This is a genomic window from Microbacterium helvum (assembly GCF_014779795.1).
GTDB classification, from domain to species: Bacteria; Actinomycetota; Actinomycetes; order Actinomycetales; family Microbacteriaceae; genus Microbacterium; species Microbacterium helvum.
On sequence record NZ_JACXZS010000009.1, the window covers coordinates 111268 to 168938 of the forward strand.

The 57671-nt window shown below is 69.8% G+C and carries 55 protein-coding genes and 3 tRNA genes (2 of these 58 only partly in view); 23 read left to right on the top strand and 35 right to left on the bottom strand.

All coding sequences use genetic code 11. From position 1 onward, the window contains the following. From ygfZ to IF188_RS14120, 3 genes are all read right to left on the bottom strand, one after another. Window positions 1–175 carry the 5' end (the start) of a CAF17-like 4Fe-4S cluster assembly/insertion protein YgfZ gene (gene ygfZ, locus IF188_RS14110; RefSeq protein ID WP_191172440.1) on the bottom strand. It extends 932 nt beyond the left edge of the window, so 175 of the gene's 1107 nt are visible here — the first part of the coding sequence; the start codon lies at window positions 173–175; its stop codon lies beyond the left edge, outside the window. Further along, complete coding sequence (locus tag IF188_RS14115) at window positions 175–777, bottom strand: nitrobindin family protein (RefSeq protein WP_191172441.1); 603 nt, start codon at window positions 775–777, stop codon at window positions 175–177. Before IF188_RS14115 ends, ygfZ begins: the two co-directional genes overlap by 1 nt. Before the next feature lie 152 nt (window positions 778–929). Next, entirely contained in the window at window positions 930–1229 is a 300-nt protein-coding gene (locus tag IF188_RS14120; RefSeq protein ID WP_396652807.1) for a hypothetical protein, read from the bottom strand. A gap of 120 nt (window positions 1230–1349) precedes the next feature. On the opposite strand from IF188_RS14120, the gene IF188_RS14125 reads away from it, so the two are divergent. The 7 genes from IF188_RS14125 to pstB all read left to right on the top strand — a co-directional run bounded on the left by IF188_RS14125 (window position 1350) and on the right by pstB (window position 9599). Next, complete coding sequence (locus IF188_RS14125) at window positions 1350–2048, top strand: response regulator transcription factor (protein WP_191172443.1); 699 nt, start codon at window positions 1350–1352, stop codon at window positions 2046–2048. A gap of 86 nt (window positions 2049–2134) precedes the next feature. Continuing rightward, complete coding sequence (locus IF188_RS14130) at window positions 2135–4300, top strand: RNA degradosome polyphosphate kinase (RefSeq protein WP_191172444.1); 2166 nt, start codon at window positions 2135–2137, stop codon at window positions 4298–4300. Beyond that, a complete protein-coding gene (locus IF188_RS14135; protein WP_191172445.1) occupies window positions 4297–5235 on the top strand; it encodes an NUDIX hydrolase in 939 nt (312 codons plus the stop codon). Before IF188_RS14130 ends, IF188_RS14135 begins: the two co-directional genes overlap by 4 nt. 162 nt (window positions 5236–5397) lie before the next feature. Next, window positions 5398–6528 (top strand): phosphate ABC transporter substrate-binding protein PstS, encoded by a 1131-nt coding sequence (locus tag IF188_RS14140; protein ID WP_191172446.1) that lies wholly within the window; start codon window positions 5398–5400, stop codon window positions 6526–6528. A 152-nt stretch (window positions 6529–6680) separates the two neighbouring features. After that, entirely contained in the window at window positions 6681–7700 is a 1020-nt protein-coding gene (gene pstC / locus IF188_RS14145) for a phosphate ABC transporter permease subunit PstC (protein WP_191172447.1), read from the top strand. Next, window positions 7697–8800 carry a phosphate ABC transporter permease PstA gene (gene pstA / locus IF188_RS14150; protein WP_191172448.1) on the top strand — a complete coding sequence of 368 codons (1104 nt, stop codon included), beginning with the start codon at window positions 7697–7699 and terminating at the stop codon, window positions 8798–8800. The genes pstC and pstA overlap by 4 nt, the downstream gene beginning before the upstream one ends. 19 nt (window positions 8801–8819) lie before the next feature. After that, window positions 8820–9599 carry a phosphate ABC transporter ATP-binding protein PstB gene (gene pstB, locus IF188_RS14155; RefSeq protein WP_191172449.1) on the top strand — a complete coding sequence of 260 codons (780 nt, stop codon included), beginning with the start codon at window positions 8820–8822 and terminating at the stop codon, window positions 9597–9599. Between the two features lie 15 nt (window positions 9600–9614). On the opposite strand, the gene IF188_RS14160 is transcribed toward pstB, so the two are convergent. The 6 genes from IF188_RS14160 to IF188_RS14185 form a co-directional block, all read right to left on the bottom strand. Further along, entirely contained in the window at window positions 9615–10502 is an 888-nt protein-coding gene (locus IF188_RS14160) for an aminodeoxychorismate lyase (RefSeq protein ID WP_191172450.1), read from the bottom strand. A gap of 573 nt (window positions 10503–11075) precedes the next feature. Next, complete coding sequence (locus tag IF188_RS14165) at window positions 11076–11903, bottom strand: endonuclease domain-containing protein (RefSeq protein WP_318152883.1); 828 nt, start codon at window positions 11901–11903, stop codon at window positions 11076–11078. Window positions 11904–12401: 498 nt separating this feature from the next. Next, entirely contained in the window at window positions 12402–13040 is a 639-nt protein-coding gene (locus IF188_RS14170; protein WP_191172451.1) for a DNA-directed RNA polymerase subunit beta, read from the bottom strand. An 87-nt stretch (window positions 13041–13127) separates the two neighbouring features. After that, window positions 13128–13535, bottom strand: a complete 408-nt coding sequence (locus IF188_RS14175; RefSeq protein WP_191172452.1) for a VOC family protein — start codon at window positions 13533–13535, stop codon at window positions 13128–13130. Between the two features lie 53 nt (window positions 13536–13588). Further along, window positions 13589–13936, bottom strand: a complete 348-nt coding sequence (locus IF188_RS14180) for a helix-turn-helix transcriptional regulator (RefSeq protein ID WP_191172533.1) — start codon at window positions 13934–13936, stop codon at window positions 13589–13591. Between the two features lie 98 nt (window positions 13937–14034). Next, entirely contained in the window at window positions 14035–14655 is a 621-nt protein-coding gene (locus IF188_RS14185) for an anti-sigma factor domain-containing protein (protein WP_224751900.1), read from the bottom strand. 158 nt (window positions 14656–14813) lie between these two features. On the opposite strand from IF188_RS14185, the gene IF188_RS14190 reads away from it, so the two are divergent. Continuing rightward, window positions 14814–16259 (top strand): serine/threonine-protein kinase, encoded by a 1446-nt coding sequence (locus tag IF188_RS14190; RefSeq protein WP_191172454.1) that lies wholly within the window; start codon window positions 14814–14816, stop codon window positions 16257–16259. A gap of 78 nt (window positions 16260–16337) precedes the next feature. Beyond that, window positions 16338–16410: transfer RNA gene (locus IF188_RS14195), tRNA-Lys, on the top strand. Window positions 16411–16456: 46 nt separating this feature from the next. Here IF188_RS14195 and IF188_RS14200 read toward each other — a convergent pair. Continuing rightward, a complete protein-coding gene (locus IF188_RS14200) occupies window positions 16457–17269 on the bottom strand; it encodes a CPBP family intramembrane glutamic endopeptidase (RefSeq protein ID WP_318152884.1) in 813 nt (270 codons plus the stop codon). A 208-nt stretch (window positions 17270–17477) separates the two neighbouring features. Between IF188_RS14200 and IF188_RS14205 the strand changes: the two genes are divergently transcribed. Genes IF188_RS14205 through narI form a run of 4 tightly spaced genes read left to right on the top strand, consistent with a single transcriptional unit; the run spans window position 17478 to window position 24287 of the window. Then, a complete protein-coding gene (locus IF188_RS14205) occupies window positions 17478–21182 on the top strand; it encodes a nitrate reductase subunit alpha (RefSeq protein ID WP_191172455.1) in 3705 nt (1234 codons plus the stop codon). Then, window positions 21182–22873, top strand: coding sequence for a nitrate reductase subunit beta (narH, locus tag IF188_RS14210; protein ID WP_191172456.1), 1692 nt, complete (start codon window positions 21182–21184; stop codon window positions 22871–22873). Before IF188_RS14205 ends, narH begins: the two co-directional genes overlap by 1 nt. Beyond that, the gene (gene narJ, locus IF188_RS14215) at window positions 22870–23493 is read left to right on the top strand and encodes a nitrate reductase molybdenum cofactor assembly chaperone (protein WP_191172457.1); all 624 of its coding nucleotides are present in this window, start codon (window positions 22870–22872) and stop codon (window positions 23491–23493) included. The genes narH and narJ overlap by 4 nt, the downstream gene beginning before the upstream one ends. Then, complete coding sequence (narI, locus tag IF188_RS14220; RefSeq protein ID WP_191172458.1) at window positions 23493–24287, top strand: respiratory nitrate reductase subunit gamma; 795 nt, start codon at window positions 23493–23495, stop codon at window positions 24285–24287. Before narJ ends, narI begins: the two co-directional genes overlap by 1 nt. Window positions 24288–24290: 3 nt before the next feature. Here narI and IF188_RS14225 read toward each other — a convergent pair whose 3' ends face one another. The 8 genes from IF188_RS14225 to IF188_RS14260 all read right to left on the bottom strand — a co-directional run bounded on the left by IF188_RS14225 (window position 24291) and on the right by IF188_RS14260 (window position 30680). Continuing rightward, the gene (locus tag IF188_RS14225) at window positions 24291–24665 is read right to left on the bottom strand and encodes a PRC-barrel domain-containing protein (protein WP_191172459.1); all 375 of its coding nucleotides are present in this window, start codon (window positions 24663–24665) and stop codon (window positions 24291–24293) included. Next, a complete protein-coding gene (locus IF188_RS14230) occupies window positions 24652–25068 on the bottom strand; it encodes a hypothetical protein (protein WP_191172460.1) in 417 nt (138 codons plus the stop codon). Before IF188_RS14230 ends, IF188_RS14225 begins: the two co-directional genes overlap by 14 nt. Continuing rightward, complete coding sequence (locus tag IF188_RS14235) at window positions 25065–26294, bottom strand: NRAMP family divalent metal transporter (RefSeq protein WP_191172461.1); 1230 nt, start codon at window positions 26292–26294, stop codon at window positions 25065–25067. The genes IF188_RS14230 and IF188_RS14235 overlap by 4 nt, the downstream gene beginning before the upstream one ends. Continuing rightward, window positions 26291–26695, bottom strand: a complete 405-nt coding sequence (locus tag IF188_RS14240) for a hypothetical protein (RefSeq protein ID WP_191172462.1) — start codon at window positions 26693–26695, stop codon at window positions 26291–26293. The genes IF188_RS14235 and IF188_RS14240 overlap by 4 nt, the downstream gene beginning before the upstream one ends. Window positions 26696–26797: 102 nt before the next feature. Further along, window positions 26798–27103 (bottom strand): hypothetical protein, encoded by a 306-nt coding sequence (locus tag IF188_RS14245; protein ID WP_191172463.1) that lies wholly within the window; start codon window positions 27101–27103, stop codon window positions 26798–26800. Continuing rightward, the gene (locus IF188_RS14250) at window positions 27100–27549 is read right to left on the bottom strand and encodes a GNAT family N-acetyltransferase (RefSeq protein WP_191172464.1); all 450 of its coding nucleotides are present in this window, start codon (window positions 27547–27549) and stop codon (window positions 27100–27102) included. The genes IF188_RS14245 and IF188_RS14250 overlap by 4 nt, the downstream gene beginning before the upstream one ends. A 114-nt stretch (window positions 27550–27663) precedes the next feature. Further along, complete coding sequence (locus tag IF188_RS14255; protein ID WP_191172465.1) at window positions 27664–28251, bottom strand: isochorismatase family protein; 588 nt, start codon at window positions 28249–28251, stop codon at window positions 27664–27666. Then, entirely contained in the window at window positions 28248–30680 is a 2433-nt protein-coding gene (locus IF188_RS14260) for an MMPL family transporter (protein WP_191172466.1), read from the bottom strand. Before IF188_RS14260 ends, IF188_RS14255 begins: the two co-directional genes overlap by 4 nt. Before the next feature lie 91 nt (window positions 30681–30771). On the opposite strand from IF188_RS14260, the gene IF188_RS14265 reads away from it, so the two are divergent. Further along, complete coding sequence (locus tag IF188_RS14265; protein ID WP_191172467.1) at window positions 30772–31728, top strand: EamA family transporter; 957 nt, start codon at window positions 30772–30774, stop codon at window positions 31726–31728. Window positions 31729–31735: 7 nt separating this feature from the next. On the opposite strand, the gene IF188_RS14270 is transcribed toward IF188_RS14265, so the two are convergent. Then, window positions 31736–32134 (bottom strand): hypothetical protein, encoded by a 399-nt coding sequence (locus IF188_RS14270; protein WP_191172468.1) that lies wholly within the window; start codon window positions 32132–32134, stop codon window positions 31736–31738. A gap of 60 nt (window positions 32135–32194) precedes the next feature. Continuing rightward, window positions 32195–32266 (bottom strand) — tRNA-Thr (locus IF188_RS14275). A gap of 258 nt (window positions 32267–32524) precedes the next feature. Between IF188_RS14275 and IF188_RS14280 the strand changes: the two genes are divergently transcribed. The 3 genes from IF188_RS14280 to IF188_RS14290 all read left to right on the top strand — a co-directional run bounded on the left by IF188_RS14280 (window position 32525) and on the right by IF188_RS14290 (window position 35263). Beyond that, window positions 32525–33436, top strand: a complete 912-nt coding sequence (locus IF188_RS14280) for a MetQ/NlpA family ABC transporter substrate-binding protein (protein WP_191172469.1) — start codon at window positions 32525–32527, stop codon at window positions 33434–33436. 77 nt (window positions 33437–33513) lie between these two features. Beyond that, entirely contained in the window at window positions 33514–34611 is a 1098-nt protein-coding gene (locus IF188_RS14285; RefSeq protein WP_191172470.1) for a methionine ABC transporter ATP-binding protein, read from the top strand. Beyond that, on the top strand, window positions 34604–35263 hold the full coding sequence (locus tag IF188_RS14290; RefSeq protein WP_191172471.1) for a methionine ABC transporter permease: 660 nt from the start codon (window positions 34604–34606) through the stop codon (window positions 35261–35263). The genes IF188_RS14285 and IF188_RS14290 overlap by 8 nt, the downstream gene beginning before the upstream one ends. A 66-nt stretch (window positions 35264–35329) precedes the next feature. On the opposite strand, the gene IF188_RS14295 is transcribed toward IF188_RS14290, so the two are convergent. The 9 genes from IF188_RS14295 to IF188_RS14335 form a co-directional block, all read right to left on the bottom strand. Further along, entirely contained in the window at window positions 35330–36904 is a 1575-nt protein-coding gene (locus IF188_RS14295) for an alpha/beta hydrolase (RefSeq protein ID WP_191172472.1), read from the bottom strand. Continuing rightward, the gene (locus IF188_RS14300; protein ID WP_191172473.1) at window positions 36901–38085 is read right to left on the bottom strand and encodes a DNA polymerase III subunit delta'; all 1185 of its coding nucleotides are present in this window, start codon (window positions 38083–38085) and stop codon (window positions 36901–36903) included. Before IF188_RS14300 ends, IF188_RS14295 begins: the two co-directional genes overlap by 4 nt. Before the next feature lie 298 nt (window positions 38086–38383). Further along, window positions 38384–39028, bottom strand: a complete 645-nt coding sequence (gene tmk, locus IF188_RS14305; protein WP_191172474.1) for a dTMP kinase — start codon at window positions 39026–39028, stop codon at window positions 38384–38386. Further along, window positions 39025–41742: a type I DNA topoisomerase gene (topA, locus tag IF188_RS14310; RefSeq protein ID WP_191172475.1), complete on the bottom strand. Its 2718-nt coding sequence runs from the start codon at window positions 41740–41742 to the stop codon at window positions 39025–39027. Before topA ends, tmk begins: the two co-directional genes overlap by 4 nt. Before the next feature lie 68 nt (window positions 41743–41810). Further along, a complete protein-coding gene (locus IF188_RS14315) occupies window positions 41811–42128 on the bottom strand; it encodes an Rv3654c family TadE-like protein (RefSeq protein ID WP_191172476.1) in 318 nt (105 codons plus the stop codon). Window positions 42129–42174: 46 nt separating this feature from the next. Further along, on the bottom strand, window positions 42175–42531 hold the full coding sequence (locus IF188_RS14320) for a TadE family type IV pilus minor pilin (protein WP_224751877.1): 357 nt from the start codon (window positions 42529–42531) through the stop codon (window positions 42175–42177). Then, window positions 42531–42770, bottom strand: coding sequence for a DUF4244 domain-containing protein (locus tag IF188_RS14325; protein WP_191172478.1), 240 nt, complete (start codon window positions 42768–42770; stop codon window positions 42531–42533). The genes IF188_RS14320 and IF188_RS14325 overlap by 1 nt, the downstream gene beginning before the upstream one ends. 42 nt (window positions 42771–42812) lie before the next feature. Further along, entirely contained in the window at window positions 42813–43784 is a 972-nt protein-coding gene (locus IF188_RS14330) for a type II secretion system F family protein (protein WP_191172479.1), read from the bottom strand. After that, window positions 43781–44977: a TadA family conjugal transfer-associated ATPase gene (locus IF188_RS14335; protein ID WP_224751878.1), complete on the bottom strand. Its 1197-nt coding sequence runs from the start codon at window positions 44975–44977 to the stop codon at window positions 43781–43783. The genes IF188_RS14330 and IF188_RS14335 overlap by 4 nt, the downstream gene beginning before the upstream one ends. A gap of 440 nt (window positions 44978–45417) precedes the next feature. On the opposite strand from IF188_RS14335, the gene acs reads away from it, so the two are divergent. After that, window positions 45418–47412 carry an acetate--CoA ligase gene (gene acs / locus IF188_RS14340; RefSeq protein WP_191172480.1) on the top strand — a complete coding sequence of 665 codons (1995 nt, stop codon included), beginning with the start codon at window positions 45418–45420 and terminating at the stop codon, window positions 47410–47412. A 56-nt stretch (window positions 47413–47468) separates the two neighbouring features. Here acs and IF188_RS14345 read toward each other — a convergent pair whose 3' ends face one another. Together IF188_RS14345 and IF188_RS14350 are read right to left on the bottom strand one after the other, a co-directional pair. Then, complete coding sequence (locus tag IF188_RS14345) at window positions 47469–47936, bottom strand: RidA family protein (protein ID WP_191172481.1); 468 nt, start codon at window positions 47934–47936, stop codon at window positions 47469–47471. A 2-nt stretch (window positions 47937–47938) separates the two neighbouring features. Beyond that, window positions 47939–48154 carry a DUF4177 domain-containing protein gene (locus IF188_RS14350; protein ID WP_141893777.1) on the bottom strand — a complete coding sequence of 72 codons (216 nt, stop codon included), beginning with the start codon at window positions 48152–48154 and terminating at the stop codon, window positions 47939–47941. Window positions 48155–48264: 110 nt separating this feature from the next. Between IF188_RS14350 and IF188_RS14355 the strand changes: the two genes are divergently transcribed. The 4 genes from IF188_RS14355 (at window position 48265) to IF188_RS14370 (ending at window position 53009) form a co-directional block, all read left to right on the top strand. Further along, window positions 48265–51117: a transglycosylase domain-containing protein gene (locus IF188_RS14355; protein WP_191172482.1), complete on the top strand. Its 2853-nt coding sequence runs from the start codon at window positions 48265–48267 to the stop codon at window positions 51115–51117. Beyond that, window positions 51117–52061: a metallophosphoesterase gene (locus IF188_RS14360; protein ID WP_191172483.1), complete on the top strand. Its 945-nt coding sequence runs from the start codon at window positions 51117–51119 to the stop codon at window positions 52059–52061. Before IF188_RS14355 ends, IF188_RS14360 begins: the two co-directional genes overlap by 1 nt. Before the next feature lie 29 nt (window positions 52062–52090). Continuing rightward, a tRNA-Pro gene (locus tag IF188_RS14365) sits at window positions 52091–52167 on the top strand. 65 nt (window positions 52168–52232) lie between these two features. Further along, a complete protein-coding gene (locus tag IF188_RS14370) occupies window positions 52233–53009 on the top strand; it encodes an HAD-IIB family hydrolase (RefSeq protein WP_191172484.1) in 777 nt (258 codons plus the stop codon). Between the two features lie 111 nt (window positions 53010–53120). Here the strand turns inward: IF188_RS14370 and IF188_RS14375 are convergent, their stop codons facing one another. Beyond that, complete coding sequence (locus IF188_RS14375; protein ID WP_191172485.1) at window positions 53121–54476, bottom strand: alpha-hydroxy acid oxidase; 1356 nt, start codon at window positions 54474–54476, stop codon at window positions 53121–53123. A gap of 17 nt (window positions 54477–54493) precedes the next feature. Then, window positions 54494–55240: a FadR/GntR family transcriptional regulator gene (locus IF188_RS14380; RefSeq protein ID WP_318152885.1), complete on the bottom strand. Its 747-nt coding sequence runs from the start codon at window positions 55238–55240 to the stop codon at window positions 54494–54496. 125 nt (window positions 55241–55365) lie between these two features. On the opposite strand from IF188_RS14380, the gene IF188_RS14385 reads away from it, so the two are divergent. Continuing rightward, on the top strand, window positions 55366–56196 hold the full coding sequence (locus IF188_RS14385; RefSeq protein ID WP_191172487.1) for a DUF1295 domain-containing protein: 831 nt from the start codon (window positions 55366–55368) through the stop codon (window positions 56194–56196). 19 nt (window positions 56197–56215) lie between these two features. On the opposite strand, the gene IF188_RS14390 is transcribed toward IF188_RS14385, so the two are convergent. Both IF188_RS14390 and IF188_RS14395 read right to left on the bottom strand, forming a co-directional pair. Next, complete coding sequence (locus IF188_RS14390) at window positions 56216–56863, bottom strand: thymidine kinase (protein ID WP_191172488.1); 648 nt, start codon at window positions 56861–56863, stop codon at window positions 56216–56218. An 18-nt stretch (window positions 56864–56881) separates the two neighbouring features. Then, window positions 56882–57671: the 3' end of a DUF2207 domain-containing protein gene (locus tag IF188_RS14395; protein ID WP_191172489.1), read on the bottom strand. It continues 1265 nt past the right edge of the window; the window shows 790 of its 2055 coding nt (coding positions 1266–2055); its start codon lies off the right edge, out of view — the gene reads right to left on this strand; its stop codon occupies window positions 56882–56884.

Consider the following 57671-nt stretch of genomic DNA (forward strand, 5'->3'; position numbering starts at 1 on the left):
AATCGAGCCACGAAAGACGGTCCTCACCCGGCACGGCGATGACGACACGGTCGGCACGCGGTGCGACGGCCTCCCCCGCGGCGAGGCGGCGCTGCTCGACAAGCGGGCTGCCGAGGTGCTGCAGTCCGGCCTCGTCGACGACGGCGCCCGGGACGGCGGCGAACACGTCGGTCATCAGTCGGCCTTGGCCAGACGCGCGGATGCGTGGGCGCCGAGTTCGAAGCCCAGCGCGGCGATGTCCCACGCCCACAGCAGGTGGTTGTCGACGAGACCGTACATCCGGGTCGCGGCCGCGTACGCCTTGGCGCCGGCCGGCCGCACGACGGCGTCGGTCGCGATGTCGATGCGGGGGCCCTTGATCTGCCCCAGATACAGCTCGCTCACGCCGTCCGCGTGCACGAGGGCGACCTCGAGGTCGAAGCCGCCGTCCGCGTTGCGCAGTCGTTCGATGTCGTCGGCGGTGCGCGCGACGGCCGGTGCGAGCGGCGGCAGCAGCCCGGGGCCGGCATCGGCGTCCGTCGCCGTGCGGGACAGGCGCCAGTAGCCGAGCTCGGCCACCAGCCGCGTGCGGCGGTCGGGGTCGTCGGGATGGTCGATCCAGGCCTCGGCGGAATAGTTCAGATAATCGCCGCCGTCATGGCTGAAGCTCACGCGGTGCGTGAACTCGCCGGTGTAGGCGTGGTCTCCGTAGTCGATGACTCCGGTGCCCTCCCAGACACCGAGGAGCCACGAGAGCGGAACGATCTCGGCGGGAAGGTCGGTCGGGATCTCGAGCACGACGCGCCCCGTCAGCGCTGGCCGCGGTACAGGTTCTTGACGACCACCACGGAGACGAACACGATCGCCAGCGATGCGAGTCCGAGCAGGCCCACGAAGAAGAGTTCGAGCGCGACGGTATCCATGTCGTGAAGTCTAGTCGGGACCGGGGCTCAGCCGGGTACGAGCGCCGCCAGACCGAACCCGAGGCTGATGACGCCCATGACCAGGGCCGCCCCCAGGACGCTGGCCGCGACGCGCTCGGTGAACCCCGATGCGCGCCCAGACCACAGCTGGACGGCGAAGGCGGCGATGAGGCATCCCCCCAGTCCCACACCCAGCCACGCGGCACGCCAGTCCGGCGTCGAGAAGATGCCGATGACGATCGCGATCACGGCGGCGAGCGCCCACACGGCGATGAGCCCGCCGAGCGTGCGGCGGGGGGCGAGTTCTGGCACGGCCACAACACCCATCATCCCGCATCGCACCCGGCCGTGCATCTGCGCCCCGATGACCCCGCGGCGAAACCACAGACCGCACGCGCTCTACACTGGGGTTCGCGGCGTGCCCCCGCACGCCGGGAAGGCGATCCTTTGGCTCAGCTCCTGGTTCTCAGTTCCACACACGGCGGCAGTCCTGTGCTGCCCGCGCTCGAACTGCTGAGCCACCGCGTGCGCCAGATCCCCGCCGAGCCCGCACAGCTCGTCAACGCGCCGAGCGCCGACATCATCCTCGTCGACGCGCGCGTCGACCTCGTCGGCGCCAAGTCGCTGTGCAAGATCCTCAACACGACAGGCCTCGACGCACCGCTGCTGCTGGTCGTCACCGAGGGCGGACTCACCGCGGTGTCGCCCGACTGGGGCGTCGACGATGTCATCCTGATGACGGCCGGGCCCGCCGAGGTCGACGCGCGCATCCGCCTCGCGGTCGGCCGGCAGTCGGCCGAGCAGGTGTCGACGCGCGTGCAGACCTCGGGCATCACGATCGACGAGTCCTCATACTCGGCGAAGGTGCACGGCAAGCCGCTCGACCTCACCTACAAGGAGTTCCAGCTCCTGCACTTCTTCGCCACCCATCCGTCGCGCGTGTTCACGCGCGAGCAGCTGCTGAGCGAGGTATGGGGCTACGACTACTTCGGCGGCACGCGCACGGTCGACGTCCACGTGCGGCGACTGCGGGCCAAGCTCGGCGACCTCGAGCAGCTCATCGGCACGGTGCGCAACGTCGGCTACCGGTTCAACGTCTACGAGGACGAGCCCGAACCCGCGCCGCGAGAGAAGACCGACGCCTAGCTGCGCATCGCTTCGTGGTCCGGATGCCGGGCGCCCGGCATCCCTCGGTTCACACTCCGGTCACATGACCCTGCAATGATGAGGGAATGATCGAACCCGAGGTGCTCGACACCGGCCTGGGAGATGCGGACGACGACGACTTCGACATGTCGGAGGAGTTCGACTCCCAGCTGCCGGACCACCGCTACCTGGACCGCGAGCTGAGCTGGCTCGCGTTCAACCAGCGCGTACTCGAACTCGCCGAAGACCCGAATCTGCCTGTGCTGGAGCGCGCGAACTTCCTGGCGATCTTCGCGAGCAACCTCGACGAGTTCTTCATGGTGCGCGTCGCAGGGCTCAAACGCCGCATCATGACCGGGCTCGCCGTGCCGACCAACGTGGGCACGTCTCCGATGGACGTGCTGGCCGAGATCTCGGCCGAGGCTCACCGGCTGCAGCTGCGCCACGCCAACGCGTGGATGACGCTCGTGCAGCCGGCGCTCGCGGACGCCGGCATCCAGGTCGTCTCCTACGACTCCCTCGACGCCGACGAGCGCGCCCAGCTGTACGAGTACTTCCAGGCGCAGGTGTTCCCGGTGCTGATGCCGCTCGCGGTCGACCCGGCCCATCCGTTCCCGTACATCTCGGGCCTGTCGCTCAACCTCGCGATCCGCATCCGCAACGCCCGCACCGGGCGTCAGGAGTTCGCGCGCCTCAAGGTGCCGCCGATGCTCCCCCGCGTGGTCGCGCTTCCGCCGTCCGAGGGCGCGGTGCGCTACCTGCCCCTCGAAGACCTCATCTCGAACCACCTCGACGACCTCTTCCCCGGCATGGAGGTCCTCGATCACCACGCCTTCCGCCTCACCCGCAACGAGGACATGGTGATCGAAGAGGACGAGACCGAGAACCTCATCCAGGCGCTCGAAGCCGAACTGCTGCGCCGCCGGTTCGGGCCGCCGATCCGGCTCGAGATCACGGACGACATGGACGACGTCACGCTCGACCTGCTCATCAAAGAGCTCGACATCACCGAGCAGGAGGTCTACCGCCTGCCCGGGCCGCTCGACCTCCGCGGGCTGTTCGACCTGTCGCGGATCGATCGCCCCGATCTGCACTACAAGCCCCACGTGCCGACCACGGCCCTGGCCTTCCAGCCGGGCGACAACAACGAGCGCGCCGACATCTTCGCCGCCATCCGCAAGGGCGACGTGCTGGTGCACCACCCGTACGAGTCGTTCGCGACGAGCGTGCAGGCGTTCCTCGAGCAGGCCGCCAAGGACCCGCACGTGCTCGCCATCAAGCAGACGCTGTACCGTACGTCGGGCGACAGCCCCATCGTCGAGGCCCTGATCAACGCGGCCGAGGCGGGCAAGCAGGTGCTCGCCCTCGTCGAGATCAAGGCGCGCTTCGACGAGGCGAACAACATCGTGTGGGCCCGCAAGCTCGAGAAGGCCGGCGTCCACGTCGTGTACGGCCTCGTGGGACTCAAGACGCACTGCAAGCTGGCGCTGGTCATCCGCGAGGAAGGCGGCGTGCTGCGCAGCTACAGCCACGTGGGCACCGGCAACTACAACCCCAAGACGAGCCGCATCTACGAGGACTTCGGCCTGTTCACCGCCGACGACCAGGTCGGCCGCGACCTCACGCGCCTGTTCAACGAACTCAGCGGCTACGCCATCGAGAAGAAGTTCAAGCGCCTGCTGGTCGCCCCGCTGCACCTGCGCAAGGGGCTGCTGAGGCTCATCGACAAGGAGCGGCGCAACGCCCTCGCCGGCAAGCCCGCGAGCGTGCGCATCAAGGTCAACTCGATGGTCGACGAGCAGATCATCGACGCGCTGTACCGCGCCAGCCAGGCGGGCGTGAAGGTCGAGGTGTGGGTGCGCGGCATCTGCTCGCTCAAGCCGGGTGTCGAGGGCATGAGCGAGAACATCACCGTCCGTTCGATCCTCGGCCGCTACCTCGAGCACTCCCGCATCTTCGCGTTCGGCGGCGACGGCGAGCCGGTGGTCTACATCGGCAGCGCCGACATGATGCACCGCAACCTCGACCGTCGTGTCGAGGCGCTGGTGCGCGTCTCTTCGCCGGCGCATGTCAAGGAGCTCGAACACCTCTTCACGCTCGCGATGAGCGACACCACCAGCTCGTGGCACCTCGGTGCCGAGGGCGAATGGGTCCGGCACAACGTCGCCGAGGACGGCAGGCCGCTGCTGGACATCCAGGACCGGACCATGACCAACGTGCAGCGCCGTCGGCGGGCACGTGCGGTGCGATGACCGAGACCGCGGTGTACGCGGCGGGGGGCGTGGTGTGGCGCGTCGTCGACGACAAGCTGCGCGTGCTCCTGATCCATCGCACCAAGTACCGCGACGTCACCCTGCCCAAGGGCAAGGTGGATCCCGGTGAGATGCTCGCCGAGACCGCCGTGCGCGAGATCCACGAAGAGACCGGCATCCGTGTCGCGCTCGGCGTGCCGGTCGGCGTCTCGCGCTACCGGCTGCCGAGCAAGCGCACCAAGATCGTGCACTACTGGGCCGCCGAGGCGACGGACGACGCGATCCGCGCGAGCGAGTTCGTGCCGAACAGAGAGATCGCGGCGATCGAATGGGTCACACCCAAGAAGGCGATCGCGCGCCTGAGCTACCCGGTCGACGTCGAGATCATCGAGAACTTCCTGCGGCTCGTCGACGAGGGAGTGCTGCGCACGTTCCCGATCGTCGCGCTGCGGCACGCGAAGGCGCTCCCCCGCGAGGAATGGGAGGGGAAGGATGCCGCCCGCCCGCTGACACCGCGCGGTCGCAAGCAGGCGCGCGCCATCGTGGGCCCCCTGCGGGCGTTCGGGGTGCGGCGGATCGTGTCCAGCCCCGCGACCAGGTGCGTCAAGACGGTCGCCCCGCTCGCCGAAGCGCTCGGGCGGAAGGTCGACACGACGAAGCTCATCAGCCAGGACGCATGGGAGCGCGGCGCGTCCGATGCGCGCACGATCATCGGCGAGCGTGTGCGCGCGCGCAAACCCGCGGTGCTGTGCAGCCACGGCCCCGTGCTGCCCGACATCCTGAGCGAGCTGGCTCTGGCCACCGGCACGCTGCGCGGGTCCTACCTCGGCAGCGCCTCGGCGCTGGAGACGGGTGCGTTCTCGGTGGTGCACCTGTCGGTCGCCAACCCCGGATCGGGGATCGTCACGATCGAGACGCACGAGCCGAAGGTCTGAGCGCAGAGACCCCAGCGCACCCCTTCCCGTTCACCTTCCGTTCACCCGCGCAGCGCAGTCTCTTAAGAGTCCGAGCCTACGTTTCAGAACGAACCCCGCACCGGGTTCGTACCCGCAGGCCTGCACAGGCCTCAATTCCCTGACACGTGAAGGATTCACACAGTGAAGATCTCTCGCATCGCCCAGGCGGGCGCTGTCGCCGCTATCGCGGCCCTCGCCCTCGCCGGCTGCGCCTCGAACACCGACACCCCGAGCGACACCCCGGCCGCCAGCGAGTCCGCCGCCGACTCGGGCGTCGCGGTCGAGCTCGACTCGAGCCTCACGGGCACGATCACCGCGGGTGGCTCCAGCGCCCAGGGCAACGCGCAGGCCGCGTGGACGACGGCCTACAACGCGACTGTCGGCGGCGTGACCATCAACTACGACAAGTCGCAGGGCTCCGGCGGCGGCGTCACCAACTTCCTGAGCGGCGCCTACGACTTCGCCGGCTCGGACGCGCCGCTGTCGGCCGACGAGACCACGCAGTCGGAGGCCCTGTGCACCGAGGGCGGCGTGAACATCCCCGTCTACCTCGACGGCGTCTCGATCATCTACAACATCGACGGTGTCGACAGCCTCAAGCTGAGCGGCGAGACGATCGCGAAGATCTTCAACCTGCAGATCACCGACTGGTCGGACCCGGCCATCACGGCAGACAACGGCACCGCGCTCGCGGCCGGCCCGATCACCACGGTCGCCCGTTCGGACGGCTCGGGCACGACGGCCAACTTCACGAACTACCTCGCCGCGACCCAGGCGGAGGCCTGGCCGTACGAGGCCGGCAAGAACTGGCCGGTCGCGGGCAACGTCTCGCTGCAGAAGGGCGGCTCGGGCGTCGTCGACACCGTCAAGGCGGGCACCGGAACGATCGGCTACGCCGACCACTCCGCGATCGGCGAGCTGAACTCGGCCGACATCGTGGTCGACGGCACCGCGATCCCGTTCAGCCCCGAGGCCGTCGCGAAGACGTTCGAGGTGGCGGCGGTCGACGCCTCCAACGGCGTCGAGGGCGACCTGTCGAAGAAGTTCGACTACTCGAAGCTGACCACCGAGACCTACCCGATCCCGCTCGTCTCGTACGCCATCACCTGCACGACGTTCCAGGACGAGGCGCAGGCCGAGCTGACCAAGTCGTACCTCGGCTTCGTCGCCAGCACGCTGGGCCAGCAGGTCGCGGCGAAGAACGCCGGTTCGGCTCCGCTGCCGGACTCGATCCTCGAAGAGGCGCAGAGCACCATCGACGCCATCAAGTGACCCACGTCGGTCCGCCCGCCCAGGCGATCCCTGGGCGGGCGGGCTGAATTCCGTCTCCGGATCGTCCGGCGCCGGAATTGAGCCGCCCCGACACCTCGAAGCACTCCGGAAACCCGACAGGAGCTCCTCCATGCGACACCGACGGACCCGCCATGGCTGACGTGATCAGCCCGCCCGCGCCCGCCGCGTCACGCCGCAGATCGACCCGCCGCGCCGGCGACACGGTGTTCCTCGGCCTCTCGGCCGCCTCCGCAGTGTCGATCATGGTGATCCTCGCCGGGGTCGCGATCTTCCTGATCATCCAGGGGCTCCCGGCGATCACCGCCAACTGGGCGGACAACAAGGACCTCAGCTCCATCCAGAACCCCGCCCAGGTGCCGTGGACGAGCTTCTGGGACTACGTCGGCCCGCTCCTGTGGGGCAGCATCTTCGCAGCGCTCATCGCGATGGTGCTGGGTGCGCCGGTCGCCATCGGCATCGCGCTGTTCATCTCGCATTACGCCCCCCGCCGCATCGCGGGGGCGCTCGGCTACATCGTCGACCTGCTCGCGGCGGTCCCCTCGATCGTGTTCGGCCTCTGGGGCATCGCGGTCATGCGGCCCTTCCTGCTGCCGCTCTCGGACTTCCTCAACCAGTACTTCGGCTGGATCCCGCTCTTCGCCGGCCCGGTGTCCTCCACCGGTTCCACGATGCTCGCCGGTGGCGTCGTGCTGGCCGTCATGATCCTGCCGATCGTCACCTCGATCACACGCGAGATCTTCCTGCAGACGCCGCGCCTGCACGAAGAGGCGGCGCTGGCCCTCGGCGCGACGAGGTGGGAGATGATCCGTCTGTCGGTCCTGCCCTACGCGCGCAGCGGCATGATCTCGGCGACCCTGCTGGGGATGGGGCGGGCACTGGGCGAGACCATGGCCATCGCGATGATCATGTCGCCGTCCGTGCTGTACTCGCTCCTCATCCTCACCGACGGCTACAACTCGCAGACGATCGCCGCGAACGTCGCACTCAACTTCCCGGTCGCCACCGAGATCCAGCGCTCTGCGCTCATCGGCACCGGCCTGATGCTGTTCGTCGTCTCCTTCGCGGTGAACATGCTCGCCCGATACATCATCGCCGCACAGGGTCCGAAGCCGGCGCGCAAGCGCCGCCGCAAGGAAGGAAAGGTCGCATGACGTCGACCATGACCCCCTCCGCGCCGCAGGTCCGGCAGCAGATGCGACTCACGAGCGGCCACCTTCCTCGGTTCATCGAGCCGATCCTCCTCGTCGGGGTGGCGATCCTCGTCGGGCTCGTGATGTTCGTCCTCACCCAGAGCCTGAACATCGCCATCTGGCTGGTCCTGACCGCCGTGCTCTACCTGATCGCGATCGGAGTGGGCGCGTCGATCGTCGAAGGTCGACGCAAGGCCACCGACCGCGTCGTGCGCGGCGTCGTCACGGCGTTCTTCGTGCTCGCGGTCGCGCCGCTCATCTCGACGCTGTGGACCGTCATCGCCAAGGGCGCCGAGATCGTGAACTGGCAGTTCATCACGTCGGTCACCGAGTCGACGTTCAACCCTGAGACCCTCGAGGTCACGAGCACGCCGGGCGCGCTGCAGGCGATCGTCGGAACGCTCATCATCACGGGCATCGCCGCGCTCATCTCGGTGCCCATCGGCATCCTCACCGCGGTCTACCTGACCGAGTACGCACTGCCGACCAACCCGCTGCGTCGCACCATCACCTTCCTGGTCGACGTGATGACCGGCATCCCTTCGATCGTCGCCGGTCTGTTCGCGTTCTCGCTCTTCAGCCTCATCGTCGGACCCAAGGCGTTCAGCGGCTTCTCCGCATCGATCGCGCTGTGCGTGCTCATGATCCCGATCGTGGTCCGCTCTACCGAAGAGATGATCCGCCTCGTCCCCGCAGACCTGCGTGAGGCGTCCCTGGCCCTCGGCGTGCCGAAGTCCACCACGATCCTCAAGGTCGTGCTGCGGACGGCGGCAAGCGGAATCGTCACGGGTGTCGTCCTGGCGGTAGCGCGTGTCGTCGGCGAGACCGCGCCGATCTTCATCGCCGCGAGCTTCACCGACAACTTCAACGCCGACCCGTTCAAGGGTCCCATGCAGACCCTTCCGGTCATGGCGTACACGGCCTACAGCTTCCCTTCGAAGGACATCGACGCGTCACAGGCGCAGGCGTGGGGCGCCGCGCTGCTGCTGGTGATCCTCGTCGTCATCTTCAACCTCATCGCCCGGCTCATCGCGAAGCTCTTCGCGCCGAAGACCCGTTAGTACGAAAGGCCGCCCACAGGTGTCCAAAAGCATCGAAGTCAACGACCTCAACGTCTACTACAGCGACTTCCTCGCCGTCGAAGGCGTCTCGCTGTACATCGAGCCGCGCAGCGTGACGGCGTTCATCGGCCCGTCCGGCTGCGGCAAGTCGACGTTCCTGCGCACGCTCAATCGCATGCACGAAGTGATCCCCGGGGGCCGGGTCGAGGGCGAGGTGATGATCGACGGCGACAACCTCTACGGGGCGAACGTCGATCCCGTGCTCGTGCGCCGCCAGGTGGGCATGGTGTTCCAGCGCCCCAACCCCTTCCCGACGATGTCGATCAAAGAGAACGTGCTCGCGGGCGTGAAGCTCAACAACAAGCGCATCTCGAAGTCCGATGCGGACGCCCTCGTCGAGCAGTCGCTGCAGGGCGCGAACCTCTGGAACGAGGTCAAGGATCGCCTGGACAAGCCCGGCGGCGGCCTCTCGGGCGGCCAGCAGCAGCGCCTGTGCATCGCCCGGGCCATCGCCGTCTCGCCCGAGGTGATCCTGATGGACGAGCCGTGCTCGGCGCTCGACCCGATCTCGACCTATGCGATCGAGGAGCTCATCGGCGAGCTGAAGAACACCTACACGGTCGTCATCGTGACGCACAACATGCAGCAGGCCTCGCGTGTGAGCGACAAGACCGCGTTCTTCAACATCGCCGGCACCGGCAAGCCGGGAAAGCTCATCGAGTACGACGACACCGCCACGATCTTCACGACGCCGTCAGTGCAGGCCACCGAGGACTACGTCTCGGGCCGCTTCGGGTGATCCTCGCCGCGCGGCTCAGTCGCGCGGGCTCAGCAGGTATCGGTTGATGGATGCCGTCAGCCCGGCGTCCACCGGAACGTCCATGCCGTCGATCGCGGTGATGGGCGCGGCCAGGCGCACGCTCGACACCAGCCACGCGGCATCCGCGTCCTTCAGCGATCGCGTCGGAAGCGTCGCGTAGCCGGTCTCGAACCCCTCGGACGCGAGGTGCGCGAACAGGCTCAGCTGCGTCGTGCCGTGCAGGATGCCGCCGTTCGGGGCCGGGGTGACGAATCGACCGTCGATGCGGACGATGAGCGACGCGGTGGGCGCCTCGAGCACGAACCCGTCGGACGTCACGAAGACGGCGTCGTCAGCCCCGCGCCGATGCGCCTCGCGGATGGCGGCCATGTTCACCGCGTACGACAGCGTCTTGGCGCCCAGCAGCAGCCAGGGCGCCTTCGCCGGGGTGTCGATCCCGTAGCCGCGGTCAAGCGTGACCACCCGGATGCCCTGCTCGCGTGCGACCGTGTTGTCCGCGGCCGCTGCCGCGGTCGCCCACGCGGTGGGCGCCGGGCCGTGCTCGACGCCGCGGCTGAGGATCAGCTTGACGACGCCTTCGCCTCGCTGCGGGGCGTGCGTCGCGGCGATCTCGACCGCACGACGCCACTGTTCGAGGTGGGGTGCCGGAAGGTCGCAGATCGCCGCAGAGTGGGCGAGGCGTTCCAGATGCGCCTGCGTCTCCTGCGGATGCCCGTCGACGACGCCGATCGACTCGAAGATGCCGTCGCCGCGCTGCGTGCTCAGTTCGCCGACGCTCAGCGCCGGGGCGGACGGGTCGATCGCGCGGAACGTGTCGTCGAAGTCGGTTCGGGGGTCATCCGATGCCGCGGGCTCGATCACGAGCGCGAAACGCAGTGCCATGCCCCGAGCCTAAGCCGTCGGGAATGCGAGGCCGCTCGTCTCGGTTACACTGGATCGGCCGGGCCGCAGTAACCCCGGGCTCCATCTTCTGCCGCCGCGAGCGGCCTTGCGCCGAGAGGCGTTCTGCGGCCCGGCACTTTCATGCCTCCGGGGATCCGCGCCGCGGGTGCTCGAACCCCGGCACCGGTGCCCGTATGCCGCGGCGCTCCGCCACTGTCGACTTCTACTTCCGCCGACACAACATCGGATCCGCGCCCGCGGAGGCCATGCCCGACACGCCGGGCCGCGGCATCCACAACCCGGCGCGTCGCGTCGCCGGCCCGCACCCGCGGATCCGATTCGGTGCGATCGAGCCAGGGGGGAACCGGCCGGCAGACGAGGCGTGGGCACAGGTCAGCCGGGTGCTGCACAACATCGGATCCGCGCCCGCGGAGGCCATGCCCGACACGCCGGGCCGCGGCATCCACAACCCGGCGCGTCGCGTCGCCGGCCCGCACCCGCGGATCCGATTCTCTGTGCAGCAGACGTGGGGAGGATGCGACCGAACCGGCGCCACGACGGCGCCCAGCGGCCTCAGGCGAGGTGGAGGCCTCGGTCGATGTAGGCGAGGATCGCCATCTCGACCGTCGGCCAATCGTGCACAACCAGCGCATAGTCGAATCGGAGCGTGACGTGCCCCCACGACGCGGCGTTCGCGTCCCGGACGAGGTCCTTGTGCCGATGGGACTCGTCGTCGTGATTCGGCGCTCCATCCACCTCCACGATGAGCCGGTCGCCGATCAGAAAGTCCACGCGTCCGACCGACGGGATCCTCATCTGAGTACGCACCGGCAGATTGTGGCTGCGAAGCCGCCACCGCAGAAGTGATTCGAGTCCACTGTCGGCGTCCGCGCGTGAGAATGCGATGGCATCTCGTGCGTCCGGCCCGACTCGCGCACGAAGCCATGCGAGCCCCGTCTCAGACAGCTGTTTCAGGCGCCGGGCCGATTCCAGGGTGACGAAGAACTCCTCGAGCCCACGACACAACAGAATCTGCCGCAACACGCGGGGAACGGACGGGATGCCGAACGAGTCCTTGGTCGTCCCGTCGTCCCAGTGCGTGACGCAGCGGCACTCGTCATGCGGATACGAGCGTCCGTGTGCGCGCAGCCAGACATGGGGAGCTGCATCCGTCTCCAGCACCCACAGCCCCAGGTGGCGTGCCGCCGTCACACAGGCCAGCGACCCACCGTGCGTTGCGGCTGCAGTCACGTCGGCGCAAGCTCCGTCCGAGGCGTACACTCCGCGACGCAAGGACGAGAGGCTGCCGTCCGCGACGCGTTGGGCGATCTTCGCTCGGGTGTGGCCGGAACTCGTCAGCTCACGGAACGACGACACGGCAGGTTGCTCGACGGTGCACACCGTCTCAGTGTTCGGAACCCGGCGACAGCTCGCCGCGCGGATCGAAGCATCTGTGGACAGCTCGGCGGAACGCCCCCTTTGGGGAGGAGACGCCGGTGTGCACCTACGACACAACATCGGATCCGCACGTGCGGGGCGCCGGCCGACACGCCGGGCCGCGGCATCCCGTACCCGGCATGTCGCGCCGTCGGCCCGCACCCGCGGATCCGATTCTGTGCGATCACGCCGGGCACCGGGCCGCAGACGCTGGGTCGCAGCAGTCGGCTGCGAGCGGCATCCCGACACAACATCGGATCCGCACGTGCGGGGCGCCGGCCGACACGCCGGGCCGCGGCATCCCGTACCCGGCACGTCGCGCCGTCGGCCCGCACCCGCGGATCCGATTCTGTGCAGGACGCGATCGGGCGCGCACTGCGCACCCGCCCCGCAGCGACCGGCGGACCGGCGGACGCTGCGGCCCCGACGTCACGGTCGCGGTGGGCGTGGCGAGTGGATGCCTCAGGTCAGCGCGTCGCGACGCCACAGGCCGGCGCACGCAGAGAGGTCGGCGGCGTAGTCCGACAGCCGCAGGGCGCGGGTGGTGAAGGCGGACGCGCGCTCGGGCTCGGTGTGCTCGTAGTCGTCGGCCACGTGCGTGGCGCCGGAGGCCTGTACCCGGCAGAACGCAGCCGCGCGATCCAGTGCCACGGCGAAGTCTCCCTCGAACAGACCGCGCAGGATGGTGTCTACGAGTGCCACGAGCTCTTCCGGTCCCGCGGGCGACGGTGCGCCCGCGACGACGTCGTCGGCCGAGGCGAGCTCGGCACGGCCGCGCTCGTAGAGGAGCGCGGCCGTGCGCGGATCGTCGTGGATCATGAGCTGCACCAGGTAGAGCCGCCACAGCGCGCCCGGAAGGCTGCGTGACGGCGACCGCGACCACAGCTCGGCGATGTCGTCGATGCCGTGCTCGTCGGTGAACGCGACGAGCCGGTCGACCGTCGCACCGTCGGGGTCGGCCCGTACCCGCGCGAGCAGGGCGTGCGCCGTCGTGTGCGCGATGCGCGACACCTCGGCCGGGTCCTCTGCCGAGAACGTCCGGTCGAAGAGTTCGGCCGGCCGGCGGACGGGTTTGTGGAACTCACGGGACGAATCGCTCATCGTCTCCAGGCTACCGGCGGCGACGAGCACCCGTTTCTGTTCGAGCTGCATCGCCGCGATCCACGGCAGGCACATGTCGCGTCCCGCTCAGACCTGGTTGATGCGGATGTGGTTGCCCGCCGGGTCGCGGAAGGCGGCGTCCCGGGGCCCCCAGCCCTGCTCCTTCGGCTCCTGCAGCACTTCGGCTCCGAACGCACGCAGCTTCTCGAACGTGGCGTCGAGGTCGGTGGTGGTGAAGACGTACGGGCCGGGGCCCGACCCCTTGACCACGAGCCGTTGCAGCGCGTCGCCGTCGTCGGGCGAGCGACCGGCGGACGGGTCCGACACGACGAGCGACAGGCCGGGCTGGCCCGGGAAGCCGAAGCTCACCCAGCGGTGGCCGTCGTACGCGACGTCGTTCACGATCTCGAGGCCGAGCCCGTCGCGGTAGAAGGGGATGGCGGCGTCGACGTCGTCCACGGTGATGGGGCTGTATGCCAGTGCGATGTTCGTCATGGCCACCACGCTACGGACGCATCGGCCCCGGCGCTTCTCCGATCCTGCTCGGTTCAGGCGTACCGCGTGGGACGCGTCAGGATCTTCGCGACGCACAGCGGCATCGCCTCGGCGGCGTCGTGCGGCCGCGACCGGTACGAACTCGGCGACTCCCCCACGATCTCGCTGAAGGTCGAGCTGAACGACCCCAGCGACGTGGCCCCGACGGCGGTGCAGGCATCCGTGACCGACACCCCGTCGCGCAGCAGTGACATCGCGCGTTCGATACGACGCGTCATGAGGTAGGCGTACGGAGTCTCGCCGTACGCGGCCTTGAACTCCCGCGAGAAATGAGCAGGCGACATGAGCGCTTTCGCGGCCATCGTGGGCACGTCGAGCGGAAGCGCGTAGTCGCGGTCCATCAGGTCACGCGCACGACGCAGGTGCGCGAGCGTCTGAGTCGTCTGCGACGGCGAGGTCTTCTGGGAGGCGGATGCCACAGCCACAGGCTACCGAAGCGTCAGTCGGTCGGGATCTGTGCGACCGTATCGCCGAGCGGCCGGTCGGCCATGTCGTCGGCGCGCTCGAGCGTGATGATGACGGTCTCGGCCGGCCGCCAGTCGTCGAGCACCAGGGTCGCGGCGCCTGCGGGGTCGATGTCGAGCGTGCCCGCCTCGACGGGGTCGCCATCGCGCAGCACCCAGACCGCGAGTGTCTCTCGCGGCTCGGTCGCGGACACGCGCTGGGCCACCAGGACGAGGTCGGCGCCCTCGTCTGACCAGTGCGCGGTGGCGATGCCGCCGCCGGCGACGGCGACGGCGACGGTCGCCGAGGCCGCATCCGCCGCGCCCTGGACCGCCGCGAGGGCCGCCGCCTGCGGCGTGAGGGCGACGCGTTCGTTGATCGTCGCGACCGCGAATCCCACGCCGGTGAGTACGACGAGGGATGCCGCGAACCCGCCGATCACACGGTTCCAGTTGCGGCGGCTCTGAGCCTGGACGGTGACGGTGTCCGTCGTCGGGCCATGGCCTGCGACCGGAGCGGCGGCAGCGGCCTCGGACGCCGAGAGGTCAGGAAGCGGAGGAATGAGCGAATCGACGCCCTGATCTGCGGCATCCCTGTCCCGAGCCTCGTCCCCCATCACCCCTCCAGCATGCCGCACACGGCTCGCCGGAGGCTGGGAGGTCGCTCCGCATGCCTCATGTCGGCGGCTTCGTCAAGGGCCCTGACCTCGTCCGCGACGGAATCTACCGTGGACCTGTCCAGGCGATCCCCGCTCTCGCCCGGACAGGGAGGATCATGACAAACCTACTCGAGTCGGCGGAGCTGTCGACCGGTGAACTGCTCGACGACCGGTATCTGCTGCGGGAGCGGATCGGCGAGGGCGGCATGGCGAGGGTGTACCGCGCGGACGACACCCACCTGCGGCGGTCCGTCGCGGTCAAGGTGTTCCGCGAGCCGACGGATGGCATCGACTCGGTCGAGCGTGCCCTGTCGGAGACGACGCTTCTCGCATCCCTCAGCCATCACTCCCTCGTCACCGTCTTCGACGCGCGCATCGGCAGGGATGCCGTGAGCTACCTGGTGATGGAGCACGTCGACGGCATCACACTGCGCGATCTGATCGCCCGCGGTCCGGTGGACCCACGGTCCGTGGCGTCGATCGCGATCGACATCGCCGAAGGGCTGCACGTCGCGCACGACCATGGCGTCATCCACCGTGACATCAAGCCCTCGAACGTGCTGCTGTCGGCATCGCCGCGGCCCGGATGGGAATGGCGCGCGAAGCTGGGCGACTTCGGCATCGCCTACCTCATGGACTCCGCCCGGGTGACGACGCCGGGGACCATCGTCGGCACCATGGCGTATGTCGCCCCGGAGCAGGCGCGCGGCGACGTACCGGCCCCGGCCGCCGATATCTACGCCTTCGGTCTGCTGCTGATCGAGGCGCTGACCGGAGCGCGTCCGTTCGGCGACGTCGAGGGCATCGCAACCGTCATGGCGCGGCTGTCGGCCGCGCCCGAGATCCCCGCCTCGCTGCACCCGTCCTGGCAGGGGCTGCTGCGCGGGATGACGGCGATCCGGCCGGATGACCGCCCCACCGCGCTCGAGGTGGTCCAGGCGGCGGCGCGCCTGGCGGCGATGGAGAACGCGCTCGCCCGTGAGAACGCCGACCCCTCCACCGCGCCCATCGCCAGGCCTGTCACCGCTCCCACGCAGATCTTCCCCGCGCCGGCGTCCGCATCGCCTGCCGACGGCCCCGAGCCGGGCAGCGGCGACGCCCTCATGCCCGCCGTCATTCCCGCCGTCGGGCCCGGCGCATCCCCAGCCTCCGGGCCGGAGTCTGCACCCGAGCCCGAATCGACCGCTTCGGGCCCATCGCCGGTCGCGGACAGGGGGCGCCGGCCTACCCGTCGCACACTGCTGCTCGGCGTGGTGATCGCAGCGTTCCTCGCCGTCGTCCTGGCCGCCGGAACCCTGTGGCTCGCGAACAGCTGGGGGGCGATCCCCGAACCGGCGCCGACGACGCCCGCCGAGGAGCTCGCTCCGATGCCGACGGAGGATCCTCCCGTCGAACAGGCGCCGGTGAACGCGCCGGCCGACGACGCCCCCGCGGTCCAGGTGCCACCCGCCGACACCGGCGCCGGCGGAGGCGGCAGCAGCGGCCCCGGCGACACCAACGGCAAGGGGAACGGGAACGGCCCCGGAAGCAACAACGGCAAGGGCAAGGGCGGCAAAGGCTGAGCGCGACCGCCGCAGGGAGTTGCCGTACCGCCAATTGAAACAAGCCCATGCGCCGAGACAAGTAGGCTGGAGTCGCGAGGGCCTCTAGCTCAGTCGGTAGAGCATCGGACTTTTAATCCGCGGGTCGTGGGTTCGAGCCCCACGGGGCCCACTCGACGTCAGATGGCCGAACCCGCGCTCGGGTTCGGCCATCTGCATCAGAAGAGTGGAGCCGCGGTGCGTTCGCGGCGTGGTCGGGCGACGATGCGGCCGTCGCGGTGCGCCCGGACCAGCAGCACAATCGTCACGATCGAGCAGGCGACGATCGCGACGAGGCTCGCCTCTGGGCCGAACGCGCCGCCGGTGAGCCAGACCGGTCCCTCGGTCACGGCGCTGACGAGCGAGCCCTGCGCGTCGGAGCCTGAGGTGACGGTGCCGAAGACGGCGACGAGGGCGACGTTCCAGCCGAGGTGCAGTCCGATCGGCAGCCACAGCGAGCCGGTGGCGACGAAGGCGGCGCCGAGCATGAGACCGGCCTCGACCGCGATCGACACCGCGCCCCACGGGGACGCCCCCGGGTTCAGCAGGTGCAGGAGTCCGAACAGCGCGGCCGAGCCGGCGAGGGCGATCCAGGTGCCGAACGCACGCTGCAGCAGCCGCAGGACGACACCGCGGAACAGCACCTCTTCGGCGACCGCGACGGCGCACATCATTCCGACGACCGTGAGAGCGCCCGACAGCGTGCCCCAGTCCGTGATCCGGTAGCCGCCGAGCAGGGCGATCACGCCGATCGTCACGGCTGCGAGGCCGAGACCGCCGAGGGCGCCGGCGACGATGCGGCGCGCGCGAGGCCGGGCGACCTCGGCGACGGGCCGCTTCTCGAGCCGCCCGACGAACCACTCGTAGAACCACAGCAGCAGCACTCCGAGAGCGGGCCCGACGAGGAGCGCGATCACCGGGCCGGCGAGCGAGGCGGCGATGGCGTTGACGGCGAGCATCGCCACCACGAAGGTGGCGACGAGGATCGCCACGCGACCGATCCGGTGCGAGCGCGGTCGGGATGTCGGAAGCGAGGTGTGGGGGTTCGTTTTCACGACCGTCACGCTAGGGACGCCGTCGGCGCGCCGGCATCACTCCTCGGCACCCATTCCGGGTAGCTCCGTGGGGGTACTCGCTGTGGCATGCCTCGCACGGCCTGCCTCTGGCGCACCCGCTCGGGCGTTCGCTAGGGTCCGAAGCATGACGCCCCAGATCGGTGTGGACGGTCCGGCTTCCGACGCGCTGCTCGCGGCAGGAAGGTTCTTCACGAAGTGGGACGAGTCCGACGACCATCGGGCCGCGTTCCTCAAGGGCGGGCGCGACGGCGACGTCTTCTACCGCGACCGGTGGAGCCACGACAAGGTTGTCCGTTCGACCCATGGCGTCAACTGCACGGGATCCTGTTCGTGGAAGGTGTACGTCAAGGACGGCATCATCACGTGGGAGGCGCAGGAGACCGACTATCCGAGCGTCGGTCCCGATCGACCCGAGTACGAGCCCCGCGGTTGCCCCCGCGGTGCTGCGTTCTCGTGGTACACCTACTCCCCCACGCGCGTGCGCTACCCCTACGTGCGCGGCGTGCTGCTGGACGCCTACCGCTCGGCGAAGGCCCGCGGCAAGGACCCTGTCGAGGCCTTCCACGAGGTCACCACCGACCCCGGCGTGCGCAGCCGCTACCAGCTCGCGCGCGGCAAGGGCGGCCTCGTGCGCGCCAGCTGGCAGGAGGCGGTGGAGCTCGTCGCCGCCGGCTACGTCCACACGATCAAGGAGTACGGGCCCGACCGCGTGTCGGGCTTCTCGCCCATCCCGGCCATGTCCATGGTCTCCCACTGCGTCGGCACCCGCTTCACACAGCTCATCGGCGGCGTGATGACGTCGTTCTACGACTGGTACGCCGACCTACCCGTCGCCAGCCCGCAGGTGTTCGGCGATCAGACCGACGTCCCGGAGTCCGGCGACTGGTGGGATGCGACCTACCTCATGATGTGGGGGTCCAACGTCCCGGTCACCCGCACGCCCGACGCCCACTGGATGGCCGAAGTGCGCTACCGGGGGACGAAGGTCGTGACCGTCAGCCCCGACTACGCCGACAACACGAAGTTCGCCGACGAGTGGCTCCCCTGTCAGGCGGGCACCGACGCGGCGCTCGCGATGGCGATGGGCCACGTGGTGCTGAAGGAGAACTACGTCGACCGCCGTGTGCCCTTCTTCGCGGATTTCTCGCGCCAGTACACCGATCTGCCCCACCTCGTACGGCTCGTCGAGCGCGACGGCGCCTTCGTGCCCGGCGCGTTCCTGACGTCGAAGGACCTCGGCGGCGTCACTGCTGAGGACGAATGGAAGACGGTGGTGCTGGATGCCGCCAGCGCGACTCCGCGGGTCCCCAACGGCTCGATGGGGTTCCGGTACGCGCCATCGGGCGAGGGCCGCTGGAACCTCGATCTGGAGGGGGTCGAGCCGGCGCTCTCGGTACGCGACCTGCCGCCGGGCACCGTGACCGAGGACGCCGAGGTGCTGCTCCCCCGCTTCGACTCCGCAGACGGCGAGGGCGGTGTGCTGCGCCGCGGCGTGCCTGCGACCCGGGTGAGCGGCATCCTCGTCACGACCGTCCTCGACCTGATGCTCGCGCAGTACGGCGTGAGCCGCGAGGGGCTCCCCGGCGACTGGCCCGCCGACTACGAGGACGCCGAGTCGCCCTACACGCCCGCGTGGCAGGAGGAGATCACGGGCGTGCCCGCGCAGGCGGCCATCCGCATCGCGCGCGAGTTCGCCGCGAACGCGGCCGAATCGCAGGGCCGATCGATGATCATCATGGGCGCGGGGATCTGCCAGTGGTTCCATGGGGATGCCACCTACCGGGCGATCCTGGCGCTCCTGATCCTCACGGGGTCCATGGGCCGCAACGGCGGCGGGTGGGCGCACTACGTCGGTCAGGAGAAGTGCCGCCCGATCACCGGATGGCTGTCGCTGGCGAACGCCCTCGACTGGAGCCGTCCGCCTCGGACGATGATCGGCACGGCGTACTGGTATATGCACACCGATCAGTGGCGCTTCGACGGGTACTCCGCCGACGCGCTCGCGTCGCCGCTGGCCGAGGGCAATCTGACCGGCATGCACACGGCCGACACCATCGCGCAGTCGGCACGCCTGGGCTGGATGCCGTTCTACCCGCAGTTCGACGTGAACCCGCTCGACCTGGCGGACCGGGCCGACGAGGCGGTGGCCGCCGGCGACGCGGCGGATGCGGCATCCTTCGTCGTCTCTCAACTCGAATCCGGAGAACTGCAGCCGGCCATCGCCGACGTCGACGCCCCCGAGAACTGGCCGCGCCTGCTGACGCTGTGGCGCTCGAACCTGATGGGCTCCAGCGCGAAGGGCAACGAGTACTTCCTCAAGTACCTGCTCGGCACGCACAGCAACGTCATGGCCAGCGACGAGGCGAGCGTGCGGCCCAACGACGTCAAGTGGCGCGACCGGATCCCCGAGGGCAAGCTCGACCTGCTGGTGTCGGCCGACTTCCGCATGACGTCGACCACCCTGCTGTCGGACGTCGTGTTCCCCGCCGCCACCTGGTACGAGAAGCACGACCTGTCGTCGACCGACATGCACCCGTTCGTGCACGCCTTCACCCCCGCGATCGATCCGCCGTGGGAGGCCAAGAGCGACTTCGAGCTCTTCCACGCGATCGCGACGGAGTTCTCGGCGCAGGCCCGCACCCACCTGGGCACGCGCCGCGATCTGGTGTCCGTGCCGATGCAGCACGACACGCCGGGCGAGACCGCGCAGCCCGGCGGCGAAGTCCGTGACTGGTCGCGCGGCGGGGGCAGCGGCATCCCGGGAAAGTCGATGCCGCAGTTCACGGTCGTCGAACGCGACTACACCGCGATCGCAGACAAGCTCGCCGCGGTGGGGCCGCTCGCCGACACGCTCGGCTTCACCACGAAGGCGGTGACCTACGACCTGAAGCACGAGGTCGAGGTGCTCGCGCAGAAGACCGGCGTCATGCTCGGCGGCGCGGCCGACGGGCGCCCGGCGATCGACACCGACGTCAAGCTCGCCGAGGCGATCCTGGCGTTCTCGGGCACGACCAACGGCGAGCTGGCGGCGCAGGGCTTCCGCACGCTCGAGAAGCGCGTCGGCAAGCCGCTCGCCGACCTCGCCGAAGGGTCCGAAGAGAAGCGCATCACGTTCGCGATGACGCAGGCGGCGCCCGTGCCGGTGATCACGTCACCGGAGTGGTCGGGCTCCGAGACCGGCGGTCGCCGCTACGCGCCGTTCACGGTCAACATCGAGCGGCTGAAGCCGTTCCACACGCTCACCGGTCGCATGCACTTCTACCTCGACCACGCGTGGATGCGCGACCTCGGCGAGGCGCTGCCGATCTACCGGCCGCCGCTGGACATGCACCGCCTGTTCGGCGAGCCCCGGCTGGGTCCGAACGGCGAGCAGCAGGTCGTGGTGCGCTATCTCACGCCGCACTCGAAGTGGTCCATCCACTCGGAGTACCAGGACAACCTGTTCATGCTGTCGCTCTCGCGGGGCGGTCCGACGGTCTGGATGAGCCCGGCCGATGCCGCCGCCATCGGCGCCGCCGACAACGACTGGGTCGAGTGCGTCAACTCGAACGGCGTCCTGGTGGCCCGCGCGATCGTGTCGCACCGCATGCCGGCCGGCGTCGTCTATGTGCACCACGCGCAGGAGCGCACGATCGACGTGCCCAAGTCCGAGGCGACCGGCCGGCGTGGCGGCATCCACAACTCCGTCACCCGGCTGCTCGTCAAACCCACGCATCTCATCGGCGGGTACGCACAGCTGTCGTACGCGTTCAACTACCTGGGGCCGACGGGCAACCAGCGCGACATGGTGGCCACGGTGCGCCGCCGCAGCCAGGAGGTGGTGTTCTGATGCGCGTCATGGCCCAGATGGGCATGGTGATGAACCTCGACAAGTGCATCGGATGCCACACCTGCTCGGTCACGTGCAAGCAGGCGTGGACCAACCGGGCGGGCACCGAGTACGTGTGGTTCAACAACGTCGAGACCCGCCCCGGCCAGGGCTACCCGCGCCGCTACGAGGACCAGGAGCAGTGGCGCGGCGGCTGGACGCTCAACCGCCGAGGCCGGCTGTCGCTGCGCACCGGCAGCCGGGCGAAGCGCCTGTTCTCGATCTTCTCCTCGCCCGTGCAGCCGAAGCTCGAGGACTACTACGAGCCGTGGACGTACGACTACGAGACGCTGATCGACGCACCGCTCGGCGACGACTTCCCCGTCGCCCGGCCGAAGTCGCTCATCACCGGCGAGGACACGCAGATCACGTGGTCGGCGAACTGGGACGACGACCTCGGCGGCGCGTCCGAGATGGGCCACCTCGATCCGATCGTTCAGAAGGTGCGGCGGGAGTCCGAGGAGGCCATCAAGCTGCAGTTCGAGAAGACCTTCATGTTCTACCTGCCGCGGATCTGCGAGCACTGCCTGAATCCGTCGTGCATGGCGTCGTGCCCCTCGGGTGCGATCTACAAGCGCGCCGAAGACGGGATCGTGCTCGTCGACCAGGACCGCTGCCGCGGCTGGCGCCAGTGCATCACGGGCTGCCCGTACAAGAAGATCTACTTCAACCACAAGACCGGCAAGGCCGAGAAGTGCACCCTGTGCTATCCGCGTCTGGAGGTCGGCATCCCGACGGTGTGCTCCGAGACGTGCGTCGGGCGCCTGCGCTACCTCGGCCTGTTCCTCTACGACGCGGACCGCGTCACCGAGGCCGCCTCCACGCCCGATGAGAAGGACCTCTACGAGGCGCAGCTCGATGTCATCCTCGACCCGGACGACCCCGAGGTGATCGCGGCGGCCCGCGCGCAGGGCGACATCCCCGAGGACTGGATGGATGCCGCACGCCGGTCGCCGGTGTACGCCCTGGCCAAGAAGTACCGGGTGGCACTGCCGCTGCATCCCGAATACCGCACCATGCCGATGGTGTGGTACATCCCGCCGCTGTCGCCCATCGTCGACCTGCTGCGCGACCAGGGGCACGACGCCGAGTCCGCGGGCACCCTGTTCGGTGCGATCGAGGCGCTGCGCATCCCGGTCGAGTACCTCGCCGAGCTGTTCACCGCCGGAGACACCGACATCATCACGGCAGTGCTGTGGCGGCTGGCGGCGATGCGGTCGTACCTGCGCGACATCACGCTCGACCGCGAGCGCGACGAGTCGATCCCCGAGGCCGTCGGCATGACCGGCGAGTCCATCTACGAGATGTACCGGCTGCTCGCGATCGCCAAGTACGAGGACCGCTACGTCATCCCGACCGCCCACTACGAGCGGGCTCACGAGCTCGAAGAGCTCGGGTGCTCGCTCGACTTCGACGGCGGTGCGTACGGCTCCGAATCCGGGCCGTTCGGCGAGGCCAGCGGCCGCCCGGTGCCCGTCGCGGTCGAGACCTTCCAGGCTCTCAAAGACCGGCAGACGGCAGACGTCGCCGCCAGCAGCGAGTCGCTGCGCGGCCGCGTCAATCTGCTGAACTGGGACGGTAACGGCGCACCTTCCGGCCTGTTCCCGCCCAAGCCCGCGGATCGGGACGCCTCGGACGGAGGCTCGCCGTGAGCTCGGCGGTGATCCGCCAGTCGGCCTCGCTGTGCCTGAGCTACCCCGACGACGCGGTGCTCGGCTCGGCACCCCTGATCGAGAGGGCGCTGAGGGAGTCGGCACCTCGGGCGGCAGCATCCTTCACTCCGCTGCTGGGGTGGTGGGCGACCACGCCCGCCTCGCAGGTGCAGGCCGCGTACGTCGACACGTTCGACATGTCACGCCGCCACGCGCTGTACCTGAGCTACTGGACCGACGGCGACACCCGCCGCCGCGGAGCGGTGCTCGCCGACCTCAAGCGTCGGTACCGCGAAGCGGGGCTGCAGCTGGACGGCACCGGCGAGCTTCCCGACTACCTGCCGCTGGTGCTCGAGTTCGCGCGGCATGCGCCACGTGAGGGCACGGCGCTGCTGCAGGAGTACCGGCCGAGCCTGGAGCTCATCCGCATCGCCCTCGCTGAACGCGGGTCGCCGTACGCCGGCGTCGTCGCGGCGGTGTGCGACACCCTCCCCGGCCGTTCCCCCGCCGACCGCCAGCAGGCGATGGCGATGGCGGCGGCGGGACCCCCGCGCGAGTCCGTCGGGCTCGACGCGCACGACCCGCGACTGCTGCCGCTCCAACCGGCCGGAGGACGCTGATGGATCTGTTCCTGTGGGGGATCCTGCCCTACGTCATGGTGGCCGTGCTCGTCGGCGGCACGATCTGGCGGTACCGCTACGACCAGTTCGGCTGGACCACGCGGTCGTCCCAGCTCTACGAGTCGCGCCTGCTGCGGATCGGGTCGCCGCTGTTCCACTTCGGCATCCTGGTCGTCGTGATCGGGCACGTCGCGGGGCTCGTGATCCCCAAGGCCTGGACGGACTTCTTCGGCATATCGGACGAGATGTACCATCTGGCCGCACTCGGCCTCGGCTCCATCGCGGGCTTCGCGACGCTCGTCGGCGTCGGCATCCTGATCTACCGGCGACGCACCACCGGCCCGGTGTTCATGGCGACCACCAAGAACGACAAGACCATGTACGTCGTGCTGGTCGCGGCGATCGTGGCCGGGCTCGCGACGACCGTGCTCGGCGTCATCGGGCCGCACCAGGAGCTCACGTACCGCGACACCGTCGCGCCCTGGTTCCGGTCGCTGTTCGTCTTCCAGCCCGACATCGCCGCCATGAGCCAGGCCTCGCTCGACTTCCAGCTGCACACGCTCATCGGCATGGTGCTGTTCATGCTGTGGCCGTTCACGCGCCTCGTGCACGCCTTCACCGCGCCGGTGCACTACCTCTTCCGCCCCTACATCGTGTACCGCTCGCGCGACGGTCGGCCGACGACAGCCCGCGGCATCCAGCGCGGCTGGGCACCGGTCGGCACGCGCGACCGCACGTCCGACAAGTCCGCGAAGAGCGTCGCCGGCGGCGGGTCGACCACCAAGAAGCGCTGAGCGTCACGCCCGCCCCGTGCTGGGCGGCGCCGAATCGGGGATGCCGCGCCGCACGTCCAGCGGGATGTGCGGCGCCGTGACACCCAGGACGACGCCATCGCCGTCCACGCGCTGCACGCACTCCCACGGGATCAGGCGCGACCGGCGATGGAGCCATTCGATCACGCGCGCGACGACCGCTGGTCCGTTGACCCGCCCGCGCTCATAGCCGTACATCGACAGTCTGCTGTGCGGACTCACGATCAGGGCGACCAGTTCCAGATCACCCTCGTGGTCCCGGCGTCGCGCGCCGCGGCGGAAGCGCACGTCGACCACCGTGCCCAGTCCGGCGCCGTCGACGTCGATCACCGGCATGTCGAGCAGTTCACTCAGGAGCATGGCGGCCTCCGGGGATGCGGGCGATCACTCGGTCGCGGATCCAGCGTTCGAGCCAGGTGGCATCGAGGTCGTCCGCCGCCGCATCCACGCGGACGACGGTGTCGAGCCGCCGCACGTGCCGCCACTCGATGCGGCCCCATCGCGAGCGCGGCATGCGTCCGCCGAACACCCGTGGCAGCACGGCGGCCCCGACGAGAATCGCGACGACCACGGGCGGCCTCTCGTGGTCGACCGCCTCGCCGAGCTCCACCCCGTCGATCTCGATGTCGTCGACGGTGCTGATCGGCACGTCGTCCCGGTCGAGCATCTGCCGGTCCAGCAGGTGCAGGCGTGCGTCCACGCCCCGGCCGTCCGGATCCTGATACCAGTCGAGCGGATGCTGCGGCCTGCGCGCTCGTCTCATGAGCCCATCCCCGTCACGATGAGAAGCGGGATCGCGGCGATCGCCGCGACCAGGATGACCGCCAGGAACAGCACAGCCAGACCGTTGCGCACTCGCCCGTTCACCTCGTCGCCCATGTACTCCGGATCGTTCGCGACGACGAGGATCGGGAAGTAGGTGAGCGGCAGCGCGACCGCGGAGAACACCACAGAGATCTCGGTCACGGCGACGGGATCGACGCCGGTGGCGAGGATGCCGCCGCCGATGAGAAGGCAGATGATCATCGCGAGGTGGAATCGCGCGGCCTGCGCGGGACGGCGGAACTTGCCCCAGCTCCAGCCGAAGAACTGCGCCAGCGTGTAGCCGCTGGACAGCGTCGTCTCCAGGGCGGCGCCGAACGTCGCGGCCAGGACGCCGACGATGGCGAACGCCAGGGCGAGCTGACCGCCGGCCTCGGCGACCGGCAGGACGATCTGCGACAGCGAGGTCACCTCGATGGCCTTCGGCAGCAGCACCACCGAGGCGCATGCGGCGATCGCGATCGAGAGGATGCCGCCGAGCGGGAAGCCGATGAAGACGTTGGCGCGCTCGGTCGACAGGTCCCTCGCCGTCCAGCCTTCCTCGACCGCGCCCGACGAGAAGAAGAACACCTCGTACGGCGTCATGGCCGCACCGAAGAGCGCGACCGCGAAGTACCAGTACGACAGCGGATTCCCCGACGTCTCGGTCCACGGCTGCACGGCCTGCGTCGCCAGCGTCCCCCAGTCGGGCTTGAGGAGGAACAGTGCCACGACGAAGACGATGAGGCACAGCCCCAAGAGCCCGGCGACGTTCTCCATGATCGAGAACTTCGTGCGCCAGACCACGATCCACACCGCGAACAGCGCCACCGGGATCCACATCCCCGGGCCGACCCCCGCCGCCAGTTGCAGGGCCAGCGCGATGCCGCCGATCTCTGCCGTGAGGGTCAGCAGGTTGATCAGGAACGACGCGGTCAGGTTCGCAAGGCCGGCCCGGGGCCCGAGCCGTTCCCGGATGACCTCGAACGTCGCCCGGCCGCTCACGGCGGCCACTCGCCCCGACATGTCGGCGTACACGCAGATCCCGACGATGCCGATGAGCACGACCCAGGCGAGTCCCAGGCCGTAGCGCGAACCGACGACGGCGTTCGTGACGAGATCCCCGATGTCGACGAAGCCGCCGATGGCCGTGAGGATGCCGAGTGCGACCGCGAAGAGCTTCTTCATCGCTCCCCCGCCACCTCGTCGAGCACCGCGATCGCCGCGGCCAGTGCGTGCTCGGCCGCCGCCGCGTCCCCCTGCTGCGCGGTGTGGATGGCATCGACGGCGTCGCGAGAGGCGTCGAGCGCATCCGTGCGCGCGCGCTCTGCGGCGGCGTCCGCGGTCTGCGTCTGCTCCAGCTGCGTGATCACGTCGCTGAGCTGTGCGGCCATGTCGTCGAGGACGACCCGTGCCGTCGTCGCGAACGTCCGCCCGGCCTCGTCCAGGTGGATTCCGAGCTCCGCCGAGCGCGCCGCCGAGAGGGCATCGGCAGCCAGCGGCTGGATGTCCGACGTCGAGGCGGCGCAGCCCGACACCAGGCATCCGGCGATGACCAGACCCGCCACAGACCAACGAATGCGCTTCACATCACCAGCCCCTCTCGTGCACAACACGATGGCACTCAGAGGGCGGGCACGAACCGGCCTTGACGACGATCAGCCGGATGGTCTAACCCGGCGGGAACGGTGTCAGCGCACGACGGCGAGGGCGATGAGCCATGCCGCGGCGCTCAGCACGAGTGCGATCAGCGGATACCAGAAGGCCGTGCGCCGCCGCGAGAGCGCGACGATGCCGATCACGCCCCCGATCACGCAGAACGCGAGGGGAAGGTAGCCGCCGAACACGATCGCGAGCGTGTTGTCGTTCGCGCCGACAGCCCACAGCAGCGACACGAAGAACATGACCACGGCGACACCCACCGAGAAGCCGATGAGCAGCAGCGTCGCGATGAGGTCGCCCGTGCGGCGCTCCGGCGCGGGCTCGCCCGCGGTCATGCGCCCAGCCCGATCTGGTAGTGGACGTATCCGGTGTCGGTGGCGACCTTGTCGTACAGCGTCCGTGCGGTCGCGTTGTGCTGCTGGGTGAGCCAGTACACCTTGGGCGAACCGTGCTCGCGGGCCCACCCGGCGACGTGTGCGATGAGGGCGCGCCCCGTTCCGCCACCGCGCACGGCGGGGTCGACGAAGAGGTCCTCCAGGTAGCAGTACGGCTCGGCGGCCCAGGTCGCCGCGTGTGTCAGCCAGTGCACGATCCCGACCGCATGGCCATCGTCATCGACGGCGACGGCCCCGTGGATGGGGAACTGCGGATCGAGCAGTCGGTTCCATGTGAGATCGTCCTGCGCGGCGGGCAGCTCGGTCTCGTAGAACTCGAGGTAGCCCCGCCACAACGTCTGCCAGGCGTCGCGGTCGTCGGGGAGCAGGGCGCGGGTGGTGGTCACGATGCCGAGGCTAGCGGTTCTCCGGCCGCGGTGACCCACACCCGACGCAGAGCCGCAGGTTCGGGTTCGCCGCCGCCGTGCCGGCAGGCGAGTCGGGGTCCCGCCATGTGAGCGTCAGTCGCCGGGTGCCGCCTCAGCGAGTTCTGCACCGGCATGGGCCAGCTCGGCCAGGGCGGCCTCGCTGGACGCCGTCGCGACCCCGGCCACGAGGTCGGTGAGGACCCGCACATGGCGGCCGTGCTCGATCGCATCCAGCGCAGAGGCCCGGACGCAGTAGTCGGTGGCGATGCCCACGACGTCGACGTCGACCACGCCGTGTGCGTCCAGCAGCTGCGAGACCGTCTCGCCGTCGTCGGTCGTGCCCTCGTACAGCGAGTACGCGGGCTTCCCCTGCCCCTTCTTGACGTGGTGGGTGACCGCCGCCGTGTCGAGTCCGGGGTCGTATTCGGCGCCCTCGGTGCCGGCGACGCAGTGGACCGGCCACGTGTCGACGAAGTCCGGCTCGCCGGAGGCGAAATGACCGCCGTTGTCGTTGTCGCCGTCGTGCCAGTCGCGCGAGGCGATGACGACGGCGTAGTCCTCGGCGTGGGTCACCAGGAACTGCGAGATCCCCCGCGCGACGGCATCACCGCCCTCGACGCCCAGGGCGCCGCCCTCAGTGAAGTCGTTCTGCACGTCGACGATGAACAGTGCCTTGCTCATGGCTCGAGCGTACGCCGGTACTCGTCCCGCGTGAGCGGATGACCGTCCTCGGCGATCAGCTCGGCATGCGCGTCGGCTCCGCTGCGCGCGTCGCCTGAGGAGGGAAGGGATGCCGCACCGCCGGCTGGACCCACGCGCCCCGAGGCTCCGCTCGACGCGCCAGCGGCGAGTGGAGGGGGCGTGGGGACCGCCTTCCACAGCTTCGACGGCCACCAGATCGCGCGCCCGATGTCGTACGACAGCGCCGGCACCAGCAGCGACCGCACGACGAAGGTGTCGAGCAGCACACCGAACGCCACGATGAACGCGATCTGGGCGAGGAAGAGGATCGGGATCACGCCGAGCGCCGCGAACGTCGCCGCGAGCACCAGGCCGGCCGAGGTGATCACTCCGCCGGTGGCCACGAGGCCGCGCAGGATGCCCGGCCTCGTGCCGTGGACGAGGGACTCCTCACGCACGCGCGACATCAGGAAGATGTTGTAGTCCACGCCGAGTGCGACGAGGAACACGAACCCGTACAGCGGCACGGCAGGGTCCGCCCCCGCGAACTGGAACACGCCGTCGAATACGAGCGCGCTGACTCCGAGGGCGGTCGCGAACGACAGGATCACCGTCGCGATGAGCAGCACGGGGGCCAGGATGGAGCGCAGCAGCAGCATCAGGATCAGGAGGATCACCGCGAGGATCACCGGGATGATGAGGGTGCGGTCGCGCGTCGAAGTGTCGTTGGTGTCGATGTCGGTCGCCGTCTCACCCCCCACCAGCGCCGTGCCGGCCCCCAGTTCGCCGTCGAGGTCGGTGCGCAGCTCACGCACGGTGTCTTCAGCGGCCACCGAGTCTGCGGCATCCGTCAGGGTTCCGATGACGAGCACATCGCCGTCCGAGACCGTCGGCTCCGGCGCCGGGGTGCCGGGAGGGCCGACCGCGCTGAACACGGGTTCGCCGCCGTCGAGCTCCACAGCCGCCTGCCCCGTCGGCGAGTCGGCCGATGCGACCGCGACGGACTCGATGCCGTCGGAGGCGTCGAGCACGCCCACGGTCGCGGCCAGGTCCTCCTCCGGCACGATCACATAGACCGGAGACCCCGAGCCGGCCGGGAAGTGCTCTGCGAGCACCTCCTGTCCGTCACGCGCCTCGGATGCGCCGAGCACCAGCTCGCTCGTCGGAACACCGTCGGCCTTCAGCTGGGTGATCCCCAGCGCGCCCGCCAGCAGCACGACCGTGCACACGATCCACACGGTGCGCGCGTGGCGGGCGATGAAGCGTGCCTGCCGAGGCCACAGACCTGCAGCAGGCTTCGCGCGGCCTGAAGCAGGCTCCGCGCTGCCTGAAGCAGGCTCCGCGCGGCCGTCGACCGGCTGCGTCAGATCGGCGGGGATGGCCGCGGCGGCGGGCTTCGGGGGGAACGGCCAGAACGCGGCGCGGCCGCACAGGGCGAGCAGCGCGGGAAGGAACGTCAACGCCGACAGCACCGAGAACGCGATGCCGATCGACGCGATCGGTCCGAGCGCACGGTTGGTGGCGAGGTCCGACAGCAGCAGGCACAGAAGGCCCGCGATGACCGTTCCGCCCGAGGCGATGATCGGCTCGAAGGCGCCTCGCCACGCGGTGAGGGTGGCATCCCATCTGCGTGCACCGGTGGCGATCGCCTCTCGGAAGCGCGCGACGTAGAGCAGCGCGTAATCGGTCGCGGCTCCGATCACCAGGATGAACAGGATGCCCTGAACCTGCCCGTTCAACACGAAGATCCCGGCGTACGCGAGCCACCACACGGTGAGCAGCGCCGCGCACAGCGCGAACACCGAGGTTGCCAGAACGAGGATCGGCAGCAGCGGCGACCGGTAGACGATCACCAGGATGATGAACACCGCGATCAGGGCGACCGCGAGCAGCAGCCCGTCGATGCCGAGGAAGCCCTCGACGAGGTCCGTGGTGAAGCCCGCGGGTCCGGTGACCCATGCGGTGAGGCCGTCGGGAAGGTCTTCGGCGGCCATCGTCCTGATCTCGGTCACGGTGTCGCCGACCTCGCCCGAGGCATCGATCGGCACGAAGATCTGCACGGCCTGGCCGTCCTCGGAGGGGATCGGCGGCGAGACGTCGCCGGCGATCGCGTCGAGGCCCGCCACGTCGTCGGCGAACGCCTGCACGTCCGCGATGTCGTCGTCGGAGAGCTCGCCGTCGCCGGTCACGACGACGACGGCCGGGATGCTCTCCTCCCCCAGGAAGTCCGCCAGGCGCTCGTTCACCTGGGTCGCGTCAGCGCTCTCCGGCAGGAACGTCGATCGGTCGTTCGACGAGACCTCGTCGACCTTGCCGAAGTAGGGGCCGCCGATCGACCCCGCAGCCAGCCATACCAAGACCAGCAGGACCGGGATTCCGATCCTCAGCCATCTGGTGGGCACTCGTCTGGCGTGATGCGGCTGCGTCATGTAGCTAGCTTATCTAGCAATTGACCTCAGCGAAACTTCTGCCGCACCGGATGGATACCTGCCGCTTCGATGGTTCGCTAGGCTCCCCCCGATGCTTTCCGCCGCCCTCGCCGTGCTCGGCGCGCTCGTCTACGGCGCGGCCGACTTCCTCGGCGGGCTGGCCGCCGGGCGCCTGCGCTCGATCGTCGTGACGGCTGTCGCCGCGGCGTCCGGGCTCGTCGCCCTGGGACTGGTGCACCCGCTGATCGGCGGGGCATGGCGCACCGCGGACCTCGCATGGGGCGTTCTGGGCGGGTTGGTCAGCGTCGTCGCGATCGCGCTGCTGTACGGATGCCTCGCCATCGGGCCGATGAGCATCCTCTCGCCCCTGACGGCGGTCGTGTCGGCTGTCGCACCCATGCTGTGGGGACTGCTCGTGAAGGGCGACGCGCTGGCGCCGATCGGATACGCCGGACTTGCGCTCGCCCTGATCGCCGTCGTGCTCGTCGGGTTCATCCCGGGCGAGAAGATCGTGCGGCCGAGCACGCGAGGACTCGCGATGGCCGTCGGCGCAGGGCTGTCGATCGGCGCGTTCCTCATCATCATCGACCAGACCTCGGGCGACAGCGGCCTGGCGCCGCTCATCGCCAGCCGCGCGACGAGCACCGTCGTGACCGCGGTCGTGGTCGGCGCGCTCGCGGTTGCCGCGATGCGCCGCGGCGCCGCCGCCCGGTCGGTGCTGGCGGTTTCGGGACCACCCCTCGGAGCGACGCCGAGCGGCCGCGCGGATCTCGAGCACACGGCCAGCGGCAGCGCGCCGGTCGTGTCGTCGCTCGCACGCGCCTGGTGGCTCGCGGTCGCCTGCGGAGTGGCGGATGCCGCCGCCAATGCGCTCATGCTGCTCGCGCTGCGTGGGGGCGACCTGGCCGTCGTCTCGGCGCTCACCGCGCTCTACCCGGCCGGAACGATCCTGCTCGCCGCTCTCGTCCTGCACGAACGGGTCGCGGTGGTGCAGTGGATCGGGCTGGGGCTCGCGCTCTCGGCGGGAGGATTGCTCGCGATCGCGTGAGCCGTGCTCAGCCGCGCACGAAGAGCAGCACCAGCGACGCCGCGAGCGCGATGACACCGAGTGCGAGCAGACCCGCGGCGAGCAGGGTCACGGCTCGGACCGCGGGCGAGCCGGGGGTGAGCCGCATCCGGTCGTGCAGGCCGGGGCGCACGTAGATCTCGACCGTCTCCGACGTCCCCACCCGATGCTCCTGCTCATGGGTGAGATACGCGGCGCCCACTCCGCCGGCGTGGTCGTCGAACCAGCGCACGAGGCGCCCGTGCGGCCCGTCGTCGACGACAGCCTGCGTGCGCACCCACGTGCCGTCGGCCAGACGCATGATCAGTGCGACGATCGCCAGCAGCAGGCCGAGCCCGAACCCGATCCACGAGAAGATCTCAGCGATGGCGTCGATCGCGTCGGGCACCGAGCCTCCCCTTCTGGGATACGGAAAACGGCCGCAGATCTGCGGCCGTCTTCACATCGGAGCCACCTGTCAGGATTGAACTGACGGCCTTCCCATTACGAGTGGGATGCTCTACCACTGAGCTAAGGTGGCGCGCTTCGCTTGCGCGTTGCACAAGCATCGATCTTACAGGGTTTGCGGAGTGCTCGCGAACCACGGCGGGTCGCAGCATCCATTTCCTCGACAACGGCCACGCGCGACCCGCGGGTGTCGACGTGTTACGGCTCGGTTCGGGGAATCCGGTCCGTCCTCGTACGGTCGAATCGGCCCGCGACGAAGCGTGCGCGGTCCGGTGGATCGCGTGCGCGGTCACAAGCCCCGACGGGCCTCGATCCACAGGAGCACCCACACATGTCCACGCCCAAGAAGCTCATCGCCGCCGCAGCGCTCGCGCTGCCCCTCGTCATCGCCCTCGCCGGCTGCGCCGGCAGCGGGACCGATTCCGCAGCCGGAACGTCCGACAGCGCCGCCGAGCAGAAGACCGTCCGCATCGGCGTCGTCAACTCGGGCGACCCGTACTGGGAGACCTTCACCGAGGCGGCCGCCGACGAGGGCATCGACGTCGAGCTGGTGAACTTCACCGAGTACACGCAGCCCAACCCGGCACTGTCGGCCGGCGAGCTCGACCTCAACCAGTTCCAGCACGTCATCTACCTGGCGACCTACAACGTCAACAGCGACGACGACCTGCAGCCCATCGGCTCGACGGCGATCTACCCGCTCGGCCTGTACTCGTCGCAGTACGACTCGGTGAAGGACATCCCCGAGGGTGCGACGGTCGCCGTGCCGAACGACGAGTCGAACCAGGCGCGCGGCCTGCTGGTGCTGCAGTCGGCCGGGCTCATCGAGCTGGAGGACGGCGGCTCGCCCTTCTCGACGGTCGCCGACGTGCTGCCGGACTCGAAGGTCAAGGTGGAGGCGCTGGATGCCTCGTTCACGGCGACCTCGCTGCCCGATGTCGCCGCCGCCATCGTCAACAACGACTTCCTCGAGGACGCGGACCTGACAGCGGACGACGCGATCGCGCAGGACGACCCGTCCGACCCTGCGGCCATCCCGTACATCAACATCTTCGCTGCCAAGGCCGAGGACGCCGACAACCCGACGTACCTGAAGCTCGTCGAGATCTACCAGAACACGCAGGCCGTGCTCGACGGAGTCGTCGAGGCGTCCGGTGGGACGGCCGTGCTCGTGAAGACGCCCGTCGACGACCTCGTCGCGTCGCTCACCGACGTCGAGGACGACATCCGCGCCAACTCGTAACACCAGTCCCACCGCCGCGTGCGGCTCGGTCGCCTTCAGCGAGCGGGCCGCACACGCGCGTTTCCGCAGGAGCACGCATGACTCTCATCCGCCTCAGCGGCGTGACCAAGACCTTCCCGCCGTCCTCGAAGGACGGCTCCCCCGTCGTCGCCGTCGACGACGTCTCGCTGACCGTCGCCGCCGGCGAGGTGTGCGGCATCATCGGATACTCGGGCGCCGGCAAGAGCACCGTGCTGCGCCTCGTGAACGTGCTGGAGACGCCGACCTCGGGCGCCGTCGAGATCGACGGCCGCGACATCACCCGCCTGCGCGAGCGTGACCTGCGCGCGCTGCGCGGCGACATCGGCATGATCTTCCAGCAGTTCAACCTGTTCGACTCGCGCACGGTCGCGAAGAACGTCGCGTACCCGCTGGAGGTCGCCCGACGACCGCGCGCCGAGATCACCGCGCGCGTCGACGAACTGCTGCGATTCGTCGGACTCGCCGACAAGGCCGGAAGCTACCCCGAGCAGCTGTCGGGCGGGCAGAAGCAGCGCGTCGGCATCGCACGCGCGCTCGCCACGAGCCCCCGCATCCTGCTCGCCGACGAAGCGACCAGCGCCCTCGACCCCGACACCACGCAGGAGGTCCTCGCCCTGCTGAAGCGCGTCAACGAGGAGCTCGGCATCACGATCCTCGTCATCACCCACGAGATGGACGTCATCCGCACTCTCGCCGACCGGGTCGTCGTCATGGAGGATGGGCGGATCATCGAGAGCGGCGACGTGTTCGATGTGCTCTCGTCGCCCCAGCACGCGGCGACGCAGCGGTTCGTCGCGAGCATCATCGAGGACGTCCCCTCCGGCCCGCAGCTGGATACGCTGCGCGACCGTCATCCGGGCCGCATCGTGACGCTGCAGATCGGCGACGACGGACGGGTCGGTAACGGCGGACGGGTCGGCGACACGGTAACCGCCGCGCCGGGTGCCGGCACCGCCACGCAGGCCGACGTGTTCGCGGCGCTCGCGGAGCGTGGCGTGCGGTTCGAGCTCGTGCACGGCGGCATCAACGACATCCGCGGCCGGGTCTTCGGCCATCTGACGCTGGCACTGACCGGCGAGGCGGAAGCCGTCCAGCAGGCGATCGACGCGGTCTCGGCCTTCGCACCGCTCATCGAGGAGGACGCTCGTGGATAGGCTGATCGACCTGCTCCCCGACCTGTGGGAGGCGACCGCCGAGACGCTGTACGTCGTGTCGCTCAGCCTCGTGTTCGGCGGCATCGCGGGGCTCTTCGTCGGACTCGCGCTGTACGCCACGCGTCCAGGGAGCCTCTTCCCGAACCGGTTCCTGTTCGGCACGCTCAACGTCGTCGTGAACTTCTTCCGGCCGATCCCGTTCGTGATCCTGATGGCGGCGGTGCAGCCCCTCGCCCGCGCGGTCGGCATCCCCGGAATCGGCCCCGAGTTCGGGATCTTCGCGATCACGATCGCCTCGCTCTTCGCGATCAGCCGCATCGTCGAGCAGAACCTGCTCACCGTCCGGCCAGGCGTGATCGAGGCCGCGCGCGCCACCGGCGCGAGCCGGTCCCGCATCCTGCTGCGCCTGCTGCCGCGCGAGGCGCTGGGCCCGCTCATCCTCGGCTACACGTTCATCGTGGTCGCACTGGTCGACATGACGGCCATCGCCGGCGCGGTCGCCGCCGGCGGCCTGGGCGAGTTCGCCATCGTCTACGGGTTCAAGCAGTTCAACCCGTGGGTCACCTGGGCCGCGGTGCTGGTGATCATCGTGATCGTGCAGGTCGTGCAGTTCCTCGGGAACGCGCTCGCCCGGCGCGTGCTGCGACGCTGACGCCATGCGGCCGTGACGGGACGGGGTGGATGCTGTCGCAGCATCCACCCCGTCCCTACAATGCGGTCACTCGCAGCGCGAGCCGTCCTCGGGGGGCGTTCCGTCCAGCAGGTACGTGTTCACGGCGTCGTCGACGCACGAGTTGCCCTTGTTGTAGCCGGTGTGGCCTTCGCCGACGCGTGTGACGAGGACGCCCGACGACAGCTGCTCGGCCAGCGACACCGCCCACTGGTACGGGGTCGCGGGGTCGTTCGTGGTGCCGATCACGACGATCGGGGCCGCGCCGTCGGCGGTGATCCTCTCGCGGACACCCGTGGCGGGGTACGGCCACACCTCGCATGAGTCGGGCCCGTCCCAGTACGGCGCGATGGTCGGGGCCTCGGCCGCGAGCAGCGCGTCGGCGTCGGCCTGCTGCTGATCGGTGGCGTCGACGGGATAGTCCATGCAGTTGTATGCGCGGAAGGCCTCGGTCTGGTTGTCGAGGTACTGGCCGTCCTGACGGTTGTAGTAGAAGTCCACCAGCTGGAAGGCCACGCCGGCCTTGCCCTCCAGCACATCGCTCAGCGCCTGGGTCAGGTACGGCCAGCTGTCCTGCGAGTACAGCGCGGAGACGATCGCGGTCATGAGCGAGTCCGCACCGAGCTCACGACCGTCGGAGTTGCGGATCGGGTCGGCGTCCACGGTCGCCAGCAGCGTGCCGAGGTCGGCCATCGCGTCGTCGACGCTGCCGCGGAACGGGCAGTCCTTGTCAGTGAGGCAGTCCGCCATGTAGGCGCGCAGCGCGGACTCGAAACCGATCGCCTGCGTCACGCCGACGTCGATGCCCGGGATCGACGGGTCTATGGCGCCGTCCAGCACGAGGCGGCCGACCTTGTCGGGGAAGAGCTTGGCGTACGTCGCGCCGAGGAACGTGCCGTAGGAGTACCCCAGGTAGTACAGCTCGGTGTCACCCAGCACGGCGCGCATCAGATCCATGTCGCGAGCGGCGTTGTCTGTCGTGATGTACGGCAGGATCCCGTCGCTGTTCGCGTCGCACGCCTGACCGAACGCCTTGTGGTTCGCCAGCAGCTCGTCGGTCCAGGCCTGGGTGCCGCGCTCGTTCTGCGGGATGTCGAACAGGTAGGCGTCCATGTCGGCCGCGTCGTAGCAGGTCACGGCGGTCGACTCGCCGACGCCGCGGGGGTCGAAGCCGATCACGTCGAACTTGTCGCGCACGCTCTGCCCGACGGCAAAGCTCACGGAGTCGCGGATGAGCGAGATGCCGCTCGCGCCGGGCCCACCGGGGTTGGTCAGCAGCGAGCCGATCGGCTCGCCGCCGCCCTCGGCACGATGACGGATCATCGCGAGGTCGATGTCGCCCTTCGACGGATCGGACCAGTCCAGCGGGGCGGTGATCGTGGCGCAGTCGAACGTGCCGTTGCAGGTGGACCAGTCGATCGTCTGCTCGTAGTACGGCAGCAACGCGGGCTCGACCCCCTCTGAATCGGGCGACTTGCTCGTCGTCGGCCGCGGCTTGGTGTCGGGGATCATCGAGTAGAGGCACCCGCTGAGGACGAGGGATGCCGCGACCAGCGCTGCCAGCACCGCTCCGGTGCGGGCGAGCAGGCGTGGGCGGGCGCTGCGGTTGCGGGTCGGGTTCACGGGGTCCTTCCGCTCGCGACGGTCACGAGCAGGCTCTCGAGGGCGAGGGCCGGGGCGGCGTTGAGTTCGAGGTTCTCTCGCGTGACAGCGATGCGATCGACGACCGTGAGCGTACGGTCGGGGGTCCATGCCGCCGCGAGCGCCCGCAGATCGGCTTCGAGCTCGCGGTTGATGAGCGCGCCGCCTGACGCGTCGTCGCGACCGAACTGCAGCATCAGCACGTCGCGGTACATCGACTCCAGGTCGGTGAGCACACGATCGATGCCGTCGCGCAGGCTGCGCGTGGCGCGGCGCTTCTGCTCGTCCTCCAGGGCAGACAGCTGCGAGCGCACGGCGGGCGGGACGGGCGCACCCTCGGCGATCCCGACGGTCCGCAGCAGCGTCGAGCGCTCGGCCTCGTCGCGCTCCGCGGTGAGAGCCTTCGCATCGTCGGTGGCGGCGGCCACGATCGCGCCGGCGACCTCGACGGCGTCGCCCACGCCCCGCACGCCGAGCACGCCTCGCAGGGTCGCATCCCGACGAGCCCGCGCGTCGGCGTCGGTCGCGAGGCGCTGTGCCATACCGATGTGCCGCTGCGCATGGCGGGCGGACTGCTCGGCGATCGCCGGATCGACGTCGCTGCGGCGCACGATGAGCTCGGCCACATCGGCGACGTCGGGCTCTCGCAGGCGCAGCGTGCGCACGCGCGAGCGGATGGTCGGCAGCAGGTCGGCGTCGCTCGGTGCGCAGAGCACCCACACCGTCCGCTCCGGCGGCTCTTCGAGCGCCTTGAGCAGCACGTTCGACGTGCGCTCCGCCATGCGGTCCGCGTCCTCCATGACGATGACGCGGTAGCGCCCGAGCGACGGGGCGAAGTAGGAGCGCTCGACCAGCGCACGGGCATCCTTGATCGAGATGATCACGCCCTCGGTGCGCAGCGCGGTCAGGTCGGGGTGGGTGCCGGCGAGCACCTGGTGCATGGTGCGCTCGTCACCCGGCTCGGCGATCAGCGCGGCCGCGAACGCGTGGGCCAGCGTCGACCGCCCGGATCCCGGCGGCCCGGTGATCAGCCACGCATGCGTCATCGCGGCGGGATCGGACGCCGCCTCGCGCAGCGCCGCGACGGCGCCGTCCTGCCCCCACACGTCGCCCCAGGGCACCTCGGCCGAGGCGGCGGGAGTGGTCGAGGTCGAGGCATCCATCCCGCTCAGCCTAACCGCCGCCCCCGACACGTCCCTGCCGACCATGCCCTCGCGTTGCCGACCATGCCCTCGCGCTGCCGACCATGCCCTCGCGCTGCCGACCATGCCCGCTTCAGCACGACCGTGCCCGGCGCGGCACCGGGCGTGGTCGACGAAAGACGGGCATGGTCGACGAAAGACGGGCATGGTCGACGAAAGGCGGGCATGGTCGACGAAAGACGGGCATGGTCGGCGACGCAAGGGGGAGGTCGGCGACGCAAGGCGGGTGTGGATGCCGGTGGCCGAGGGATGCCGGCCGTCAGGCCAGCAGAGCCTCGACCCGCTCGCGCACCGCGCCGGCGAGCTCGTCCGCGGGACGCGCGGCATCGAGCACCAGGAACCGCTCGGGCTCGGCGGCCGCGAGCGCGAGGAACTCCTCGCGCACGCGGGCGTGGAAGTTCTCCTTCTCGGCCTCGAGGCGGTCGAAGGGCTTGTCGTCGGCGTCCAGGCGGGCACGCGCGGCGGCCGGGTCGAGGTCGAGCAGCACGGTGAGGTCGGGCAGCAGACCATCTGCCGCCCACAGCGACAGTTCGCGCACCTCGTCGCGTCCCAGCACCCGGCCCGCGCCCTGGTACGCGACGGAGGAGTCGAGGTACCGGTCCTGGATCACGACCTCGCCCCGGGCGAGCGCCGGGCGCACGAGGGTCTCGATGTGGTGCGCGCGATCGGCGGCATACAGCAGCGCCTCGGCCCGCGGCGAGACCTCGCCACGGTGGTGCAGCACGATGTCGCGGATGAGCACGCCCACCTCCGTGCCGCCGGGCTCGCGCGTGCGCACGACGGTGCGCCCGGCATCCTTCAACCACTCCTCCAGGAGGGCGGACTGGGTCGTCTTGCCGACGCCGTCGCCGCCCTCGAGGGTGATGAACAGCCCGTCGACACGCTCAGTGGCCGGGGCGCTCACTTCTTCGCCGCGGGCTTGCGCGTCGTGGTGCGACGCGCGGCCGGCCGCTTGGCGGGTCCCTTGGCGCGCTTGTCGGCGAGCAGCTGCACCGCGCGCTCGAAGGTGACCTCCATCGCGTCCTCGCCGCGGGGGATCGTCGCGTTCGTCTCGCCGTCCGTGACGTACGGGCCGAAGCGACCGTCCTTCAGCTTGATCGGCTTGCCGCTGGTCGGGTCGGCCTCGAACTCCTTGAGCGCGGAGCTCGCGCCGCGAGCACCGTATTTCGGCTGCGCGTACACGGCGAGCGCCTCTTCGAGCGTGATGTCGAAGATCTGCTGCTCGCTCTGCAGCGTGCGCGAGTCGGTGCCCTTCTTGAGGTACGGCCCGTAGCGGCCGTTCTGAGCCGTGATCGGGGTCTCGGTCTCGGGATCGATGCCGACGGTGCGGGGCAGGTCGAGGAGCTTCAGAGCGGTGTCGAGATCGATCGTGTCGACCGACATCGACTTGAAGAGCGACGCGGTGCGGGGCTTCGGGGCGGCCTCTTTCTTGGCGCCACGCTTCTTGGGGGCAGGCTCGGGCTCGACGGCCACGACCTCGCCGGTCGCCTCGTCGACCTCTTCGGCGGCGGGCGGGTCCGTCTCCTGCACGTAGGGGCCGAAGCGGCCGTCCTTCACGACGACGAGCTTGCCGTTGGCGGGGTTCTCGCCCAGGACGCGGTCGCCCGCGACCGGCGCGTCGATGAGCTCCTGCGCCTTGGCGGGCGTGAGCTCGTCGGGCGCGAGGTCTTCGGGGATGTTCACCCGGCGCGGCTCGGCCTCGGGGTCGGCCTTGTCGGCGACCTCCAGGTAGGGGCCGTACTTGCCGAACCGCAGCGTCGCCACGTCGCCGATCGGCGTCGAGTTCAGGGCGCGGGCGTCGATCTCGCCGAGGTTGTCGACGATGTTGCGCAGACCGACGTGGTCGGCCCCGCCGAAGTAGAACTCCTGCAGCCAGTCCTGGCGCTTCTGCTCGCCGCGGGCGATGGCGTCGAGGTCGTCCTCGAGCGCCGCCGTGAAGTCGTAATCCACCAGGTCGGCGAAGTGCTGCTCGAGCAGACGCACGACGCTGAACGCCAGCCAGCTCGGGATGAGCGCCTGGCCGCGCTTGGTGACGTAGCCGCGGTTGAGGATCACGTCGATGATGCTCGCGAACGTCGACGGCCGCCCGATGCCCTTCTCTTCGAGGGCCTTGACCAGCGAAGCCTCGGTGTAGCGCGGCTTCGGGCTCGTCGCGTGGCCCTTGGGCTCGACCTCGCGAAGCCGCAGCACATCGCCCACGGCCATCGCCGGCAGCGACTGGTCGTCGGACTTGTCGGCGTCGCCGCGCTTCTCGTCGCGTCCTTCTTCGTACGCCTCGAGGAAGCCCTTGAACGTGTACACGGTTCCGGACGCGGTGAACTCCGCGCGGCGCCCGCCGGCGGTGACCTCGAGGGTCACGGTGGTCGTCTCGTACTTCGCGTCGGCCATCTGGCTGGCCATGGTGCGCTTCCAGATGAGGTCGTACAGGCGCAGCTCGTCGCGGTCGAGCTCGTTCGACACCATCGACGGCGTGCGGAAGGTCTCGCCCGACGGGCGGATCGCCTCGTGCGCCTCCTGCGCGTTCTTGCTGTTGTTGCGGTAGGTGCGCGGGTTCAGCGGCACGGACTGCGCGCCGTACAGCGTGACGGCCTGTTCACGCGCGGCCTGGACGGCCTGCGTCGACAGCGCCGTCGAGTCGGTGCGCATATAAGTGATGAACCCCTTCTCGTAGAGGCGCTGCGCGACGCCCATGGCGTGCTTGGCGCTCATCGAGAGCTTGCGACCCGCCTCCTGCTGGAGCGTCGAGGTCGTGAACGGGGGCTTGGGGCTGCGAGTGCCCGGCTTGGACTCGAGAGCGGTGACGGATGCCTCGGCCGCTGCCTCGATGGCGGCCGCGAGCTCGCGCACCTGGGCCTCGTCGAGGACCAGCACCGCCTTCTTCAGCTCGCCGCGGTCGTCGAAGTCGGTGCCGCGGGCGAGGACCGCGCCGTCGACGCGGGCCAGGCGCGTGGAGAAGGACTCGTCCAGCCCCTGCGGACGGTTCGGCGCGGCGAGCGCCTCGATGTCCCAGTAGGACGCCGACACGAATGCCATGCGCTCGCGCTCGCGGTCGACCACCAGGCGGGTGGCGGCGGACTGCACGCGACCGGCGGAGGTGCCCTGCTGCACTTTGTACCAGAGCACCGGGCTCACGTCCCACCCGTACAGGCGGTCGAGGATGCGGCGCGTCTCCTGCGCGTCGACGAGCGCGAGATCGAGCTCGCGCGTGTTGCCGACGGCGGCTTGGATCGCGTCCTTGGTGATCTCGTGGAACACCATGCGCTTGACCGGCACCTTGGGCTTCAGCGTCTGCAGCAGGTGCCACGCGATGGCCTCGCCCTCGCGGTCTTCATCGGTGGCGAGCAGGAGCTCGTCCGCCCCCTTCAGCGCTCGCTTGAGTTCGGCGACGGTCTTCTTGCCGCGCTCGCTCTCGACGTAATAGGGATCGAAGCCGTTGTCGATGTCGATCGAGTACTTCCCGTAGGCCTGCTTCTTGTCTGCGGGAATGCTCTTCTTGTCTGCGAGGTCACGGATGTGGCCGACCGAGCTGAGCACCTCGTAGCCGTCGCCGAGATACCCCTGGATCGACTTCATCTTCGTCGGTGACTCGACGATGACGAGCTTCTTGCCTTCTGCCAACGGGGGCGTCCTTTCTTCGACGCAAACCATACACGCCAGTTATCCATGAGCGGACTGTGAGCCGCGGATCACGGCGGCGGACCGGCCCGCGCAGTGGCCTGCGCGACGACGGGCCCGAACCGGACGGCTACGGTGACCGTGGCGATCAGACCGTCGAGGTCGCACGCGTCGACGCGCGCACCGAAAGTGCCCGCGACCTCGGCCGCAAGATCGCACGGGACGCCGGCGACCGCGCCCGACGCTGCGTCGGCGGCGGCGAGCGCGCCGGCGTCCGCTGCGGACGCCAGACGCTGCCCGACGACAGATGCGGATCCCGTGGCGGCGAGTCCCACGGCGAGGATCGCCGCACCCGCCACCACCCCCGCCGCCGCGACCGAGCCGGCCATCAGCCGACGCCCTCGGCCGCTGCGGCAGCGGCGCGCACGCGCACCTTCACAGCCCGCCCGCCAGCGCGCAGCCGGTCGCGTTCACCCGCAGGCCGAGCAGCGCCGGCGCCGACGCGGTGACGCACACGAGATCCCCTCGGGATGAGATGTCGACGGATGCCTCCGCCACCGCCGCCGTCACGGCCCCGGTCACCCGCGACGTCTGCTCACCCCGCGCGCTCAGGCGTGCGGCATCCGCCACGGCGTCCTGAAGCCGCACCTGACGCGACGCGCCTGCGAGCGCCCCTACGCCGACGGCCAGCACCACGGCGATCGCCGGCAGGGCGATCGCGAACTCGGCGACGACGGAGCCTTGATCGTCATCGGACCCCCGGCGCCGGTCGCCGCCGAGTCGCGCGCGCATCATGCGACGGTGAGGGCTCGGCGCACGAGATCGGTCAGGATGCCGCGCACCTCGTCGGATCGCATGATCACGACGAGCAGGCCTGCGAAGGCCACGGCAGCCATCGTCGCGATCGCGTACTCCGCGGTCGCGGCGCCCGTATCGTCAGCCAGCGCACCGTCCGCGGCGCGCGGCCGGAACAGCCGCTCCGCGCGGCGGCGGGTCAGGCGGGGAAGGGTCGGGGCGTGTCGAGAAGACATCGGTACTCCGTTCGGTCGATTCGTTGGGTGTGGGCACGGGCTTCAGAGCGACAGCGACATGGTCGACATGACGCTCAGCAGCATGGGGGCGACGCCGAGCAGCAGGAACGCGGGCAGCGTGCATACGCCGAGCGGCACGAGCAGGCGTGACGAGAGCTTCGCCGCGCGCAGCCGGCCGTCGACGCGGGCTCGATGACGCGCGTGGTCCGCGGAGGCCCGCAGCAGCTCGACGGCGGGAACGCCCGCGGAACGCGAGAGCGAGAGCACCGACGCGACATCGTCCGGCGATCCGGCCGTCACGGTCGGCCCAGCGGTCGGCGCGAGCGCGAGTGTGGGCGCCGCGGGTCTGCGCAGGGCGTCGGCGTCCGCCACGACGGCGAGCGCGCGCTCGATCGAGACGCCGCCGCTCAACGCGATCGCCACGAGCTCGGCATGGAATCCGGGCACACCCGCGCCGTCGTCTGCGGACCGGACGAGTCGTGCCGTCCAGCGCTGTGCGACGACGATGAGGGCGCCGCCTGCTGCGAGGCATGCGATGCCCGGCGGCGAGCCGAAGAGAGTGCCGAACGTGTCGAAGCCGAGCGCCGCGCCGAGCGCGACGGCGAGCAGCGGCAGCCATCCCATCAGTCGCGCCGTGCCGGCCGGCTCGGCGAGCGCGACCCGCACGTCGTCGGCCGCCTCCTGCGCGTCGGTGAGCGCGGTGGCGAGGCCTCGAAGGCACGCGGCGAGCGGTGCACCGACCGTCGAGGCGACCTGGTAGGCGACCGCGACCTCGCGCCAGGCGTCGGTGCCGATCGCCGCGATGGCGGCTGGGAGCGGCGTCTCGTGCGCGGTCGCGGCGACGACGCGCGCCGCGGCGGGGTCGCCCACGCCGGCCAGGTGCTCCCATGCGCGCGCCGGGGCCACACCGGCCTGCAGCAGCACGGCCAGCTGCAGCACGGTGGCAGAGGCCGCGTCCGTCTCGGCCTCGCCACGTCCCGGTCTGCGGCGAACGCTCCGCCAGAAGGGGATCATGCGCCGCTCCCGCTGATCGCGTCCATCGCCAGCCGCCCCGCGGCGTCGACGACCGGGCGCCCCATGGCCGCGATGCGGCGGACGCCGTCCGCCCCGCGTTCGACGTGCACCACGAGGTCGATCGCGCTGGCGACCTGCCGGGCCAGCGCCCGGTCGTCGAGGCCGGCGAGCGCTCCGAGCGCCTCCAGCCTCGCGGGGACGTCGGGAAGGCTGTTCGCGTGCACCGTGCCGGCGCCGCCGTCGTGCCCGGTGTTCAGCGCCGACAGCAGTTCGCGCACCTCGTCGCCACGGCACTCGCCGACGACGAGGCGATCGGGGCGCATGCGCAGCGCTTCGCGCACCAGTCGCGCGAGGCCGATGCCGCCCGCGCCTTCGAGGTTCGGCTGCCGCGCTTCGAGTCGCACGTGATGGGGGTGCGCGATCCGCAGCTCGGCCACGTCCTCGATCGTGACGACGCGCTCGTGATCAGGCGCCTGGCCCAGCATCGCCGAGAGCAGGGTCGTCTTTCCCGCCCCCGCGGCACCGGACACCAGCAGGTTCGCGCGACGCTCGATCGCCTCGTCCAGCCGCCGCCGCGTCGCGGCGTCGAACATGCCGTTGCGCCCGAGCTCGTCGAGGGTCGGGTCTGAGAGGCGCGGGACGCGAATCGAGATCGTGGTGCCGCCGGGAGCGATCGGGGGCAGCACGGCGTGCACACGGATGCCGCCCTCCAGTCTCACGTCCACACAGGGGGACGCGTCGTCGATGTGGCGACCGCCGTGGCCGATGAGCGAGACGGCGAGACCGCGCACCTCGTCCTCGGTCGCCCGCCACTCCCGCGCGGGCACCACTCCCGCACCGCGGTCGACGAACAGCCCCGCCGCACCGTTGACGAACAGATCGGTGACGGTCGGGTCGTCGAGGTAGGCCGCGAACGGAGCGAGCGAAGGATGCCGCTCCCCCGCGTCGACCGACGGCACCTCGCGTCCGCGCCCCGAGCCCGACGAGTCCACGACGGCCGGTCTCGCCGCGCACGGAACCCAGGCGGCAGCAGCCGAATCGGATGCCGACGCGGCCGCGGCCGGCAGGTCGATCGCCGCGCGTGGGTCAGCAGATGCTCCAGGGAGCGCCGGGCGCCCGGCATCCCTCCGCTCCCCGACGGCGCGCACGACCGCCGCGCCCGGTCGGGGTGAGACGGTGAAGGGCGTGGCCATGGCACCGACGCTAGGAGCCGCGCGGCGGCGCCGGCCCCCGATACGGCACATCGGTGGATGGCCGGCCGGACGCGGCCGCTGGGGAGGAAGAGGCGCACAGCCGCGGATCCCCGCCGGCCCCAGCGAAACCGCTCCCAGACGAATGAAGGCGGCATCCCATGGGGGGAATGGGATGCCGCCGTGCGCGGACCCGAATTCGGGGGGTGACGTCGGGTGCCGCAATGCCAGAATCGAATGTTCGGCCAACGGTCAGCATAGGCGAGGTAAGGGTCCGAACAAAACGAAAAGGAGAGGATTCTCACTGATATATCGGTCGTGTCGTGTGTCGGCGGCGCCACCTACTATCGGGGGTAGTCGTCACGGGGCGCCCTGAGTACATTTCCTGGCAGACTCGCCGACATCCCTCGGCCTCCCTCAAGCCCGCAAAGGAGCGCGCTCCCATGAGCGAACAGAACCCGATCACGCACGCCGGCAGCAGCCAGATCGACCACCTGCTCACCGAGGATCGGCGCTTCGCGCCCTCGTCCGAGTTCGCTGCGAACGCCGTGGCCACCGCCGAGCTCTACGACCACGCCAAGGCCGACCGCGAGGGCTTCTGGGCCGACCAGGCGCGCGAGCTGCACTGGCACAAGCCGTTCACCGAGGTGCTCGACTGGTCGAACCCCCCGTTCGCGAAGTGGTTCGCGGACGGCGAGCTCAACGTCGCGTACAACTGCCTCGACCGCCACGTCGAGGCGGGCAACGGCGACCGCGTCGCACTGCTGTGGGAGGGCGAGCCCGGTGACGAGCGACGCGTCACCTACGCCGAGCTCACCGACGAGGTCAAGCGCCTCGCGAACGTGCTCGAGGGCCTCGGCATCGGTCAGGGCGACCGCGTCGCGATCTACCTGCCGATGATCCCCGAGGCGGTCGCCTCGATGCTCGCGGTCGCACGCATCGGCGCCATCCACTCGGTCGTCTTCGGCGGCTTCTCGGCCGACAGCCTGCGCGCGCGCATCGACGACGCGGGAGCGAAGCTCGTCATCACCGCCGACGGCGGCTACCGCAAGGGCAAGGTGTCGGCCCTCAAGCCCGCTGTCGACCTCGCGCTCGGCGACCGCGGCACGGGCCCGCAAGAGACGGTGGAGCACGTGCTCGTCGTCAAGCGCGGCGACAACGAGGTCGAGTGGACCGAAGGCCGCGACCTGTGGTGGCACGAGGTCGTCTCCGCCGCGTCAGGCGAACACGAGGCGCAGGCGTTCCCGGCGGAGAACCCGCTGTTCATCCTCTACACGTCCGGCACGACCGGAAAGCCCAAGGGCATCCTGCACACCTCAGGCGGTTACCTCGCGCAGGCCGCCTTCACCAACAAGGTCGTGCACGACATCCACCCTGAGACGGACGTGTACTGGTGCACGGCCGACATCGGCTGGGTGACCGGTCACACCTACGTCACGTACGGCCCGCTCGCCAACGGGGCGACGCAGGTGCTGTACGAGGGCACGCCCGACGCTCCGCACCCCGGCCGCTGGTGGGAGATCGTGCAGAAGTACGGCGTGACGGTGCTCTACACCGCGCCGACAGCGATCCGCTCGTTCATGAAGCTCGGCCGTGCCATCCCGAAGCAGTTCGACCTGTCGTCGCTGCGCCTGCTCGGCTCGGTGGGCGAGCCCATCAACCCCGAGGCGTGGATGTGGTACCGCAAGATCATCGGCGGCAAGACCGCGCCGATCGTCGACACGTGGTGGCAGACCGAGACCGGCGCGATCATGGTGTCGGCGCTGCCCGGCGTCACCGAGACCAAGCCGGGGTCGGCGCAGGTGCCGCTGCCCGGCATCTCGATCGACGTCGTCGACGAGGACGGCGCTCACGTCGGCAACGGCAACGGCGGCCTGCTCGTGATCACCGAGCCCTGGCCGTCGATGCTGCGCGGCATCTGGGGCGACCCGGAGCGCTTCGTCGAGACCTACTGGGAGAAGTTCCAGAAGCAGGGCTTCTACTTCGCCGGCGACGGCGCGCGCCTCGACGACGACGGCGATGTGTGGCTGCTGGGCCGCGTCGACGACGTGATGAACGTGTCGGGTCACCGCCTGTCGACGACCGAGATCGAATCGGCGCTCGTCGGCAACGAGGCGGTCGCCGAGGCCGCGGTCGTCGGCGCCTCCGACGAGACCACGGGCCAGGCGGTCGTCGCGTTCGTCATCATCAAGCAGTCGTATCTGGACGAGAACCCGGTTGAAGGACTCGGCCAGACGCTGCGGCAGTGGGTGGGCGAGCAGATCGGCCCGATCGCGCGTCCCCGCGACGTGTACATCGTCGGCGAGCTGCCCAAGACCCGCTCGGGCAAGATCATGCGGCGGCTGCTCCGCGATGTCGCCGAGGGCCGCGAGGTCGGCGACACCACGACGCTCGCCGACACCGCTGTGATGTCGGTGATCTCGGCACAGGTCAAGTAAGGACGAGAAGAGGGGATGCCGCAGCCTCGGGCCGCGGCATCCCCTCTGTCATTCGGTCACGCGAACGAGAAGACGACCTCGACCTCGACGGGCGCATCGAGCGGCAGGACGGGGACGCCCACGGCCGAGCGCGCGTGGCGGCCGGAGTCGCCGAAGATCTCGCCGAGCACCTCGCTCGCGCCGTTGATCACTCCGGGCTGTCCTGTGAACTCGGGCACCGAGGCCACGAAGCCGGTCACCTTGAGCACGCCCGTGAGGCGGTCGACGCCGCCGACGGCCGCGGCGGCCGCGGCGATCGCGTTGAGCGCGCTCTGACGCGCGCATGCCTTGGCGTCCTCAGCGGGAACGAGTCCGTGCCCGTCGCCCACCTTGCCGGTCGCCGGCAGCGCGCCGGCCACCATCGGCAGCTGCCCGGCGGTGTAGACGAGGTCGCCGTGCGCCTTCGCGGGGACGTAGGCGGCCACCGGCGGGACGACGGAGGGAAGCTCGATGCCGAGCTCGGCGAGACGTTCGCTGACGGCCATGGTCACTCCCCCTCGAACTGACGGGCGGCCTGGGCTGCGGCATCCAGTCCGGCGTTCTGCTGGCCGCCGCCCGACGGGCGCTTGAAGTACGCGACCAGCCCGCCCTCGGGGCCGGGCACGATCTGCACGAGCTCCCAGCCCTGCTTGCCCCAGTTGTTGAGGATCGCGGCGGTGTTGTGGATCAGAAGGGGCGTGGTGAGGTACTCCCACGTCGTCATCGCGACTCCTCGAGTGTGCGGAAAGTGACGGCTGATGAAGGCTGAGAAACACCTTTGTCGGCTGAGAGTCCTTGATGGATCGCCCAGGTATCTCCCTTACGATCAAGCCTATGCCTGATACCAAACGCACGGCCACCGGCGTGCTCGGCGGACTCGCCGGACTCGTCGGCCTCAGTGCCGCAGCCGGTGTCCTCATCGCCGCGACCGTCACCCCCGCGGTCGCGATCACGAGCACCGCGGCAGAGCGCGCGATCACGATGTTCGACAACCTTCCGAGCGTCCTCGACATCGATCAGCTCATGCTCCCCAGCAACTTCTACTACACCGATCCGAACACCGGCCAGCCGGCGCTCATGACCAAGTTCCTCGAGCAGGACCGCACCCAGGTCGAGTTCGATCAGATCGCTCCCGTCATGTACGACGCGCTGCTGTCGAGCGAGGACCCCCGCTACTACCAGCACGGCGGCATCGACCTCATCGGCACCGCGCGCGCCCTCCTCTCGAACGCCAAGGGCGGCGCCGAGACACAGGGTGCCTCGTCGATCAGCCAGCAGTATGTCAAGAACGTGCTGATCCAGAAGTGCGAGCGGGACGCGAAAGAGGAATACGAGGTCGACAAGGACGGCAACGTCGTCCTCGACGAGAAAAAGAACCCTGTGGTCGCGGTGACCCGCGAGAAGGCGCTGCAGGATTGCTGGACCGACGCCACGACCGCCGACGGCCCCGAGGGCTATACGCGCAAGCTGCAGGAGATGCGGTACGCGATCTCGCTCGAGCAGAAGTACTCGAAGAACGACATCCTGCTCGGCTACATGAACATCGCCAACTGGGGCGGTGTCACGTATGGCATCGAGTCGGCGGCGCGCCAGTACTTCGGCACCACCGCGGCGAACCTGACCGTCGCACAGGCCGCCACACTCGCCGGCATGGTGCAGAACCCCAACAACTTCCGCATCGACAAGCCGCTCGGCTCCATCTGGAGTCAGGACGGCACCACGAGCTTCAACAAGGCGCCGGACGGCGTGATCGACGAGGGCGCCAACCTCGTCGCCCTCGACAACCTCGTGAAGTCCGGCGAGATCACCGAGGAGCAGAAGTTCGCCGCAGCCGACGGCTACACCTCCACGAAGGTGCGGCAGCTGTACGTTCTCAGCCGCATGCTCGATGACGGCAAGATCACCCGCGAGCAGTACGTCGAGGCCGCGGTCTGGCCGATCACTCCGAACGTGGTCCCCGCGCAGACGGGATGCTTCAACGCCAAGGGCATGGAGTACTTCTGTCAGTACGTGAAGGACGTCATCTTGAACGATCCCGCGTTCGGTGAGAAGCCCGAGGACCGGCGGCAGCTGCTGGACCGTGGCGGCCTGAACGTCTACACAACCCTGGACCCGCGCATTCAGGCGTCCGCGCAGGAGGCGATGGCAGCGAACGCGCCGGCCACCATCCCGATGAAGCAGGGCCGTACGCTACCCGATCAACCGGGTGTCTTCGGGGCGACCACCACGAGCCTCGAAACCACGACCGGTCGCATTCTCGCAATGTCACAGAACACCCAGTTCAGCGAGGACCAAGCATTCGCCAGCACCCCGGGCTATTCCTCACTCGTGTACGCGGGCGACCACAACTACGGCACATCGGACGGCTTCAGCGTCGGATCGACCTTCAAGCTGTTCACCCTCGTCGACTGGCTCGAGAAGGGGCACTCCGTCAACGAGACGCTCAACGGCACGCTGCATGTCTTCAAACGAATCAAGAACAGCTGCAACGACGACTATGACGGGCAACCCCACGACTGGGTCAACGTGTCCAACGATCTGATCAACAACTTCGCCAAGGCTCCGGGCTACATCGGCACACCGATGCGATTCACGAGAGACTCGCTCAACACCGGCTACTTCGCGATGGCCGAGAAGCTCGATCTGTGCGACATCAAGAACGTCGCGACCCGGATGGGCGTTACCCTTGCGAAGACCGGCAAGCCCGTCAAGATGGACAGCCTCAACTCGATCATCGGCACGAACGCAGTGTCGCCCCTTGCAGTCGCCGCCGCGTACGGAACGGTCGCGAACAATGGCGTCTACTGCCAGCCACAGGCAATCGATCGCGTGACCGATTCCAAAGGCAGCGAACTGCCCAAGCCGGAGCGTACCTGCTCACCGGTCATTGCGCCCAACGTCGCGGCTACTGCGGCCTATGCGCTCCAGGGCGTGATGAACGGTGGTACCGGTGCCCGAGGCAACCCGAACGACGGCACGCAGCTGATCGGCAAGACCGGGACTCACGAGGAGCTCCAGACCTGGCTGATCGAGTCCAGCACCCAGGTCGCGACTGCCACGTGGGCTGGCAATGTTCAAGGCGGCGGCGATGTGTTCAAGACATACAACGGTCGCCAGGCCTTGTCTGACATCCGGTACAGCATTGCCAGGGCTGTGCAAGGAACTGCGAACGAGACTCATCCTGCCGGGCCATTTGCAGCTCCTGACACCGAGCTCACCAAGGTGCAGATGATCGATCTTCCGAACGTGCTCGGCATGTCGATGCAGGAGGCTCAGACGAAGCTCGAAGACGCCGGCTTCACGGTCCAGGTTGGCCCGGAGACGGCCTCGAACCAGCCTGCGGGCACCGTCGGTGCGCAGAGCCCCGAGGCGGGCAAGGTCGCGGGCGGCACCACCGTCACGATCAGCCCGAGCAACGGCAAGGGGCTGTCCGTACCCGACGTGTCGGGTCGCTCGCTCGACGACGCCAAGCGGGCGCTGCGCGCGGCCGGCTTCGGCAACGTCAATGACGGCCAGTGCACGCCCACCAAGGACGGGTCGAACGAGCCTCGTGCCACCGACACGAATCCGGCCGCGAACTCCGTCGTGGACCGCAACGCCCCCATCAGCGTCAACTACACCTCCTCGAACTGCGGTGGCAGTGGAGGCGGCGGCGGGCGCGGGAACAACGGCAACGGTGACGACTAGTGCCGGCAGCATCCACTCGCACCGCCCTCACCGTGCTCGGCACGGTGGGGGCGGTCGGCGCAGGCGCCGCGATCTGGGGCATCGGCATCGAGCGCTACCTGTTCACCGTCCGCTTCCATGAGGTGCCGGTGCTGCCGGACGGCGCAGCGCCGATCCGCGTGCTGCATCTGTCGGACGCGCACATGGCGCCATGGCAGCACCGCAAGCAGCGGTGGATCGCGGCTCTCGCCGAGCTGCAGCCCGACCTGATCGTCAACACCGGCGACAACATGGGCCACGACGACGGGCTGCGCGGCCTTCGCGCCGCGTACGACCCGTTGCGCGGCATCCCGGGATTCTTCGTCCACGGGTCGAACGACCACGCGTCGCCGTCCCCGCGCAACCCGTTCAAGTACTTCCTCGGACCGTCGAAGGCCGAGCCGACGTGGGAGCCGCTGGACACGCAGGCTCTCGACCGCTACCTCACCGATGAGCTGGGCTGGCTCGACCTCAACAACCGAACCGGTTCGGTGGATGCCGGCGGCCTGCGCGTCGGAGCGTTCGGCGTGAGCGACGCACACCGCGGCTGGGACCGGCTGGAGGTGCTCCCCGAGCAGGTCGAGGCGCTGCGCGCCGGAGCGCCGGACCTGACGATCGGCGTGACGCACGCACCGTACCGTCGCGTCCTGGACGACTTCGTCGACCTCGGCGCGGATGTGGTCTTCGCGGGGCACACGCACGGCGGCCAGGTGCGCGTGCCGGGCTTCGGAGCGCTCGTCGCCAACTGCGACATCCCGCTGAAGCAGGCGCGAGGCCTCAGTGAGTGGACTCACCTCGGGCGCACCGTCCCGCTGAACGTGAGCGCGGGGCTCGGGCACTCGATCTACGCCCCGGTGCGCTTCGCGTGCCGCCCGGAGGCGTCTCTTCTCACGCTGATTCCCCGGCGTGGTCAACAGCACCCCTGACGATCGGTTAGACTCGGAGGGTTGCAAAACGGGGTGTGGCGCAGCTTGGTAGCGCGCTTCGTTCGGGACGAAGAGGCCGCAGGTTCAAATCCTGTCACCCCGACCACAGAGCAAGATCTGACAAGAGGCTCCGCCGGAAGGCGGGGCCTCTTTCATGAAAGGACCGAGATCGTGACCGACGCCGTCGCTCCCCGACTTGTCGCCTTCGATCTCGACGACACTCTGGCGCCGTCGAAGAGCGCGATCGACCCGCGGATGGGCGAGCTGCTCATCGCGCTGGCGCAGCGCGTGGAGGTGGCGATCATCTCCGGCGGGCAGCTCGCGCAGTTCACGACGCAGGTGGTGGACCGGCTCCCGGATGCCGCGGCCGACGTCCGAGCGCGACTGCACCTGCTGCCGACGTGCGGCACGCAGTACTACCGCCTGTCGGCCGACGCGGTGGAGACCATCTACCAGCGCTCGCTCACCGACGATCAGAAGACGCGTGCGCTCGCGGCCGTCGAGGGCGAGGCGCGCCGCCTGGGCCTCTGGGCGTCTGAGACCTGGGGCGACATCCTCGAAGACCGCGGCTCGCAGATCACCTTCTCGGCGCTCGGACAGCAGGCTCCCGTCCCGGCCAAGATGGCGTGGGATCCCACCGGCGAGAAGAAGAGCCTCCTGCGCGCAGCCGTCGCGGCCTTGCTCCCCGACCTCGAGGTGCGCTCGGGAGGGTCGACCTCGGTCGACATCACCGAGCAGGGCATCGACAAGGCCTACGGCATGCGGCAGCTCGCCGAGCAGACCGGCATCGCCCTGGACGACATGCTCTTCGTCGGCGACCGGCTGGACCCCGACGGCAACGACTATCCCGTCCTGGCGATGGGCGTGCGCTGCCACGCGGTCGACGGCTGGGAGGACACCATCACGTACCTCGAGGCGCTGATCCCGACGCTGCCCGTCCGCGGCTGACGACCCTCGTCGCCGGGTTGGCCGGCTCCGACGGGCGGCTCGCCACGTTTCGTCTCGCTCCGCTCGCTCAACGACCAGGAGTTCCCTGGTCGTTGAGCGAGGGCGCGGGCGTCAGGCCTTCGCGCGCGCGGCGGAGGACTTCGCGGTGCGGGATGCTGCGGCATCCCCCTTCGCGACGGTCGCGCGCGGCGAACGCGGGCGCGGGCCGGCCGCCTCTGCAGCAGCCGCGACGGGCGCGGCCACCGGAACGAGGCGCTGCAGCTGCGTGACGTGACGCGGCTCGAGCTCGGCGATCGACGAGACGCCGAGGAGCTTCATGGTGCGCTCGATCTCGCTGCGCAGGATCGCGATCGTGCGGTCGACGCCCTGTCGCCCGCCCGCCATCAGTCCGTACAGGTAGGCGCGGCCGATGAGGGTGAACTTCGCACCGAGCGCGATCGAGGCGACGATGTCGGCGCCGTTCATGATGCCGGTGTCGACCATGACGGTCGCATCCTTGCCGACCTCGCGGACGACCTCGGGCAGAAGGCGGAACGGGATCGGCGCGCGGTCGAGCTGGCGGCCGCCGTGGTTCGACAGGATGATGCCGTCGACGCCGGCGTCGATGAGCCGCTTCGAGTCCGCGACGTTCTGCACACCCTTCACGACGATCTTGCCGGGCCAGATGTCGCGGATGATCGCGAGGTCGTCGTAGCTGATCGTCGGGTCCATGGCCGCGTCGAGCAGCTCGCCGACGGTGCCGCCCGTGGTCGACAGCGACGCGAACTCGAGCTTGGGCGTGGTGAGGAAGTCGTACCACCACCACGGCCGCGGGATGGCGTTGACGATCGTGCCGAGGGTCAGCTGCGGCGGGATCGAGAAGCCGTTGCGCTTGTCGCGCAGGCGCGCGCCGGCGACCGGCGTGTCGACGGTGAACAGCAGCGTGTCGAAGCCCGCGGCGGCGGCGCGACGCGCGAGCCCGTACGAGATCTCGCGGTCGCGCATGACGTACAGCTGGAACCAGTTGCGCCCGTGCGGGTTGGCCGCCTTGACACCCTCGATCGAGGTCGTGCCGAGCGTCGAGAGGGTGAACGGGATGCCGGCGGCCCCTGCCGCACCGGCACCCGCCGTCTCGCCCTCGGTCTGCATGAGGCGCGTGAAGCCGGTCGGCGCGATGCCGAACGGCATCGCCGAGGGGCCGCCCAGGATCTCGGTGGACAGATCGACGCTCTCGGCCGGGCGCAGCACGTCGGGGTGGAACTCGACGTCCTCGAACGCCTGGCGGGCGCGCGCGAGCGACAGCTCGCCCTCCGCGGCACCGTCGGTGTAGTCGAACGCCGCCTTGGGCGTGCGGCGCTTCGCGATGGTGCGCAGGTCGTAGATCGTGAGCGCGGCGTCGAGGCGGCGCTTGCGCCCGTCGAGCTCGGGCTTCTTGAACTGCATGAGCTCGAGCAGCTCAGCGGGCTTGGGGAACTGGCGGGTGACCATGGGGACCTCTCGTTCGGTCAGGGGTTCGTGGGGAGATGGATGCCGGCGGCCGAGGGCGCGAGTCCCGCGGCCTCGTAATAGCCGGCGATGTGGTCGTGGACGAGGGTGCGCGCACGCGCGCCGTCGCCGGCGTCCACGGCGTCGAGGATCGCGTGGTGCTCTCGACGGAGTCGGGCCGCCGCGCTCTGCCAGTCGGCGAGGCCGGCCGCGCCGGCCTGCACGTACGACTCGATGGCGGTGCGCAGGCCCGCCATCATGGCGGCGATCACGACGTTGCCGGAGGCCTCGGCCAGGGCGAGGTGCAGCTGTGCGTCGAGCGCGAGGAACTCCGGAGTGGTGAGGTCGTCGGCATCCATCGCGTCGACGATGTCGCGAGCAGCACCGGTCGAGCGTTCCGGGTCGGCGGCGAGAGCGTCGACGACGGCGGATTCGAGCACGAGCCGGGTGGCGACGACGTCGTCGAAGGGAAAGCCCTGAGCGGCCACCTGAAGCCGCAGCAGCGCCGACATGCCCCCCTGCGGCGTCGCGATGATGATCGCGCCGGAGGTCGGCCCTGAGCCGGTGCCGGTGCGGATGAGTCCCATCACCTCGAGCACGCGCAGCGCCTCGCGCACGCTGGATCGCCCGACGCCGAGCGTGGCCGACAGCTCGCGCTCGGGCGGCAGGCGGTCGCCGGGACGCAGCCGGCCGTCGAGCAGGTCGGCCTCGATCTTCTCGAGCACGACGCGCCAGGCGCGCGCTGCGGGAGCGGTGGTTCCGGTCACGGATCTCCTCATCCATGCTCAGGACACGGCGTCCGCGCCGTGTGGTCAGACCACGATAACGTGTGGTCCGACCACAGGCAACCCGCGTGACGCCGGATGTCGCCGAGGGGCGCTAGCCTGACGTCATGGATCCCCTCATCCTCGTCCTCATCGTCGCGGGCATCGCCGCGGCGTTCTGCTGGATCACGTCTCTCGTCACCGACGAGACCTCATGGATCGATCGGCTGTGGTCGATCGTCCCGGTGATCTACGTGTGGATCTTCGCCGGGGCCGCGCTCATCGCCGGCATCGATGCGACCCGCCTCGTCGTGATGGCGGTGCTGGTCACGGCGTGGGGTGTGCGCCTCACCTTCAACTTCGCCCGCAAGGGCGGGTACACCGGCATGGAGGACTACCGGTGGGCGATCCTGCGCGGCCGCATGTCGCGCTGGCAGTTCCAGCTGTTCAACCTCTTCTTCATCGTGCTCTTCCAGAGTGCGCTGCTGGTGCTCATCACGCTGCCCGCCTACATCGCGTGGCAGCATTCCTCGCCTTTCAACGGATGGGATGCCGTCTTCGCAGCGCTGTTCGTCGCGTTCCTGATCGGCGAGACCGTCGCAGATCAGCAGCAGTGGCGGTTCCACCAGGCGAAGAAGGCGGCGGGCGGTTCGCTGGAGCCCGGGTTCCTCACGACGGGGCTCTTCGCCTACAGCCGGCACCCCAACTTCTTCTTCGAGCAGGCGCAGTGGTGGGCGTTCTACGCGATCGGCGCGGTGGCTCTCGTCGCCGACGGCGGCAGCTGGCTCAACTGGACCGTTCTCGGGGCGCTGATGCTGAGTGTGCTGTTCATCGGGTCGACGGTGTTCACCGAGTCGATCTCGTCGGCGAAGTATCCCGCGTACCGCGACTATCAGCGGTCGACGTCGATGCTGATCCCGCTCCCCCGCCGCCGTCGTCCGGCTGCCGAGACGGCCTGAGACCGCCGGCTCGACCGACTCACTCCAGGCGGCCGCCCGAGGCGCGCAGATAGTCCTCGGCGCACAGCGACTCGTACGTGACGCGATCGGCCGTCAGCTCATCGATGGCGACCTGGTCTCCGTCGAACACGAACCTGCCCCCGACGAGCCGCGCATTGAAGAGCGCCTTGCGTCCGCAGCGGCAGATCGTCTTCAGCTCTTCCAGACTGTGCGCGAGTTCGAGCAGCCGTGCCGAACCCGGGAACGCCTGCGTCTGGAAGTCGGTGCGGATCCCGTACGCGAGCACGGGAACACCGTCGAACACCACGATGCGCAGCAGGTCGTCGACCTGCTCGCGCGTCAGGAACTGCGCCTCGTCGATGAGCAGGCAGGCGACGTCGACCTCGTGCTCCAGTGCCTCGGGGACGAGCGTGTCGGCGGCCTCGGCCTTGACGCGGGCACGGTGCTCGGCGAAGAGCGCCCGGATGTCGTCCTCGGGGCGCACCAGGAAGTCGACGGTGCGCTTGACTCCCAGGCGGCTGTCGATCTGGTCGGCACCTTTGGTGTCGATCGCGGGCTTCGCCAGCAGCACGTGCTGGCCGCGCTCCTCATAGTTGTACGCGGCCTGCAGGAGCGACGTCGACTTGCCGGAGTTCATCGCGCCGTATCGGAAGTAGAGCTTGGCCACGGATCGAGCGTAGTCGGATCAGCGACCCCCGAAACCGCCGCCTCCTCCCCCACCGCCCGAGAAGCCGCCGCCGAACGACCCGCCCGACGACGACCAGCTGCTCGAGAACGACGACCCCGAAGAGCTGGACGAGCTGCCGCTGGAGACCGGCGTGGCGGCCAGGCGGCCGATCGACGACGACGCGTCGGACAGCGAGTCGGACGTGACCGAGTCGAACAGGGCGACCCGCGTCGCCGGCACCTCTGCCGGGGCCGCCGCCTGGATCACGCGCACCCACTCGCGCTGCATGCCGAACAGTACGGCGTACGGCAGCAGGCGCTCATAGAGGTTGACGACGTCCGCGCCCGGCACGTTCGGGGCGTCACCGTAGGGGCGGCGCCCCGACGACACCAGGTCGGCGGTCTGCGGCGTCTGGGCGGCATGCAGGCGATCCTCCTCCGCCAGGCGCAGATACGTGCGGATGCCCTCGAGGTACGTCTTGTGGCGGCCGCCCGCGAGCGTCAGCGTCGTCTTGGGCAGGCCGAACCACGGCAGCACGATGAAGGCGCCGAACGCGCTCGCGATAGAGAGGAAGTTGATCCAGCCGCCGAGGTATCCGAGGTCGGTGAGCACCGAGGGCACGGCATCCAGGAAGAACGTCATGACGACCGCGATCGCCAGTCCGCCGAACTGCAGGAGTCCGCGGATGCCGCCGACCCAGCCCGGCGTGCGGCTGCGGTAGCCGCGGTCGACCGTCGAGTCCTCGATCCGCCGCACGTACGTCACCGCCCGCACCGGAGGCTTCTGCGCGAAGAGGCCGAGGTCCACC

Coding starts and splice junctions, on each gene's coding strand:
- IF188_RS14120 (WP_396652807.1), bottom strand. CDS start 1,229: ATGGGTGTTGTGGCCGTGCCAGAACTCGCCCCCCGCCGCACGCTCGGC.
- IF188_RS14130 (WP_191172444.1), top strand. CDS start 2,135: ATGATCGAACCCGAGGTGCTCGACACCGGCCTGGGAGATGCGGACGAC.
- IF188_RS14135 (WP_191172445.1), top strand. CDS start 4,297: ATGACCGAGACCGCGGTGTACGCGGCGGGGGGCGTGGTGTGGCGCGTC.
- pstC (WP_191172447.1), top strand. CDS start 6,681: ATGGCTGACGTGATCAGCCCGCCCGCGCCCGCCGCGTCACGCCGCAGA.
- pstA (WP_191172448.1), top strand. CDS start 7,697: ATGACGTCGACCATGACCCCCTCCGCGCCGCAGGTCCGGCAGCAGATG.
- IF188_RS14160 (WP_191172450.1), bottom strand. CDS start 10,502: ATGGCACTGCGTTTCGCGCTCGTGATCGAGCCCGCGGCATCGGATGAC.
- IF188_RS14170 (WP_191172451.1), bottom strand. CDS start 13,040: ATGAGCGATTCGTCCCGTGAGTTCCACAAACCCGTCCGCCGGCCGGCC.
- IF188_RS14175 (WP_191172452.1), bottom strand. CDS start 13,535: ATGACGAACATCGCACTGGCATACAGCCCCATCACCGTGGACGACGTC.
- IF188_RS14180 (WP_191172533.1), bottom strand. CDS start 13,936: ATGGACCGCGACTACGCGCTTCCGCTCGACGTGCCCACGATGGCCGCG.
- IF188_RS14185 (WP_224751900.1), bottom strand. CDS start 14,655: ATGGGGGACGAGGCTCGGGACAGGGATGCCGCAGATCAGGGCGTCGAT.
- IF188_RS14190 (WP_191172454.1), top strand. CDS start 14,814: ATGACAAACCTACTCGAGTCGGCGGAGCTGTCGACCGGTGAACTGCTC.
- IF188_RS14205 (WP_191172455.1), top strand. CDS start 17,478: ATGACGCCCCAGATCGGTGTGGACGGTCCGGCTTCCGACGCGCTGCTC.
- narH (WP_191172456.1), top strand. CDS start 21,182: ATGCGCGTCATGGCCCAGATGGGCATGGTGATGAACCTCGACAAGTGC.
- narI (WP_191172458.1), top strand. CDS start 23,493: ATGGATCTGTTCCTGTGGGGGATCCTGCCCTACGTCATGGTGGCCGTG.
- IF188_RS14225 (WP_191172459.1), bottom strand. CDS start 24,665: ATGCTCCTGAGTGAACTGCTCGACATGCCGGTGATCGACGTCGACGGC.
- IF188_RS14230 (WP_191172460.1), bottom strand. CDS start 25,068: ATGAGACGAGCGCGCAGGCCGCAGCATCCGCTCGACTGGTATCAGGAT.
- IF188_RS14235 (WP_191172461.1), bottom strand. CDS start 26,294: ATGAAGAAGCTCTTCGCGGTCGCACTCGGCATCCTCACGGCCATCGGC.
- IF188_RS14245 (WP_191172463.1), bottom strand. CDS start 27,103: ATGACCGCGGGCGAGCCCGCGCCGGAGCGCCGCACGGGCGACCTCATC.
- IF188_RS14255 (WP_191172465.1), bottom strand. CDS start 28,251: ATGAGCAAGGCACTGTTCATCGTCGACGTGCAGAACGACTTCACTGAG.
- IF188_RS14260 (WP_191172466.1), bottom strand. CDS start 30,680: ATGACGCAGCCGCATCACGCCAGACGAGTGCCCACCAGATGGCTGAGG.
- IF188_RS14265 (WP_191172467.1), top strand. CDS start 30,772: ATGCTTTCCGCCGCCCTCGCCGTGCTCGGCGCGCTCGTCTACGGCGCG.
- IF188_RS14280 (WP_191172469.1), top strand. CDS start 32,525: ATGTCCACGCCCAAGAAGCTCATCGCCGCCGCAGCGCTCGCGCTGCCC.
- IF188_RS14285 (WP_191172470.1), top strand. CDS start 33,514: ATGACTCTCATCCGCCTCAGCGGCGTGACCAAGACCTTCCCGCCGTCC.
- IF188_RS14300 (WP_191172473.1), bottom strand. CDS start 38,085: ATGGATGCCTCGACCTCGACCACTCCCGCCGCCTCGGCCGAGGTGCCC.
- IF188_RS14315 (WP_191172476.1), bottom strand. CDS start 42,128: ATGGCCGGCTCGGTCGCGGCGGCGGGGGTGGTGGCGGGTGCGGCGATC.
- IF188_RS14320 (WP_224751877.1), bottom strand. CDS start 42,531: ATGCGCGCGCGACTCGGCGGCGACCGGCGCCGGGGGTCCGATGACGAT.
- IF188_RS14325 (WP_191172478.1), bottom strand. CDS start 42,770: ATGTCTTCTCGACACGCCCCGACCCTTCCCCGCCTGACCCGCCGCCGC.
- IF188_RS14330 (WP_191172479.1), bottom strand. CDS start 43,784: ATGATCCCCTTCTGGCGGAGCGTTCGCCGCAGACCGGGACGTGGCGAG.
- IF188_RS14335 (WP_224751878.1), bottom strand. CDS start 44,977: ATGGCCACGCCCTTCACCGTCTCACCCCGACCGGGCGCGGCGGTCGTG.
- acs (WP_191172480.1), top strand. CDS start 45,418: ATGAGCGAACAGAACCCGATCACGCACGCCGGCAGCAGCCAGATCGAC.
- IF188_RS14345 (WP_191172481.1), bottom strand. CDS start 47,936: ATGGCCGTCAGCGAACGTCTCGCCGAGCTCGGCATCGAGCTTCCCTCC.
- IF188_RS14350 (WP_141893777.1), bottom strand. CDS start 48,154: ATGACGACGTGGGAGTACCTCACCACGCCCCTTCTGATCCACAACACC.
- IF188_RS14355 (WP_191172482.1), top strand. CDS start 48,265: ATGCCTGATACCAAACGCACGGCCACCGGCGTGCTCGGCGGACTCGCC.
- IF188_RS14375 (WP_191172485.1), bottom strand. CDS start 54,476: ATGGTCACCCGCCAGTTCCCCAAGCCCGCTGAGCTGCTCGAGCTCATG.
- IF188_RS14385 (WP_191172487.1), top strand. CDS start 55,366: ATGGATCCCCTCATCCTCGTCCTCATCGTCGCGGGCATCGCCGCGGCG.